55 protein-coding genes, 1 pseudogene and 1 other annotated feature (1 of these 57 running past the window's edge) are annotated in these 57,671 nt (G+C 40.8%); of the genes and pseudogenes, 41 read left to right on the forward strand and 15 right to left on the reverse strand.

Annotated elements, in window-relative coordinates; translation table 11 throughout:
* The first annotated feature begins 524 nt into the window (after positions 1-524).
* The 3 genes from AC1TO9_RS18260 to AC1TO9_RS18270 all read left to right on the forward strand — a co-directional run bounded on the left by AC1TO9_RS18260 (position 525) and on the right by AC1TO9_RS18270 (position 2,401).
* Positions 525-1,151 carry an HNH endonuclease gene (locus tag AC1TO9_RS18260; protein ID WP_482060175.1) on the forward strand — a complete coding sequence of 209 codons (627 nt, stop codon included), beginning with the start codon at positions 525-527 and terminating at the stop codon, positions 1,149-1,151.
* On the forward strand, positions 1,148-1,636 hold the full coding sequence (locus tag AC1TO9_RS18265) for an SMI1/KNR4 family protein (protein ID WP_482060096.1): 489 nt from the start codon (positions 1,148-1,150) through the stop codon (positions 1,634-1,636). Before AC1TO9_RS18260 ends, AC1TO9_RS18265 begins: the two co-directional genes overlap by 4 nt.
* A 291-nt stretch (positions 1,637-1,927) precedes the next feature.
* Positions 1,928-2,401: an Imm30 family immunity protein gene (locus AC1TO9_RS18270; protein ID WP_482060097.1), complete on the forward strand. Its 474-nt coding sequence runs from the start codon at positions 1,928-1,930 to the stop codon at positions 2,399-2,401.
* A 192-nt stretch (positions 2,402-2,593) separates the two neighbouring features.
* Here the strand turns inward: AC1TO9_RS18270 and AC1TO9_RS18275 are convergent, their stop codons facing one another.
* Positions 2,594-3,670, reverse strand: coding sequence for a polysaccharide deacetylase family protein (locus AC1TO9_RS18275; protein WP_482060098.1), 1,077 nt, complete (start codon positions 3,668-3,670; stop codon positions 2,594-2,596).
* A gap of 691 nt (positions 3,671-4,361) precedes the next feature.
* Between AC1TO9_RS18275 and AC1TO9_RS18280 the strand changes: the two genes are divergently transcribed.
* From AC1TO9_RS18280 to AC1TO9_RS18290, 3 genes are all read left to right on the forward strand, one after another.
* Positions 4,362-5,339 carry a DUF3829 domain-containing protein gene (locus AC1TO9_RS18280; protein ID WP_482060099.1) on the forward strand — a complete coding sequence of 326 codons (978 nt, stop codon included), beginning with the start codon at positions 4,362-4,364 and terminating at the stop codon, positions 5,337-5,339.
* Positions 5,340-5,382: 43 nt separating this feature from the next.
* Positions 5,383-5,919, forward strand: coding sequence for a hypothetical protein (locus AC1TO9_RS18285; protein WP_482056123.1), 537 nt, complete (start codon positions 5,383-5,385; stop codon positions 5,917-5,919).
* Between the two features lie 520 nt (positions 5,920-6,439).
* Positions 6,440-7,183: a GTP pyrophosphokinase gene (locus tag AC1TO9_RS18290; protein ID WP_482060100.1), complete on the forward strand. Its 744-nt coding sequence runs from the start codon at positions 6,440-6,442 to the stop codon at positions 7,181-7,183.
* Positions 7,184-7,313: 130 nt separating this feature from the next.
* Here AC1TO9_RS18290 and AC1TO9_RS18295 read toward each other — a convergent pair whose 3' ends face one another.
* Entirely contained in the window at positions 7,314-7,937 is a 624-nt protein-coding gene (locus AC1TO9_RS18295; protein WP_482056125.1) for a peptidylprolyl isomerase, read from the reverse strand.
* Positions 7,938-8,177: 240 nt separating this feature from the next.
* Here AC1TO9_RS18295 and AC1TO9_RS18300 point away from each other — a divergent pair, with 240 nt between their 5' ends.
* The 11 genes from AC1TO9_RS18300 (at position 8,178) to AC1TO9_RS18350 (ending at position 22,695) form a co-directional block, all read left to right on the forward strand.
* Complete coding sequence (locus AC1TO9_RS18300) at positions 8,178-9,902, forward strand: sensor histidine kinase (protein WP_482056126.1); 1,725 nt, start codon at positions 8,178-8,180, stop codon at positions 9,900-9,902.
* A complete protein-coding gene (locus tag AC1TO9_RS18305) occupies positions 9,899-11,509 on the forward strand; it encodes a response regulator (protein ID WP_482060101.1) in 1,611 nt (536 codons plus the stop codon). The genes AC1TO9_RS18300 and AC1TO9_RS18305 overlap by 4 nt, the downstream gene beginning before the upstream one ends.
* A 141-nt stretch (positions 11,510-11,650) precedes the next feature.
* Entirely contained in the window at positions 11,651-13,348 is a 1,698-nt protein-coding gene (locus tag AC1TO9_RS18310; protein WP_482056128.1) for a type 2 periplasmic-binding domain-containing protein, read from the forward strand.
* Positions 13,349-13,541: 193 nt separating this feature from the next.
* Entirely contained in the window at positions 13,542-14,438 is an 897-nt protein-coding gene (locus tag AC1TO9_RS18315; protein ID WP_482060102.1) for an ABC transporter permease, read from the forward strand.
* Positions 14,439-14,456: 18 nt separating this feature from the next.
* A complete protein-coding gene (locus AC1TO9_RS18320; protein ID WP_482056130.1) occupies positions 14,457-15,335 on the forward strand; it encodes a carbohydrate ABC transporter permease in 879 nt (292 codons plus the stop codon).
* A 140-nt stretch (positions 15,336-15,475) separates the two neighbouring features.
* Positions 15,476-17,224 (forward strand): sensor histidine kinase, encoded by a 1,749-nt coding sequence (locus AC1TO9_RS18325; protein ID WP_482060103.1) that lies wholly within the window; start codon positions 15,476-15,478, stop codon positions 17,222-17,224.
* Positions 17,217-18,638 carry a response regulator transcription factor gene (locus AC1TO9_RS18330; RefSeq protein WP_482060104.1) on the forward strand — a complete coding sequence of 474 codons (1,422 nt, stop codon included), beginning with the start codon at positions 17,217-17,219 and terminating at the stop codon, positions 18,636-18,638. The genes AC1TO9_RS18325 and AC1TO9_RS18330 overlap by 8 nt, the downstream gene beginning before the upstream one ends.
* Before the next feature lie 150 nt (positions 18,639-18,788).
* The gene (locus AC1TO9_RS18335) at positions 18,789-20,465 is read left to right on the forward strand and encodes an extracellular solute-binding protein (RefSeq protein ID WP_482060105.1); all 1,677 of its coding nucleotides are present in this window, start codon (positions 18,789-18,791) and stop codon (positions 20,463-20,465) included.
* A gap of 75 nt (positions 20,466-20,540) precedes the next feature.
* Complete coding sequence (locus AC1TO9_RS18340) at positions 20,541-21,431, forward strand: ABC transporter permease (RefSeq protein ID WP_482056134.1); 891 nt, start codon at positions 20,541-20,543, stop codon at positions 21,429-21,431.
* Between the two features lie 19 nt (positions 21,432-21,450).
* On the forward strand, positions 21,451-22,335 hold the full coding sequence (locus AC1TO9_RS18345; RefSeq protein WP_482060106.1) for a carbohydrate ABC transporter permease: 885 nt from the start codon (positions 21,451-21,453) through the stop codon (positions 22,333-22,335).
* A 96-nt stretch (positions 22,336-22,431) separates the two neighbouring features.
* Positions 22,432-22,695, forward strand: a complete 264-nt coding sequence (locus AC1TO9_RS18350; RefSeq protein ID WP_482060107.1) for a hypothetical protein — start codon at positions 22,432-22,434, stop codon at positions 22,693-22,695.
* Between the two features lie 131 nt (positions 22,696-22,826).
* Here the strand turns inward: AC1TO9_RS18350 and AC1TO9_RS18355 are convergent, their stop codons facing one another.
* Both AC1TO9_RS18355 and AC1TO9_RS18360 read right to left on the reverse strand, forming a co-directional pair.
* Positions 22,827-23,306 carry a GAF domain-containing protein gene (locus AC1TO9_RS18355; RefSeq protein WP_482060108.1) on the reverse strand — a complete coding sequence of 160 codons (480 nt, stop codon included), beginning with the start codon at positions 23,304-23,306 and terminating at the stop codon, positions 22,827-22,829.
* 28 nt (positions 23,307-23,334) lie between these two features.
* Entirely contained in the window at positions 23,335-24,114 is a 780-nt protein-coding gene (locus AC1TO9_RS18360) for an alpha/beta hydrolase (protein ID WP_482056138.1), read from the reverse strand.
* Positions 24,115-24,331: 217 nt separating this feature from the next.
* Between AC1TO9_RS18360 and AC1TO9_RS18365 the strand changes: the two genes are divergently transcribed.
* From AC1TO9_RS18365 to AC1TO9_RS18390, 6 genes are all read left to right on the forward strand, one after another.
* Positions 24,332-25,078: a thioredoxin domain-containing protein gene (locus AC1TO9_RS18365; protein ID WP_482056139.1), complete on the forward strand. Its 747-nt coding sequence runs from the start codon at positions 24,332-24,334 to the stop codon at positions 25,076-25,078.
* A 2-nt stretch (positions 25,079-25,080) separates the two neighbouring features.
* Positions 25,081-25,512 (forward strand): disulfide oxidoreductase, encoded by a 432-nt coding sequence (locus AC1TO9_RS18370; protein ID WP_482056140.1) that lies wholly within the window; start codon positions 25,081-25,083, stop codon positions 25,510-25,512.
* 153 nt (positions 25,513-25,665) lie between these two features.
* Entirely contained in the window at positions 25,666-26,247 is a 582-nt protein-coding gene (locus tag AC1TO9_RS18375) for a GNAT family N-acetyltransferase (RefSeq protein WP_482060109.1), read from the forward strand.
* A gap of 107 nt (positions 26,248-26,354) precedes the next feature.
* A complete protein-coding gene (locus AC1TO9_RS18380; RefSeq protein WP_482060110.1) occupies positions 26,355-27,848 on the forward strand; it encodes an MDR family MFS transporter in 1,494 nt (497 codons plus the stop codon).
* A 61-nt stretch (positions 27,849-27,909) separates the two neighbouring features.
* Positions 27,910-28,473, forward strand: a complete 564-nt coding sequence (locus AC1TO9_RS18385) for a TetR/AcrR family transcriptional regulator (RefSeq protein ID WP_482060111.1) — start codon at positions 27,910-27,912, stop codon at positions 28,471-28,473.
* A gap of 36 nt (positions 28,474-28,509) precedes the next feature.
* A complete protein-coding gene (locus AC1TO9_RS18390) occupies positions 28,510-29,028 on the forward strand; it encodes a DUF2798 domain-containing protein (protein ID WP_482056144.1) in 519 nt (172 codons plus the stop codon).
* 147 nt (positions 29,029-29,175) lie between these two features.
* On the opposite strand, the gene AC1TO9_RS18395 is transcribed toward AC1TO9_RS18390, so the two are convergent.
* Positions 29,176-29,643, reverse strand: a complete 468-nt coding sequence (locus tag AC1TO9_RS18395; RefSeq protein ID WP_482056145.1) for a MarR family winged helix-turn-helix transcriptional regulator — start codon at positions 29,641-29,643, stop codon at positions 29,176-29,178.
* A 192-nt stretch (positions 29,644-29,835) separates the two neighbouring features.
* Here AC1TO9_RS18395 and AC1TO9_RS18400 point away from each other — a divergent pair, with 192 nt between their 5' ends.
* The 3 genes from AC1TO9_RS18400 to AC1TO9_RS18410 are packed head-to-tail and all read left to right on the forward strand — an operon-like array spanning position 29,836 to position 33,378.
* Positions 29,836-31,344, forward strand: coding sequence for a methyl-accepting chemotaxis protein (locus AC1TO9_RS18400; protein WP_482060112.1), 1,509 nt, complete (start codon positions 29,836-29,838; stop codon positions 31,342-31,344).
* Positions 31,345-31,397: 53 nt separating this feature from the next.
* A complete protein-coding gene (locus tag AC1TO9_RS18405) occupies positions 31,398-32,102 on the forward strand; it encodes an ABC transporter ATP-binding protein (protein WP_482060176.1) in 705 nt (234 codons plus the stop codon).
* Positions 32,103-32,118: 16 nt separating this feature from the next.
* Entirely contained in the window at positions 32,119-33,378 is a 1,260-nt protein-coding gene (locus AC1TO9_RS18410; RefSeq protein WP_482060113.1) for an ABC transporter permease, read from the forward strand.
* A 296-nt stretch (positions 33,379-33,674) separates the two neighbouring features.
* On the opposite strand, the gene AC1TO9_RS18415 is transcribed toward AC1TO9_RS18410, so the two are convergent.
* The gene (locus AC1TO9_RS18415; protein WP_482060114.1) at positions 33,675-34,934 is read right to left on the reverse strand and encodes a BaiN/RdsA family NAD(P)/FAD-dependent oxidoreductase; all 1,260 of its coding nucleotides are present in this window, start codon (positions 34,932-34,934) and stop codon (positions 33,675-33,677) included.
* 289 nt (positions 34,935-35,223) lie between these two features.
* Here AC1TO9_RS18415 and AC1TO9_RS18420 point away from each other — a divergent pair, with 289 nt between their 5' ends.
* From AC1TO9_RS18420 to mutY, 5 genes are all read left to right on the forward strand, one after another.
* Positions 35,224-36,819 carry a two-component system sensor histidine kinase NtrB gene (locus tag AC1TO9_RS18420; RefSeq protein ID WP_482060115.1) on the forward strand — a complete coding sequence of 532 codons (1,596 nt, stop codon included), beginning with the start codon at positions 35,224-35,226 and terminating at the stop codon, positions 36,817-36,819.
* Positions 36,820-36,950: 131 nt separating this feature from the next.
* Complete coding sequence (locus AC1TO9_RS18425) at positions 36,951-37,385, forward strand: BrxA/BrxB family bacilliredoxin (RefSeq protein WP_482056150.1); 435 nt, start codon at positions 36,951-36,953, stop codon at positions 37,383-37,385.
* 120 nt (positions 37,386-37,505) lie between these two features.
* Positions 37,506-38,315, forward strand: coding sequence for an ammonia-dependent NAD(+) synthetase (gene nadE / locus AC1TO9_RS18430; RefSeq protein ID WP_482056151.1), 810 nt, complete (start codon positions 37,506-37,508; stop codon positions 38,313-38,315).
* 451 nt (positions 38,316-38,766) lie between these two features.
* Complete coding sequence (gene acpS / locus AC1TO9_RS18435) at positions 38,767-39,165, forward strand: holo-ACP synthase (RefSeq protein WP_482056152.1); 399 nt, start codon at positions 38,767-38,769, stop codon at positions 39,163-39,165.
* Positions 39,166-39,222: 57 nt separating this feature from the next.
* Entirely contained in the window at positions 39,223-40,383 is a 1,161-nt protein-coding gene (gene mutY, locus AC1TO9_RS18440) for an A/G-specific adenine glycosylase (protein WP_482056153.1), read from the forward strand.
* 500 nt (positions 40,384-40,883) lie between these two features.
* Here mutY and AC1TO9_RS18445 read toward each other — a convergent pair whose 3' ends face one another.
* Complete coding sequence (locus AC1TO9_RS18445; RefSeq protein WP_482056154.1) at positions 40,884-41,495, reverse strand: superoxide dismutase; 612 nt, start codon at positions 41,493-41,495, stop codon at positions 40,884-40,886.
* A 438-nt stretch (positions 41,496-41,933) separates the two neighbouring features.
* Between AC1TO9_RS18445 and AC1TO9_RS18450 the strand changes: the two genes are divergently transcribed.
* From AC1TO9_RS18450 to folE, 6 genes and pseudogenes are all read left to right on the forward strand, one after another.
* The gene (locus AC1TO9_RS18450; RefSeq protein WP_482056155.1) at positions 41,934-42,359 is read left to right on the forward strand and encodes a GNAT family N-acetyltransferase; all 426 of its coding nucleotides are present in this window, start codon (positions 41,934-41,936) and stop codon (positions 42,357-42,359) included.
* 255 nt (positions 42,360-42,614) lie between these two features.
* A complete protein-coding gene (lepB, locus tag AC1TO9_RS18455; protein WP_482056156.1) occupies positions 42,615-43,220 on the forward strand; it encodes a signal peptidase I in 606 nt (201 codons plus the stop codon).
* A 29-nt stretch (positions 43,221-43,249) separates the two neighbouring features.
* Positions 43,250-45,000: pseudogene (queG, locus tag AC1TO9_RS18460) on the forward strand (tRNA epoxyqueuosine(34) reductase QueG).
* Positions 45,001-45,026: 26 nt separating this feature from the next.
* Complete coding sequence (locus AC1TO9_RS18465) at positions 45,027-46,058, forward strand: HD-GYP domain-containing protein (RefSeq protein ID WP_482056157.1); 1,032 nt, start codon at positions 45,027-45,029, stop codon at positions 46,056-46,058.
* A gap of 92 nt (positions 46,059-46,150) precedes the next feature.
* A complete protein-coding gene (locus AC1TO9_RS18470) occupies positions 46,151-46,384 on the forward strand; it encodes a YneF family protein (protein ID WP_482056158.1) in 234 nt (77 codons plus the stop codon).
* Positions 46,385-46,430: 46 nt separating this feature from the next.
* The gene (gene folE / locus AC1TO9_RS18475; protein ID WP_482056159.1) at positions 46,431-47,024 is read left to right on the forward strand and encodes a GTP cyclohydrolase I FolE; all 594 of its coding nucleotides are present in this window, start codon (positions 46,431-46,433) and stop codon (positions 47,022-47,024) included.
* A gap of 70 nt (positions 47,025-47,094) precedes the next feature.
* Here folE and AC1TO9_RS18480 read toward each other — a convergent pair whose 3' ends face one another.
* Positions 47,095-48,090 (reverse strand): alpha/beta hydrolase, encoded by a 996-nt coding sequence (locus AC1TO9_RS18480; protein WP_482056160.1) that lies wholly within the window; start codon positions 48,088-48,090, stop codon positions 47,095-47,097.
* A gap of 169 nt (positions 48,091-48,259) precedes the next feature.
* On the opposite strand from AC1TO9_RS18480, the gene AC1TO9_RS18485 reads away from it, so the two are divergent.
* Positions 48,260-49,003: an IclR family transcriptional regulator gene (locus tag AC1TO9_RS18485; protein WP_482056161.1), complete on the forward strand. Its 744-nt coding sequence runs from the start codon at positions 48,260-48,262 to the stop codon at positions 49,001-49,003.
* A gap of 57 nt (positions 49,004-49,060) precedes the next feature.
* On the opposite strand, the gene AC1TO9_RS18490 is transcribed toward AC1TO9_RS18485, so the two are convergent.
* The 5 genes from AC1TO9_RS18490 to AC1TO9_RS18510 all read right to left on the reverse strand — a co-directional run bounded on the left by AC1TO9_RS18490 (position 49,061) and on the right by AC1TO9_RS18510 (position 54,146).
* The gene (locus AC1TO9_RS18490; protein WP_482060116.1) at positions 49,061-50,770 is read right to left on the reverse strand and encodes a proline--tRNA ligase; all 1,710 of its coding nucleotides are present in this window, start codon (positions 50,768-50,770) and stop codon (positions 49,061-49,063) included.
* A gap of 356 nt (positions 50,771-51,126) precedes the next feature.
* Positions 51,127-52,227, reverse strand: a complete 1,101-nt coding sequence (locus AC1TO9_RS18495; protein ID WP_482060117.1) for a DUF1648 domain-containing protein — start codon at positions 52,225-52,227, stop codon at positions 51,127-51,129.
* Positions 52,227-52,625: a GntR family transcriptional regulator gene (locus AC1TO9_RS18500; RefSeq protein WP_482056164.1), complete on the reverse strand. Its 399-nt coding sequence runs from the start codon at positions 52,623-52,625 to the stop codon at positions 52,227-52,229. The genes AC1TO9_RS18495 and AC1TO9_RS18500 overlap by 1 nt, the downstream gene beginning before the upstream one ends.
* A 169-nt stretch (positions 52,626-52,794) precedes the next feature.
* On the reverse strand, positions 52,795-53,040 hold the full coding sequence (locus tag AC1TO9_RS18505) for an alpha/beta-type small acid-soluble spore protein (RefSeq protein WP_482056165.1): 246 nt from the start codon (positions 53,038-53,040) through the stop codon (positions 52,795-52,797).
* A gap of 131 nt (positions 53,041-53,171) precedes the next feature.
* The gene (locus tag AC1TO9_RS18510) at positions 53,172-54,146 is read right to left on the reverse strand and encodes an aldose epimerase family protein (RefSeq protein WP_482056166.1); all 975 of its coding nucleotides are present in this window, start codon (positions 54,144-54,146) and stop codon (positions 53,172-53,174) included.
* 133 nt (positions 54,147-54,279) lie between these two features.
* Positions 54,280-54,530: a binding site (T-box leader), on the forward strand.
* Positions 54,531-54,587: 57 nt separating this feature from the next.
* On the opposite strand from AC1TO9_RS18510, the gene trpS reads away from it, so the two are divergent.
* Positions 54,588-55,577: a tryptophan--tRNA ligase gene (trpS, locus tag AC1TO9_RS18515; RefSeq protein ID WP_482056167.1), complete on the forward strand. Its 990-nt coding sequence runs from the start codon at positions 54,588-54,590 to the stop codon at positions 55,575-55,577.
* Here trpS and AC1TO9_RS18520 read toward each other — a convergent pair.
* Positions 55,574-55,759 carry a hypothetical protein gene (locus AC1TO9_RS18520; RefSeq protein WP_482056168.1) on the reverse strand — a complete coding sequence of 62 codons (186 nt, stop codon included), beginning with the start codon at positions 55,757-55,759 and terminating at the stop codon, positions 55,574-55,576. The genes trpS and AC1TO9_RS18520 overlap by 4 nt on opposite strands.
* A gap of 118 nt (positions 55,760-55,877) precedes the next feature.
* Between AC1TO9_RS18520 and AC1TO9_RS18525 the strand changes: the two genes are divergently transcribed.
* Positions 55,878-56,105: an alpha/beta-type small acid-soluble spore protein gene (locus AC1TO9_RS18525; protein ID WP_482056169.1), complete on the forward strand. Its 228-nt coding sequence runs from the start codon at positions 55,878-55,880 to the stop codon at positions 56,103-56,105.
* Between the two features lie 141 nt (positions 56,106-56,246).
* Here the strand turns inward: AC1TO9_RS18525 and AC1TO9_RS18530 are convergent, their stop codons facing one another.
* Complete coding sequence (locus AC1TO9_RS18530) at positions 56,247-57,236, reverse strand: metal-dependent hydrolase (protein ID WP_482056170.1); 990 nt, start codon at positions 57,234-57,236, stop codon at positions 56,247-56,249.
* A 214-nt stretch (positions 57,237-57,450) separates the two neighbouring features.
* On the opposite strand from AC1TO9_RS18530, the gene cyoE reads away from it, so the two are divergent.
* Positions 57,451-57,671, forward strand: partial view of a heme o synthase gene (gene cyoE, locus AC1TO9_RS18535; protein WP_482060118.1) — the 5' end (the start) only. It continues 715 nt past the right edge of the window; only the first 221 of its 936 coding nucleotides appear in the window; it begins with the start codon at positions 57,451-57,453; the stop codon falls past the right edge of the window.

Genomic DNA, 57,671 nt, shown 5'->3' on the forward strand with positions numbered 1-57,671 from the left:
CAATATCTGGAGCGATATTCGGACCATTCGGTGTAGTGGCTGTGATTGGTCAAAAAATGGTATTAGGAGGCGTGACCAATTCCTTCGAGAGTGTGATAAGGCAGACGATGGAAAGAGACGGATTCAGTCTGGGAACACTTATCGGAGACGCATCAATAGGAGCATTAACCGCAGGGATCATGGATGCAAGAATGCTGAAGGGAATTGCTGGGGAAGCGATGGAGCGGATCCGATATGTAGCACCATGGATAGCAAACGGACTACGTACTGCAGCGAGCCAATTCAGTAAGCGCATAGGAGACTTAACCAAGTCTGGCACTCAAGTAGCGAATAGATACTTAAGAGAAGCCAAAGAAGCGTTCACCGAGCTTAAGAACGGACTGAATAATCCTAATGGACGGGTTCTAGCATACGATGGACCACCGAGTACCAATGTATCGAAAAGCTCCGATCCAAAGTTAAATCAGCAGCAACAGAGATACTTGGACGAGATGGAACAAGGTAAGAAGGAATTGAATGAGCGGATGTCGAAGAATGCTGATGAGGTAGGAGATGCTGTCCATAGATCTGAAGTGGATGAAGTGATAAGAAATAACTATGACATAGATGGAAATCTAATTAACAGATCAATTGTACCTAAAGGCTATGACAGCGTTGAAGACTTCTTGAAAGTTGTAGATGATACTACTATTAAAAAGTTTGGATATGATAGTATTAAAGAATTTAAAGAGGTTGTAGGTCTTGTTAATAATCATTTAAATGCTTCGTCAAAAAATAATATAATAAATAAAGGATTAGCAGGAGGAAAGCATGTGAAAGGTGTAGACTACGATGTTTTAGGGTTTCCAATATTTAAAGGTGATGATGTTAAATTTTCACTTAAAATGGATGAGAGTTTGTTTAAGGGTGCAGATGATATGCAATTTAAAGAATGTACAAATATGTTAAAGAAGGCGCTTGAAAAAGGAGAAATTTCTGAAGATATATTTACTCCAAAACAGTTAGCACAAATTAATGCAGGAAAAGCAAGAATACAAGGATTAACCTGGCATCATCACCAGATTCCGGGAAAGATGCAGTTAGTCATATCCAATTTACATGAGGTAAATCATTTAGGTGGTAATAAATTATGGGGAGATGGGATTAGATGAGTAAAATAGTATGGCAATTTGCCGATGAACCTGTAAGTGAAGAATTTGTAAACAAAATTGGTAATGATTTGGGATTTAATTTTCCGAGCGATTATATAAAGTGCGTTGCATTAAATAATGGTGCTAATGTAGAACCAGAGTTATTTAAAGTAGAAAGTCGAGAAAAAGTTTTTGGTACTCTATTATCATTTAATGAAAATAATGATGAGTATATAATATTTGTTTATAATGAATATAAAGGAACGTTACCAAAAGAACTAATGCCCATTGCGTTTGACCCAGCAGGAAACTTAATTTGTTTTGATTATAAAAATCATACAGATGACCCGATTGTAGTTTTTTGGGAACATGAAAATGCAGGAGAAAAAGAGATGTTAATGAGAGATGAAGGAATAACAGAAGAACAAGCTGAGGAGAAAGCACGCGAAAATGTATTTTATATAGCAGATAACTTTTCTGAATTTCTTGATAAATTACATGATTAAAAAATAGTAATAGAACCTCGGAGAATAATGCCGAGGTTTTATTACATATGAACACGTATATTAATTTGACCCAAATTAATACACAGTTAGCGACTGAGGAAATAAAGCCTATAACTATTTGACGCTTACGTTATATGAGAAGGAAAGTAAGAGGACCGATTTGACCCATAAAATTTGAATATCCTTAATACGTACTCTTGTTAGGATGTTTTTTATCTTCAACTGATTTAAAGCATCTCAAGAAAAGCGGAATTCTGAACTCGTGGCTGAAGCCGTAAGGGAGAAATATTAATGAATATAGAGGATGAAATTTATAATATTAACAAAATGCGTTACTTGGAGAATGAAGGCGATTACATAGAAATAATAGAAAACAATCTAAGTGAAATAGCACAAAATGCAGATAATAATGCAATCATTGCTCTTTGTACTATTTTTGATGATGATATAGACGAACCTGTTATTATAGGTGGAGTGATAGAGACTATTTTTTATATTGCTGAACGCAATGGGCTTGAAGAGGGCTTATATAAATTAACTCAAGGAATAACGGGAATGCAAACAAATGCAAGGAAATGCGTGAGAAGGCTCTATAAAACTCTTCTAAATTCAGAGGATTTAATTGAACCATATATTAATGTGTTAAGGAAACTAGCACCCTCACAAAAAGATGAAATAATAAATATTTTTAAAGAAATAAGCGATAAACAACCAGCGGAGTATCTTGGAAAAATGAATTTTATGCTTAAACAAATTAATTACTAACTCAACCTTCGCAGAGCCGAAATCGAATTTTTGGCAAGTACAGCACGAGTTTATGATCAATTAGATAGCGTCCTTGACCGCGAGGATGCCGACAAAAAATCCCGTCGGGATAATCCCGCCGGGATTTTGCTTGAAAAAACAATCAGGATTTAAATCAAAAACTCAAAAGGATCAATTATAGCTTCGAGGTCTTTAGTTGATCTCCAAATAATCAATGAAAGCATCCCATGTCCCGTTATCGGCTGTTACAACGAGTTCAATCTCTTGATTTCCGGTTCCATGGCTGACATTGTTTATTGTATAGACCGCAGGACTGCTCCCGCCGAAGTAGAAGGTACCCTTCGTCACTCCGCCGATTTTTAAGTCGACTCTGGCCATATTCGAGTTATTCGAAGCACCACGGAGTGAAAAATTATGGGCGCCGCTTGTGAAATTCTGCGTGTATTTCACCACATCATTGTTGGCGTATAATGCGACTCCGTTGAACGGCGAGCTGATATTCCCGGTATATTGACCGCCTTTGATCATACTCTCAGCTTCCACTTTCGTAGCTGTACCTGTGGTTGGAGGAGGTGTACTACCGCCACCGTCAGGCGCTACCGCCCGGCCGGTGCTCGTCGAGATCATGCCGGAGCAAAGGCCGCGACTCTTGAGGTTCTGCGCGATCTGAGGGATCGCTTGGAGCGTAGTCTGGTACTGGTCATGCATCAGGATCACGTCGCCGTTTTGCACCCTGCCCGCGGCGGCTACGATCTGGGCGGTGCTGGCGCCGTTCCAGTCCTGGGAGTCAACGTTCCACATCACTTCGGTAAGACCGTTTTGGGTCTCGATGGACTTTAAGGTCGCGTTGGTCTCGCCATACGGCGGACGGAACAGCTTCGGTGCGGTTCCGGTAGCCGACTGGATCGCCTGCTGCGTCCGCGTGATTTCTGACGACATCTGCGAGCTACTTAATGTAGTCATATGCGGATGCGTATAGGAGTGGTTGCCGACCCACATGCCCGCTGATACTTGATCCCGCACCAGAGACGGGTTGTTCTGCGCGTTTTGCCCGAGGTTGAACATCGTTGCGCGTAAGCCAGCCTGCTTCAGCGCATTGAGAAGATTTGTCGTATTACCAGTATTGGGTCCATCGTCGAACGTCAAGCCTACGTAACCGTTCGTGCAGTTGGCATCGGCAGCACTGGCGATAGGCATTATCGGAATGGAGAACAACGTACTGAAGAGCGCCAGGGACACTGCCCCTTTTAATAGTTTTGCTTTGAACATAATAGTACCTCCTCTTAATAAAATACTAGTATAGTGTTCGCTCGCGTCACTCCAAACCGTTGTAACTCTCTCTACTAGATTCCTATTTGGCCTCATCTCCTTCCGATCTTTTAACACCTCAACAAAAAAAGCGCTTTCAAAAAGATAACTGCTTTCGCTACCTTCTCGTAGATGAGCGCATTTTTTGCTAGGTGACTATAGTATAAATGATGTAAATTAAAAAAGGAACTTACAATATAAACATTTTAAGTAATTCCACTACCACACAGAATAGGTGTCCTCTATATGAAAGAGCAAAAGTAAGCATTTCGATAATACCTGGCTCAGTATTTGATGGGACCTAAAGCGGCAAGTTTGGATACCCTGTATTTGCATCTCCGATACTTCACGCTTCAGTAAGCCGCGAAATTTGATAGATTTCTTGATTTCCATGTACTAACATGTATGCTTGAAAAGCATAACTTAAATAAAGCCAAAGCGTTATAGAAAAAGGTCGATCATGGTCAAATACCACCATGATCGACCTTTTTCTGTAATTGTATTATCTGTTGATATCCCCTAAGTGATATCCACTTTTTAGGGTTTCTATTCACAAATAATGTAATTCTTCCGATAAATAGATGTAAAGGAAAAATTGGAATAAAGGAGAGAGGGTTATACTGTGAAAAGGGCTATTATTTTACTTCTATGTATGATGATCTTAATAAGCGGGGTAGTAGCTTGTAGCAATTCGGCTGTTACTCAGAAGCAAGAGGAGAGTGAGGAAAAGGAAGATTATAATAAGTACAATGCCTATATAGATCTGAGTAATCATGTGATCAATGGGGGCTTTTTAGAATCTATGGTTAGTGTTTATTTCAAGGAGTTCGGTGTAGACAAAGAAATATATATGGAGGACGATTTTGACGGGTATTCAAATGTACCATTTTTTTCGGGGGTTATTGGGTCAATGAATGACATACTTAAGTATGCCTCACTGGAGCCATCCTACGGGGTTATAGATGAGAAGGTACAACAGTTAGTTCCCGTTATTGTAGATTTAATGAATACCACTAATGAGATACAGACTTATTATTCTGAGGACAAATATTTAAGTGATAATTTTAAGCGAGGTAAAGAATTACATATCCGCGCTGTAGAACTTTTTGAGCAATATATAGAAGCAGCAGAGCAATATATGATTGAACTCTCACAGATCACAACTGAACGCAAATACCAGAATGCTGAAATGTTAAAAGAGCAAGATTTGTTAATACGTTATTATGCTATGAGCATCATCCTTAGATCACAAGAAATACAAGATGCTTTCTCCATGGCAGGTGTAAGTGATGAGAATATATTGGATTTTGATTTGAAACAATATGAGGATTTGTATACTCCATTAATAGAAGATATTGCGCATTATAATGAATATGCCGCGGACGAGGCTCGTAGAAAGAGCGAACTGTGGGCTAACCTTCACGATTTTGGAGGAGGAGCAGAGAATGTTAAAGTAACCGCAGATGATATACTCCAGATTTTGCGTGAACAGAATTCGGAGATTGATAGTGATTTGAAGGGGAAAGTTACGACAGGCGGAAAGAATGCGATACTTTCAAGCTTCGACCGGAAAGTAAGTAGTCTCATAGACGGATACAACATTAATGTAAGTGTTACAGTGACTAATTAGTAAACCATAGAGTGAAAAAAAATCAGTAGGCAGGGGATAAACAATGAATCGATTATTAACGAACAAATTTATAGAAATAATGCTTAAAGCACCTTTTCGCCCGGCAAAAGTCAACGCCTCAGGTGATATGGTATTTCGTAAAATAAAATGGTGGGCGATCCTTATCCATGTAGGACTCATATTAGGATGGCTATCTGTTGGTTTTTCATTTACGCCGGATATGGCAGAAGATAGAGATTTTGTATACGTGGTGCGAGGGATCACCGCCTTTTTTACATTCCTGTGGGTAGATTATGTGACCTACCAAGTGGTAGCCAGCAATTCCGAAGTGAGGGGCAAGAAATGGTTTAGTAAACGTACAATTCTTTATTCAGAGGTTACAAATGTAGGGCATACACGCTTTTACGGAGGGCAATTTACAATTGAGAGCCCTCAAGGTAAGATTCGCATACCGGACGGTACTACTGGAGTTGCTGAATTCATCGAACTGATGTCCAAGCGAATCGGTGAAGAAAAGTGCATAAAAGCGAATCAAGTGCTGGATAAGAAAAAGGCTGAGATGGAGAAATTATTAAAATAGTTAGATTGAATTCATAGGTGTATAAACACTTGATAAACTTATAGAAGGCTCATACCAAACATGGGAATGAGCCTCTTTTTTTACATGTGAAGCTCTCTCATGCGACGGTAATGCCTTGAGAACAAGGTTATTAAACTACAGCATGGTTAAAGAACAACAGGGAAAGAGGATCGGTAGATATGTACCACACCAATATCAGTATGATAGGATAAAATCATGAATGATCCATAGAATGTGAGGGACTCGACGGATTCGCGACTTTCTGGGTGACGAATCAAATGAGCGAGCAGTCGAACAATACGATAGTCCATAGGTTGGTGCATGTGGATCATATTATACCAATTGAGAACCCAGAAAGTATCTCTTAAGGGACCCAACTCAAGGCTGTATAAGCTCAAACCTAAGCGTGGGTTGATGTCTAATACTAAGAATTAATCTTGTGATATGCACTATTCGTTTTCTCGAACTCCGAATGTTATACTGGAAATGAAGGAAGCCAACAGGGGAAGGAAGAATAGGAATGGAACAGAATTATCAGATAGACCAACTCAAAAAATTCAGGCATGACATCACCTTATTCATGCTCACTTACAAATTCGCATTGGAAGAGATGGAGACTAAGGTTAATATATTGAAGGAAGAATTTGAAACCTTACATGATTATAGTCCAATTGAACATACGAATTCGCGTCTAAAGTCACCAGAGAGCATTATGAATAAGATGTTTCGTAAAAGTAATGATATGAATTTTTCGAGTATAAAAGATAATATTAAAGATATTGCGGGTCTTCGGATAACTTGTTCTTTCATTTCAGACATATATCGCGTTAGTGAAATGCTTCAGAATCAGAAAGATCTGACTACTCTTGAAGTCAAAGACTATATTAAAAAACCTAAACCAAACGGTTATCGCAGTCTTCATTTGTTGATTGAAGTACCTGTGTTTTTGTCTGATCGGCAGGAGAATGTCTGTGTCGAGGTTCAGATTCGGACCATTGCGATGGATTTCTGGGCAAGTCTGGAGCATAAAATCTTCTATAAATATAATCAATCTGTTCCAGAGAGTCTTCTCATGGAGTTAAAGAACGCTGCAGAATCAGCGAATGCTTTAGATCTTCAGATGGAGCGGCTTCATCATGAAATAAAGGAAATTAAAGATGCTAACCCTGAGGATTCCTTGGCAGAGCTTAGTCAGTTTATGATTAATAATCAACAATTTACGATTCCCCCAAGTCTACAGAAGTTTCTTTCTGAGGGTGGTTGAGAGAGTATTGAACGATGAGTTATTAGCATTTGTTACTATGTGTCTAGTACAGCAAACAGGGCCTTCACTTTCCGTTAATGGAAAGCGAAGGCCCTGTTTGCTGTAAATATGATGGAGAAGTGTTAGGAACCTACTTCTCTGTAATTTTGACTTCTGTAATCTGAATCGTTTCCGTTGGGAAATCCCCAGCATCGACAGGTGTAGCAGCAATATCCAACACAACGTCCATACCGTTTGTTATTTTGCCAAAGATGGTGTAGTCCGGTGTCAGTGATAGGCTGTCTTCACCGGTACAGATGAAGAATTGGCTACCGTTCGTATTCGGTCCTGCATTAGCCATAGCTACGATACCAGGCTCATATTGATAAGTTGTCTTCTCATCTTCGAATTGATAACCAGGACCACCTCGACCAGTACCAGTTGGATCACCACCCTGAATCATAAAGGATTCAATAATACGGTGGAAGATAACATCATCATAAAATCCTTGTCTAGCTAAAAATACGAAGTTGTTCACCGTTAGTGGTGCGTCCTTTGCGAACAGTTCAATCGTGAAAGTACCTTTTGAAGTTGTCATTTCAGCTTCATATGATTTGGCACTGTCAATCTCCATGGCTGGAGGGCTACTCCAACTCTTCGTGACTGGCTGTTCTGTCGGTTGATTAGCAGCTGAATCGTCGTTACCACAACCGGCTAGTAAAAGCGCAGCCGTAATCAAGGTGATTAGAGGCATGAATACATATTTCTTGTTCATAATACTTGTCCCACTCCTTTATAGAGGTTGTTCAAAAGTCATCTTTTGAACTCTCATTTATAACAAATCTTGTTTTATCATATCCAACATTCGGACAAAAATCTAGTTTTCATATAATCCGTTTCAATAACAGCAGAAATATTTCATTATGGGTCTGTTAGTCAGTAACTAATGCGCTTACAATGAATGGAGAATATTATGAATGAGTAGGGTGGGAATCTGTGCATGCCTAGGTATAACTTGTATAAGAAAATTTTGCTGATGATTCTAATGATGTTGTTACCTATTGTAGGTTTGTATTTCTATTCGAATCAGACGACTACAGGAGTTCTAAGGACAGAATTGAATAAATCCAATGAGAGTCAGTCGACGTTCTTTCAGAGCCAAGTCAATATGAACTTTGAACGCTTATCCTTGTTACCTAATCAATTGATCCATGATCCGGATATATCGAGTTTTCGTGATATATATATGAACGAGCCTTATCTTAATCTAGATGCAATCACTTTAGTGAAGCGGATTCAGGAGAAATTAAGTCTCCAACAAAGTTCGCTGAATTGGAAAAGTGAATTGTTGATCTATTCGGTGTCATTAGGCAGAGTGGTCTCGCTTAACGATGTGAAACATTATGATATTGAAGTTTTAAAAAGACAGATTTCACCTGGGTGGCAAGTTAGTAGGCAGGGGGAAGGTGATGAAGAGCATTTTCAATTCTCAATGTTTACGGTTGCTCCTTACTCGGCATTCACTCAACCAGAAGATGCTAATCTCATCGTTGAGATTAGGTTCAGCAGTCGGAGTCTTGAGGAGATGCTTGATAAATTTAAAAGTGATGGACGTCGTGATCCATTCTATTACAAGAAAGATGTAGGCGTCATTTATAATCGTACTGCCAATCATGAACTGGCAGGATTACTCATCCAAGAACTGGAGAAGTCAGATTTCCAACAGGATACAGAGCATCGGAAGGTAGAACTAGATGGAGAAAGTTACATGGTCAACATTGTGTTATCGAATACGACGGGATGGTATTTAATAGATTATATGCCGCTGTCAGATATCATGCATCCGATTGAGCAATCCAACCAGTTATTTTATTTAGCGATTGGGGCGTTACTCTTGATGAGTTCTATATCCTCTTACTTGTTATATGATCAGGTTCAGGTGCCTATGAAGAAGCTTGTACATGGATTTCAGCTTTTGAAGAATGGTGATTATTCTGTTCGCATGGTCCCCCGAGGGAAGAGTGAATTCAGCTTCGTATTTACTAGGTTTAATTCAATGGTAGCTCAGATGCAAGAACTATTCGAGAGAGTATATATGGAGAAGATTCATGTGCGGGAGGCCCGATTGAAGCAGTTGCAATCTCAGATTAACCCCCACTTCTTCTATAATTGCTTCTCTTTTATATCGAGTATGGCTAAGCTTAAGAATTTCCAAGCCGTTGTGGCTATGTCTGAGAACTTGTCTAACTATTATCGCTATACGACCCGTCAGGAGCGGGACTTAGTTCCCCTACGAGAGGAAATGGATTTCATTAAGAATTATTTGGAGATCCAAAAGATGAGAATGAGTCGTCTTGATTACTCGATTGATCTACCCAGTATGATTGAACAATTGGATATTCCTCTACTTATTATCCAGCCGTTAGTAGAGAATGCTATCATCCACGGGATTGAGAGCAAGGCTGGACCAGGTATAGTGAGAATTACGGGAGTGACCGATCAACGCGGAATAACTCTAATTGTGGAGGATAATGGCAAGGGAATGAAGGCACAGGAGCTATTATCTCTACAGTATAAGCTAACCCAACCAGTAGAAGAGGGAGTGGGATATGGACTATGGAATGTGCAACAAAGAATGCAACTTAGGTATGGGGACGGTTCAGGTCTTGCATTATCCAATTCGGAGTTAGGCGGACTGAGAGCAGTATTGTATTGGGATATCCAGGGGGAGATAGAATGATTGAATTACTACTGGTTGATGATGAATCATATGTGACCGACAGTATAGAACAGACCATTCATTGGAGTGAGATGGGGATTAGTCAAGTATATCAAGCTAGTTCTGCCGCTGAGGCATTACAGGTGTTAGAAGAGCAAGCGATAGATATCGTAGTGACAGATATTCGGATGCCAGAAATGGATGGGTTACAACTTGTGGAACTGATTGCAGAACGTTGGAAAGACATTCGCTGTATCTTACTTACGGGCCATTCAGATTTTCAATATGCAAGGAAAGCGATTCAGCTCCAAGCGTTTGATTATATATTGAAGCCCGTTAATGATGATGAATTTGTAGCAAGTATATCTAGTGCGATTGAAGATCTCCAAGATGAATGGGAGCAGGCCGAACGATACCAACAGTTGTTATATGATCGCAAATCAGATCTTACGGTATTAAAGGCTAATCTGATGCATGATTTGCTACTTGGGCGGACACTATCATCCAAAAGTATTCGTAATAAATGTTTGCAATATGAGATTCCACTTCGAGTAGACGAGCATGCGATGATGATGCTTATTCCTTTACCTCGAACATTCGCAGGAATGGATCACCATTCTATCTCACTTATGGAATATGCGATTGGGAACATAGCGGAGGAAGTCTTCTCTGAGTATTATCATATATGGCATAGTAAATCACCGCATGATTGCCTCATTATTATGGCGGCACCGAAGGAGAAGTCTCATCAGAGTTCTAGAGAGAAACTGACAGAGCTTGTCCAAATCCTTCAGAGAAATGTGAGTAATTATCTGAAGGGTGATATCTCGATCGTACTATCAGAGTGGTTCGAGTTCCCAGCAGGTATAACTGCGGCATATCGAGCGGGGTTGAGTGCTATCTTCACGGCAGAGACGGGTGGTCCGCACAAACTATTATTTCTAGAGGATCCATCGCAGGGTACAGATTTAGTTATTAAGTCTATTGAGATGTTATACAAGCCGCCGACACTTATTCATTTGTTAGAATCCAAGCAATGGGAGACTGCGCAGGACAAAATAGACAGTGTATTCCGAGATATGGAGCAGGTTTCTTTTATGCGTGAGCATTTGTATGAAGTCTTCTTATCCGTAACGAATGCATTCTTATATATTGCGCATAAGCATGGTGTGTTCATGCATCAAATTGACCATTCTGGGTTCGATCTATTCATCGACCAGAGAATTGTTCATTCGCTAGAGACATTAAGAAACTGGTCCACTGAAATGATGGATAAGTTGAAGAAGGAGTTATATACGAATGACAAATATACGAACAGTTATATTATTAAACAGGTACATGAAATAGTAGCGAATGATATGGGGCAGGACACCTCAGTAAAGATGATCTCGGATAAGGTGTTTCTTCACCCCGTATATCTATCGAAGATTTATAAGTTGGAGACCGGAGAAAGCTTGAGTGACTATATCATTCGGATGCGTATGGAGCGGGCATTATATCTGTTGAAGAATAGCAATATGAAGATATATGAGATTACGAGTGAGCTTGGTTATCAGAATCCTCAATATTTCAGTAAAATATTTAAAAAGCACTATGGTGTAACACCACATGAATATCGTGAACATTAACGTAAATCTCGTCAGAAGTCTAATATAGTTGTTAAAGGTGCAGAAATCTTAAGTTCGTGACATAGGCTGACGGAGAATCCCCCCCTATAATTATAGTTGTACCTACAAACTTGTTACTAAGAAATATAAGGGGGATGAAGGATGAAGACCTTCTCAAAGAAAGGATTATTGCTGTCGCTCTGTATGATGATGGTGATGGTCATTGTGGCTGGATGTTCGGGTAATAAGAATGGGGAAGAACAAACAACTGCAACGAAAGCACCAACCACCAATGAATCGGCAACTAATGAGAGCGCATACAAAGATAAATATGATACACCTGTGACGATAACAACAGTCTGGGGAGTAGATCCAGAACTTAAATTTAAGAATGGTGAGACGATTGAGAATAATGTAGCTATTAAATGGGCTAAAGAGACACTGGGTATTGAGATTAAATCATTGTGGTCTGTGACGGATACCAATGGTGCGTTTGCGACAAAGATGAGATTGTCGATGGCATCGGGACAAAAGATGCCGGATGTCGTAACGATTGGCGACGCGCAGCTTGCTCAGGACTTAATTGATTCAGGATTATTCAGAGAAGTGGGGTCCCTCTTTGATGAATATGCTTCAGATACATGGAAGCAAGCGGTTGAGATTGACAATCACGTATGGGATCCTTACGTCCGTAATGGTGAGAAGATGGGGATTCCAGTATTGGACTATGCATACAATCACGATTATTTACTGTGGATTCGTCAGGATTGGCTAGATAAGTTAGGTCTGGATGTTCCGAAGACGCTTGATGAATTAGAGGTTGTTATGGAGGCATTCAAGAACCGTAATCCGGATGGACTTGCTCCTAATGAAGTCATTCCACTTAGTATTGGCTTCAAAAATGCAATGAACACATGGATGGCTGATCCGTCATGGATATTTGGGGCATATGGTACCATGCCGCAACAATGGAATTTAGGTGCAGATGGTAAGCTTGAATATGGCTCTATTAACTCAGGTAGTAAACAAGCGTTACAGAAAATAAATGAGTGGTTCACGAAAGGTTATATTCCTAAAGAGGCAGCGTTATGGGACGAGAATAAAGCCTCTGAGCCAGCTGTTGCAGGAACGGCAGGGATTATTCCAGGACCTTATTGGATGAGTGGCTGGCCGTTGTTGGATACGGCGAAGAATGTAGAAGGAGCTGTATGGAACCCGATTGGAATTCCTACGGGGCCCGACGGTGTTGCAGGTAGACATGGAACACATTTCACGAACGGTGTCGTGTTGATTAACAAAGATATGAAGAATCCAGAAGCATTCTTTACGTATCAGAACTACATGTTTAACAACTTAGCCGATCCTGAAGTAGGCAGTCAATTTGATAATGGTCTATTTAAAGGTTATGACTATGATGTAGATGCAAGTGGTACTGCGCTTCATTTAGATGACATTCCAGGTGGGTATGTAAATAGTATTCGTTACTTACTTGTTCGTGACGGAGCGCGTATTCCGGACGCTCAGATGAAGGCACTCTTGAATCTTGCGAACGGTGGAGAGCCTAAGACGAGACTTGAACTAGAAGTGAAGAATAACTATGGTCCGCAGACGCCTGCAGCTGCAAAAGTACTATTGGAACAGGATAGTACATCGATGAAGAATCTATTCACAGGTCCGACGACAGATACAATGAAATCCAAGATGGACTACTTGAACAAAATTGAGAGCCAAGCATTTAATGAAATTATTTATGGTGACAAGCCAGTAGATTCCTTCGATAAGTTTGTTGAGACATGGAAGTCCTCAGGTGGAGATCAAATTACGCAGGAAGTAAATGCTTGGTACGATACGGTGAAATAAAATAGATTGAAGCAGTATCCCAGACCACCAATATGTGGTTCTGGGATCTTTGCGTTTAGAATGAAACTTTGGAAGGGAAAAGGTTGGAATCGTACCATTTATATTGCTTTTGTTAGCTACTCTTAGGAAAAAGAGATTGATATAATTTTGTTGTCAAGACATATGACACTAGAGACAAGTAAGGGGCGAACCTATGAGAACTTTTAAGAAGAGCTGGCAATTCCATTTGATGATATTGCCTTCGCTAATATTTCTTATTATTTTTAGCTTTATTCCAATGGGCGGCATCGTGATGGCATTTCAGAATTACAAGCCTTGGCTCGGAATAACAGGATCTGATTGGGTGGGTTGGGATAACTTCCGCTACTTATTTGAAAGGCAAGACAGCGTTCAGGTTATTTGGAATACACTTGTTATTGCCGTATTCAAATTAATATTTAATCTAGGAGTACCATTTGTATTCTCTATATTGCTTAACGAACTTCGTAAGTTGCATTTCAAGCGATTCGTTCAAACGTTAGTCTACCTTCCCCATTTCTTATCCTGGGTCATTCTAGGGGGGATATTACTTGATATTCTGTCTACAGATGGAGGAATCGTCAATCGGACGTTGGTCTCTGTATTTGGAATTGAACCGATCTTCTTTCTCGGTAATGGGGATTGGTTCAGATTTACGGTTATCGTATCCGATGTCTGGAAGGAATTCGGATTTGGAACGGTTGTGTTCTTAGCGGCCTTGGCTAACATTAATCCATCTCTCTATGAGGCTGCGGAAATGGATGGGGCGAGTCGTTTAAGACAAACGATACATATAACGGTCCCTTCCATGATACCTATTGCTGTAGTTGTAGGTACATTAGCGCTTGGGAATGTACTGAATGCTGGATTCGACCAGATCTTCAACTTATACAATTCCTTGGTATACGAGAAGGGTGACATCATTGATACCTTTGTATATCGGACAGCAATCCTGAATGGGGAGATGGGCTTCGGAACAGCTATTGGTCTCTTCAAGTCTGTGATCAGTATGATTCTTATTCTAATCTCATACCGCTTAGCTTATAAATGGGCAAACTATCGAATTTTCTAGAGAAAGGAGAGGTCATTGATGTATCACAAAACATTATCATTCCGTGTATTTAATATTATTAATATTTGCTTCATGATCGCCGTTGCATTGTTATGTATTGTTCCGCTAGTTCATGTGTTAGCAGTATCCTTTAGTTCGAAAGCCGCAGCAGATGCCAATTTAGTTGGATTATGGCCGATTGACTTCACGATAGAATCTTATAAAAAAACGATGGCTAACCCCATTTTCCTACATTCCATCTGGGTATCGATTAAAAGAACGGTTATCGGAACAGGACTCACACTTCTTCTATCTTTTCTTGCGGCGTATCCGTTATCTAAAGAGAGTTCAGTATTTCGGGGTAGAACGGTATATTCATGGCTATTTGTATTCACGATGATCTTCAGCGGAGGGCTAGTTCCATTCTATATCGTTATTCAGAAGATCGGACTTATGGATTCCTTCTGGGTTCTCGTGCTACCGGGTGCAGTCAATGTATATCTCACCATTCTAATGCTCAACTTTTTCAGAGGAGTACCCAAGGAGCTAGAAGAAGCGGCCTTAATCGACGGGGCGGGGCATTTTCGCGTCATGTTCAGTATCTATTTACCCGTTTCTTTGCCGGCCATTGCAACACTTGCACTGTTCAGTATGGTGACCCAATGGAACTCATGGTTTGATGGGCTACTATACATTAATAATTCGAAGGATTATCCGCTGGCTACCTTTTTACAGACGGTTATAATCCAGAGGGACATGAGCTCTATGAGTATTAATCCGAAAGAAATGGAATTGATCTCTACCAAAACAGTTAAATCAGCGCAAATTTTCATTGGAGCGTTGCCCATTCTACTGGTGTATCCATTCTTGCAGAAATACTTCGCGTCCGGGCTCATCATGGGTTCGGTGAAGGAATAATTTTAAACATAAGTAGCATCATACAATAATATTGACCCGTTGAGAAAAGCTCAATGGGTCTTTTGTTTTTAAAAATGCTATGTTAATCTCTTAATAATCTAATCTACACAAATGTCGTTCACTGAAGAGGAAGTGCTATCATGACGGGACTTAGAAATAGATTGCAACGGTATCTCTATGATTATCTGACGTTAAAGAAAAGAATCATCATTATTTTCTTGTCTAGCTTCTTGATTCCTTTTGTGAGCATCATTCTAATATCCTACTTCACGATCTACTCTATCCTTACGAATAAAATTCAAACGGGTATTCAGAACAATCTAAGACAAGTGGAGCTTTCTTTGGAGAATTCGGTCAACAATCTAAATCATGTGTCACAACAACTTGCATTTGGTGGAATCATTGGCAATAAGCTCGATGACTTTCTGTCTACTGACGAGCCTTTTGAACGTTCAACAATGCTAAGTGATCTGAAGGAAGAACTAGGTCTCATCACTTTTACAAACCCCAGTATCGGACTAACCCTTTATTATTTTCTGAATGATGATAGTTATGAACTCGAAAATTCAGGCGTGAAGGAACAGTTTTCTCCGAAGGAACTGCCTCTACTAGCGGAATATAGTAAGATATCCTATTATGGTCCGCATGTTAGCAACAATCGTTTTGACAATGGCTATGTATTATCTGCTATGCGAAAAGTGGATCTGCCTAATCTTAATGATGTCTATGTTTATATAGAAACGGGATTTCAGTTAACACAAAGCATTCTTCATAACGATGCCATTGGTGGCGCAACATCTTATGTATTTCTAGATAATGATGGAAGAATTGCCTATAGTGATGCTACTGCTGATTTCCAGATGGACACGTTGTTTCCCCATTTTGATAAAGATCAATTGTCTGGTGAAGAGAATGGGTATTATTGGTATAAGGAGATAAGCAATCAAGGTTGGAGTGTCATATCTCTTATTCCTAAATCTGACTATAACAAAGAAATGAATAGATGGTTCGTACAAATCTCCTTGTTCTCCTGGCTATTCCTTGGGATGACTTTATTCCTGGCATGGTTACTGTGGAAAATGGTATATCGCCCTTTGAATGCATTCAATAAAGAGATTGAACTCATGGCACAGAATGAAGCTCAAACGGCTACGGTGAAGACCAGAATACCAGAATTTGATTTTCTATTGAATCAATTTCAACAAATGAAGAAACAAACGTGGGAATTGTTCGCAGAGGTGGAGGTGAAAGAGAAGCGCAGGGCTGATCTTGAAGTGGAGAAATTATTACATCAAATTAATCCTCATTTCTTGATGAACACGCTTGATACCGTCCATTGGTTAGCGGTCATGAATGGCCAAGATGAGATTGACCGTCTCGTCTCATCTTTGAATAAGTTGTTACATTATAATCTAGGGAAACTCGGTGAGACTTCTACTATTCAAGAAGAGATTGAGGCTGTTAATCAATACTTGATCCTTCAGCAGATTCGGTACGACTTTCAGTTTGCTGTGCATATATATGTAGATGAAGAAGTATTGAAGATACCCATTCCACGGTTCATTTTGCAGCCGCTTGTAGAGAATTCACTGTATCATGGATTAACAGATGATGGTTATATCGAAGTTGATGTTCGGCTAACGGATAAAGTTGACATATCCATTCGGGATAATGGTGCCGGGATGTCGGAGGAGAAAATTCATAATTTACTTCATACCCCAGAAGCTGAGAATCGTAAGGTGGGTATGGGAATTGGTATGAACTATGTGAAGCGCATGATTGAGATTTATTACGGCGGACAAGCAGAACTTAGAGTAACTAGTGAAATTAATAAAGGAACAACCATTCACCTAAGTTTACCTATTGGAGGTGTAATAAATCATGATTAGAGTGATTGTCGTTGATGATGATAAGTTGGTTCGCAAAGGGCTGATATCTGCTATGCCTTGGGGTGATTTCGAAATGCAGGTTGTTGGAGAAGCGAGTAACGGTGAGAAGGCGTTAGAATTTCTAGCTGGGAATGAAGTTGATTTAATGCTTACGGATCTGTCCATGCCTGTCATGTCTGGCATTGATCTGATGCGAATTGTTCGGAAGAAATATTCCCATGTGCATATTGTTGTACTAACGCTCCATCAGGATTTCGAATATATACAAGAAGCGATGAGGCTAGGGGCAATAGATTACATTGCGAAAGTCCAACTTGAGAAGGAACGCTTCGAGGAGGTCCTTGGACGAATTCATAACCGGATTATGGAACAGGATCAGCGCGATAGACCGGATGATGAGCTATTCTCCATTGATTATGGCTATATGTTAATTTCAATGGATCGTGTTTCTGCCAGCAATAGAGTAAGGAGTTGGGTGTCAAATTATAATAGTAGCCTGAAAGAATTAGGGCTTAACTTATTCTTTTGTTTGCCATCGAGTAGTTCAGAGGGTGAACGCTTGTTGGAGAATCTCGTGAAGGAGATGGATGCCAGTTCGGATTGGGTCATGATTAAGCTCAGTGGCATTCTGAATCGAACAGCCGAAGAAGTCTATGGGTGGATACGAGAATACAAGGATAAGGAGTTCTTCTATGATTACAATCCGTCTATGAGATTCATAGAGAAGTCGATGCGAACTCGCGATTGTGTAGAACAAGCAGGTACGGAAGAGGATATCGGCGCGCTAAAGGCCAGCTGGGAGTCAATGGAGTGGGTTTTTCAAGATATTGTATATCGCAAAAATGTAGAGGAGTTAAAGTATCATCACCTGTCACAAGCGAAGTTAATCGGATTTATGTATGTACAAGTAGATCGTTGGAATCATCTGTTTTCCAAAATCATCCCCATATCTGTACAACTAGAGGAATCATTAGACTCCTGGCAACAGGTTGAAGTCTGGATTGATCAAATGCGCAATCATATTCGCCAGGCATTGGGAAGGATTACATTTTCAACGGAGGTCATTAAGTGTATTATGAAGGCGGTTGATTTAATCCATGAGGAAATTGATCAACAAATAACGGCAGCAGACATGGCCCAAAGGATTAATATGAGTCGAAGTTACTTCAGTCAATGCTTCAAAGGGATCATCGGAGATAACTTCAATCAATATCTACGACAAGCACGCATGGAAAAAGCGAAACATTATCTGCTTTACAGTAATAAGACAATTTCGTGGATTGCCAACAATGTTGGATACGAAGATGATAAATATTTCAGTCGCTCCTTCCGTGAGCACACTGGGCTACTTCCTAGTGAGTACCGTTCAGTAGCTCAGGAAGGTAGAAATATGTCCGCAAACAAGGTAGAGTAATGTTCGAATTACTGAATTGTAAGCGTTAACATGTGTGAATCCTCGGTCATATCTCTACCTCAAAGTGTAACCACCTTCTATCTAAGGGTAGTTAGATCTTGTGTTAGTTTTAGAGTGTAAACAAATACAAGGATGAAAGAAGGGGCGAATATGAAGAACACGAGAAAAGTCATCGTCTTAACATTGGTAACCGTCATGCTAATCTTGTCGGCATGTGGGAATGGCAAGACCTCCAGTAAGGGAGAGACTGTTACTCAAGATCCAAACGACCCATTCGGCAAGTACAGTGAGGCTATTACAATTAATATTGGTAAAGAGGTAGACTCAGCAGATAAAAGCTTGCCATCCGGAGATACGCCTGAGAATAACACCTATACAAGATACGTTAAAGAAAAATTGAACGTTGATACGAAGATCATTTGGCAAGCCGGGGTTGGGAAGGATTATCAGCAAAAGGTCAACCTTTCCATCGCGAGCAATGATTTACCAGATGCGCTAGTTGTGACGGATACGCAACTAAGACAAATGGTGAAGAGCAATCAACTTGCGGATCTGACTGAGGTATACGAGCAATATGCTTCACCTACGCTTAAATCAATTATTGAAACAACAGAAGGGCTTGCTAAACAGGCAGTTACTTTTGACGGCAAAATGTATGCCTTGCCTAACGTAACAGGTGAAACGGATATGCAGCATATTATGTGGATTCGTAAAGATTGGTTAGACAAACTAAATCTTGAAGTCCCAAGAAATATCGAAGATTTGGAAAAGGTTGCGAAAGCATTTATCGAACAAGATCCTGATGGTAACGGGAAAGCGGATACGATCGGCATCACGGGTCCTCAATCGGGCGGTCTGATCAACGCAGACTTTATTAATCCGAATAATAACAACTATGGATTTGATCCGATCTTTGGCGTCTATCATTCTTATCCAGGATTCTGGTTAGAAGGTGCTGATGGCAAGCCGACGTATGGATCGATTGAGCCGGAAACCAAGGAAGCACTTGCCAAATTGCGAGACTTATACTCGAAGGGATTAATCGATCAAGAGATGAGCATACGTAAGGATGCGCAGGAATTAATCAAGAATGGCACTTCAGGTATTTATTTCGGACTGTGGTGGGCTGGTGGATATGGCCCCTTAGCGGATGCCATAAAGAACAATCCCGAAGCCAACTGGCAAGCTTATTCCTTGCTAGATAGCAATGGAGAGTTCACCCCTCATATGGGTACACCGTCGAATCAATTTCTCGTTGTTCGCAAGGACTATAAATACCCTGAGGCAGCCATTAAGATGGAGAATCTTTTATTGAGAGATGAAGCGACTTTCGATGTGAGTGTAGCGATTGGTAACTATCCGTTGCGTATTGTCTTTGCTCCAATGGATGAAATGTATGTCACCTACAACATGATGAAAGAAGTGTTGGCAGGCACGAAGACAGCAGAAGAGTTGGATATTCCAGGCTATAAACTGCTGAAAGCAGATGCTGAGAATATTAAGAAGGTGAAGCTGGAGCCTTATGACAAGGTGGATATCCAATATTGGGATCCCAATGCAGATCTTGGTGCTTGGAAACGCCTCTATTCCACAATGGTCGGAGTAGCGCCACTTATGGAACCATTTACTAAAACTTATAGTTTGACTTATTCACAGACGAAGACCATGGAGAGCAAATGGGCTACGCTCGATAAGATGGAGAAAGAAACCTTCCTTAAGATCATTATGGGGGCAGCGCCGCTTGATACATTCGATAAGTTCGTAGTGGATTGGAAGAAGCAAGGTGGAGATGAAATTCTGAGTGAGGTTGCAGAACTAGCGAAGTAGTATAGATCCGTGTTAGGCGCTGGGAAGTCTCCGGTGCCTTTCTATCAACAACTGAGAAAGGAAGGGTGATGAACTATGGTTAACAAGGGATTTGCCAAACATTATTACATGATGCTTCTCCCCGGATTCATCTGGCTAACCTTGTTTAGTATCGTGCCCATGTTCGGAATTGTGATGGCTTTCCAAGACTATAATCCTGGTCTCGGAATTCTTAACTCTGAGTGGATAGGATTAGACAATTTCAAATATATGTTCTCACTTAACGATAGTGGTACGATACTCTTCAACACGATCTTTATCGCTGTTTTGAAAATCATTGGCAATCTACTGATCCCGCTTTTGTTTGCATTATTACTGAATGAGCTAAGGATATCCTATCTAAAAAGATGGATTCAGACGATCGTCTACTTACCCCATTTTATCTCATGGGTTATTCTATCGGGAATTTTGTTAGATGTGTTTGGCTACACAGGACCCGTGAACCAGATGCTTTCCATTTTTGATGTGAAGCCAATTCTATTTTTTGGTAGAGCGGATTTATTCCCGGCCCTCATTGTAGGAAGTGACGTATGGAAGGAATTTGGGTTTAACACGATCATCTATTTAGCAGCTTTAACAAGCATTAACCCTTCTTTATATGAGGCCGCTGCGATAGATGGCGCTTCACGTTTACAGCGGATGAAAAATATCACGATTCCCGGAATCGTGTCAGCTATTATATTGCTTTCTGTGCTTAGTTTAGGTAACGTCCTGAACGCTGGATTTGAGCAAATCTTCAATCTGTATAACCCACTTGTCTATTCGAGCGGAGATATTATTGATACATGGGTATACCGAACCGGTCTTGTAAATTTACAGTTTAGCTTAGCAACAGCAATGGGCTTACTAAAGTCTGTAGTCAGCTTTATCATGATTACTGTTTCCTACTACATGGCATCGAGGTTTGCCAATTACCGTATCTTTTAATAAAAAGGAGTGTACTTCTATGGTTAAAGATAATACGGTAGGCTCCAAGCTGTTCGATATCTTCCTTATCATCACCCTGGTGGGTATTGCACTCTTATGTATACTTCCTATATGGTATACGCTTGCCGTCTCGCTAAGTGATAATGCAGCAGCTAGCTCCGGTAAGGTTGGATTGTGGCCAGTAGGATTTAACTTCAGTTCCTATAAAGAGATTATGGGTGATCGTAAATTTTTTAATTCGTTCTGGATTTCCATCCAACGTGTTGTGCTAGGCTCAGGCCTAAACTTTGTCATCATCCTATTGATGGCCTATCCACTATCCAAGGGGGCTAAGGAGCTACCATTCCGTAACGTGCTGATGTGGATTCTCGTATTCACAATGCTGTTTAATGGTGGGCTGATCCCCTGGTATATGACCGTGAAATCATTTGGGCTCATTAATAATATTTGGGCGCTTGTGTTAGGAAGCAGTGTACCTGTATTCAGTGTTATTCTCGTGATCAACTTCTTCCGCAATTTGCCCAAGGAGCTTGAAGAGGCAGCACTAGTGGATGGAGCGGGTCCATGGCGTATGTTGATTCAGATATTCGTCCCGCTTGCGGGTCCCGTTATTGCGACGGTCACCTTATTCAGTATTGTATATCACTGGAACGAGTTCTTTAATGGGTTGATATTGATGTCAACCTCGGATAACTATCCGCTACAGACCTATATCCAGCAGATGGTCGTTGTGATTGATGCGAATACGATGACCGCTGAGCAAATCCAACGAATGAGTGAGCTCTCGAATCGAACCTTGAACTCAGCCAAAATCTTCATCGCGATGATTCCTGTATTGATTGTCTATCCATTTCTACAGCGCTTCTTCATCACAGGGATCACACTAGGGTCGGTTAAGGAGTGAAGGTGAGGCTGTGAGGCTCGAATAGATGCAAAAGTACACTTAATTAGCAGGAAAAGTAGGGGAAGAGAGATTTAGTTGTAAAAAGGACAGTTAAAAATGGCGATAACGCTGAAAAGTAGAGTTTCCAGTAATTTAGATGTACTCCATGCAACTAAAGTTAGCTTCAGAGGGATTGGGCTGAATTTAGATGTACTCCATGCAACTAAAGTTAGTTTCGGGGGGATTGGGTTGATGTTAGCTGTATTATTGCACTTAATAGTAAATGGTAGATGCGGAGTGCGATTATTGATGATGTTGCAGCTCATACCTGCTAGCGATACCATGCATCACTGGCATCATAAACGTAAACTTCTTCACTAGTGGTAAGACCGATGTAACTTTATAACATGGTTATATTCAGAAAAGCGATGGTTCCTCTATCCATGAGGGAACCATCACTTTTTATTCTAATCAGAACACCTCACTATAACTAGTGGTTACAATGTTATGAACTATATCTGAGCGGTCAGAATGTCTACAAATTGTTCCAGAAATTGTTGTTCTTCGCTGTCAAAGCGGTTTTTTAGAGGACTATCAATATCTAGTACGCCGTAAAGTTCGCCGTTCTTGATGATAGGAATGACAATTTCGCTATTCGAGGCTGCATCGCAAGCGATGTGGCCTGGGAAGGCATGAACATCATCAACTAATATGGTTCGACGTTCGGAAGCAGCAGTCCCACACACTCCACGACCTAGGGGAATACGGATACAGGCGGGCAATCCTTGGAATGGACCGAGGACAAGCTCCTTACCATCATAGAGATAGAACCCCACCCAATTGATATCTTTCATAAATAGGTTGAGTAGTGCAGATGCATTAGCTAAGTTAGCGATGGCATTAGGTTCATCTTGAATCAGTGCTTTTAATTGTTCTAATACGGCTACGAATGAGCCGCTTCGGTTGTCCCCGTAGGGAATTGCTTGAAACATCAGACATCACCTTCCTTATAGCCGTTAGTTATGATTTATTGCGTAGGGGAAGCCATTCTAATACGTTTTGTATTTTGGCATCCCAATATCCCCATTCATGTTCACCGGGTTCTTCCTCATATGTAAGGTTGAGTTCGGTTTGAGCGCATGCTTTGCGGAAAGTTTGGTTATCTTCGTACAGAAAGTCCTCTGTTCCACAACATTGATAGAGAAGTGGCTTAGGACCATCTGCTTGATCACACTGCTTAAGTAACTGAAGAATATCATTATCCGTCCCGCGGATATCTTGATTGCCAAAGATCTGATTATGGATCAAAGGGTGGTCTTGATGTAATCTATCATTAGCAATATCAAGCGCACCAGATAAGCTAGCTGCAGCAGCGTATTGATCAGGTCTACGTAATGCTAGCTTCATCGCTCCGTAGCCACCCATAGATAATCCGGCCACATAATTATCTTCTCTTGCATCTGAGAGAGGGAAGAAAGATCTAGCAATCTCGGGTAACTCTTCATTTAGAAAGGTCCAGTATCGATTTCCATGGGCCATATCTGTATAGAAGCTAAGATCTACCCTAGGCATAACAACAGCTAATCCCAGCTCAGCTACATATCGCTCAATGGAGGTGCGACGTAGCCAGATTGAATCGTCATCGCTCATGCCATGTAATAAATATAAAGTGGGATGTTTATCACCCAATATATTATTGTTCATACCGATTTGTGTTCTTGTCTGCTGCGGAAGAATTACTGTCATTGAAGTACTTAAACCGAGAACCTCAGAAAAAAAGTTACATTGAATTAGTGCCATAATGAATACCCCCTTTTGAACTGATAATATTAATCATACTGAACATCTTATAACAAAGAAATATATTTCGAAAGGGACTTTTGAACAATCGTTTAAAGGTTTGACTTGATATAGGCAGGTTACTATAATTGTTATAGTTAAACAGACTTTTACAACCTTATTGTGAGATAGTCAATTGACAAATTAATCTGAGAGAAGAAAGGGGCTAAAAAGATTCATGAAACCGAAGAAGAATGCTAATGCGATCGCCATGCGAAAGGCTGAAAGAGAACGGCAAAGAAAGCTTACGCAAAAAATTATGTGGATTACTGGGGCAGGTATTATCGTCCTTGCAATTGTAATACTGGCATTACTACCAAAGTCTGATGAGAGTTCGAGGGATAACGCCGTATCTTTTGCATATGAGAGTTTACCTGTCATTGGGAATCCTGATGCACCAGTGAAAATTGTTGAGTTTGGTGATTATAAATGTCCTTCTTGCCAATATTTCAGTCAGAACTTCAAACCACAATTAGTGAAGGATTTTGTAGATCAAGGTCTTGCATCTTTTCACTATATGAACTACTTAATTATTGATCCTGATAAAGATTCTAATACAGCGGCATTGGCAGCACAGTCGGTATACCATCAGAATAATGAAGAGTTCTGGAAGTATTATCATGCTATTTATGATAATCAGCAAGATGAGTTGACCATCTGGGCCACACCTGAATATCTTGTTGAACTAGCACGTCAAGAGAATATAGCAGTTGATTATGACCTGTTAGCTGCGGATATCAAGAACAAGACGTATCAGAATGAAGTGGACGAGCAGCAGAAAATTGCGATTAAGAACAATGTGCGCAGTACGCCAACAATATTTATCAATGGAATTCAATTTACAGGCGATATGAACTATAATAACCTTGCAAAGACAATCAATGACGAAATAGCATTACAAAGTGCGGGGCAAGAGGAGAAATAATCATGAGATTCAGAGGGTTTATTCGAACGTATTCCCTGTATCTAGCTTGGGTTGTAGCGATTATTGCCACGGGCGGAAGCTTGTATTTAAGTGATGTGCTACTGTACGAACCCTGCAAGTTATGTTGGTTTCAAAGGATTCTCATGTACCCTCAAGTCATTTTATTGGGAATTGCCAGCTATAAAGATGATAGAAGGATCCTCTCTTACGTACTTCCTCTAAGCATCATTGGTGGTAGTATATCCATATATCATTATTTACAGCAGATGGTTCCTGCATTTGCGGGAATTGCACCATGTTCCGTCGGGATACCATGTAATGTAGATTACCTAAACTGGTTCGGTTTCATCACCATTCCTTTACTTGCACTTATTGCATTTATTATGATCATAAGTATATTGCTAGTTGGAAGGAACGAAGTAGAGGAAGAGTAAATAGTAACAACTATAGCGTATTTAATTGGGGAGTGTTGGCTGGAAACGGCTGGCACTTCTTTTTTTTGTGAACAAAATTGTGTAAGGTTCTTATTGCGGAATATACGTGGTAGAGTAATTATATTCAAAATATGGAGTTAGGAGGGCATACATATGTACGTTTGTGGTGGGAATATCCCTGAGCTTGAAGGTGAGCGAATTCTACTTCGAAGAATGCGATATGAAGATGCATTATCACTGTTGGAATGTTGGTCAAAGGAAGAGGTTCGAGAACATTCAGGCATTCCAGAGTTAGATTCTTTAGAGGATGCTGTGGAAATGATTCAATTCCTAAATGCCTTATCCGAGACGGAGGACGGACTGAGATGGGGGATTGTGGACAAAACAAATGATGAATGGATAGGAAGCTGTGGGTATAATATGTGGCAATTAGAAGGAGCATATCGGGGGGAAGTCGGCTGTGAGATATCTAGTTCTTATTGGGGACAAGGCTACATGACTGAGGCGGTTAAGCTGCTATTACAATATGGGTTTGAAACAATGGAGCTTCATCGTATTGAAGCCTTGGTAGACCCGCGGAATGAACGGGCAGGCAGATTGTTCACAGCTCAACACTTTCAGATGGAAGGACGATTGAGAGATTATCGTCACACAGTGGATGGGTTTCACGATGTACATATATATTCAATACTGCATAGTGATTGGCTGCAGATCTACAAGGAGATATCGTTATGATCAGAAGTCAACAGAACAGGTATGCATTTGGGCTATGTATGCTGTAAAATACAAGGAGTATATCTTATATCGTATCGCCCATTGGCAGAAGAAAGGAATTACTAATTGTGAACTCATCTGTAGATGTTAAACGTAAGTTAATATTGACTGGTCTTTTACTCTCAACATTCATGTCAGCGATTGAGGGTACTGTTACAGGGCCAGCTGGGCCAGCTATTGTAAGTCATTTCGGTGGTATGCAGCTCATGAGCTGGATATTTACAGCGTATCTGTTGACGATGGCTGTAACGACACCGATTTTCGGGAAAATCAGTGATATCTATGGGCGGAAGCCAGTATTTATCGTTGGTTCAATAATATTTGCATTGGGATCATTACTTTGTGGGTTTTCTCAAAACATGGAACAACTCATTATATTTCGAGCAATTCAAGGGATAGGTGCAGGTGCTATCGTTCCTGTATCCTTTACAATTATTGGAGATATATATCCATTACAACAACGTGCCAAAATTCAAGCAATCATTAGCTCAGTATGGGGTATATCCTCTTTAATTGGGCCTTTGCTTGGAGGATATTTCGTTGATTATTGGAGCTGGCGTTGGATATTCGTATTTAATGTGCCATTCGGATTGCTATCGATCTTCCTTATTGCCCGTTATCTACCTAAACACGTAGTGAGAAAGAAAGTTCGAGTAGATGTAGCTGGAGCCGTTACGTTTACGATTGGAGTCACGGCACTGTTGTTGGCCATGGCGACCGGGGGTCAGTATTACTCATGGGATTCACCATTTTTAATTGGCTGTATGGTTATTTCTGTATTCTTTCTTGTGGTGTTTATTATTGTGGAGAGAAGAGCAGAGGAACCGATGCTTCCGCTCAAGCTCTTTCGAATCCGAGACATTGCTGTATCGTCTATTGCGAATCTCTTGATCGGCGCGCTCTTAATTGGGCTTACAACATATACACCGCTATGGATTCAAGGGGTATTGGGTAAGAACGCAACATTCTCCGGTCTCGCCCTAGCGCCTATGTCGATAGGTTGGATATTGGGATCAATTGCAGGAGGAAGGATGTTGCTCACAGTGGGTTCACGAAAGACGACGATGCTTGGAGTCGGAGCCATTGTAATCAGTGCTATAGGAATGGTGATGATTACTGGAGATACCCCGAATTTGATCTTATTGGGTATTACTTTCATTTACGGGATTGGTTTTGGTTATACTTCGACCGTATTCACCATTATTGCTCAGTCCTCGGTAGGGTATAATCTACGAGGATCCTCTACTGCGCTTAACTCATTTATTCGTTCGTTGGGTCAGACGATAGGAGTAGCTGCTTTTGGTTCATGGATTAACTTAAGAATTGTTACTTTATTAAAGAATACACCTGGGACAGAGAATATGTCTCAAGATGATATTAATAAGCTACTTACACCGGAGGAAGCGAAGAATTTCTCTGATTCCTTGTGGCATAGTATGCGTGATGTGCTAGAAGGAAGCTTGCATTCTCTCTTCATCGTGATGGCTGTGATAGCCATCATCAGTATGTTAGTGGTCAGTAGATTTAAGAATACAATACCATCCCCTGAGAATGAGGCTTGACTTATAAAGATTTTTTTTGATATAGTTACAAACGGACCGGTTGGTATGTAGGAGGCGAACTATGGGAATGGATACGAAATCGATGATAATCGACATCGCGACAACTCTTTTTCAGAAAAAGGGTTATTTGGGTGTAGGATTAAATGAAATTTTAAAGGCATGTAACCTTTCAAAAGGTGCGCTTTATCATCATTTTCCAAACGGAAAAGAAGAATTGCTCATCGCTTGTCTTCATTCGTTGAATGAAGAAATTACAACGGATATGGAGGAAAAAATCCAACGTTATCCATCTACTCAAACAGCTATCCAAGCGATGATCGAGAAATTGGTAGTTCAATTTGATCGAGAAGGGATGATTACTGGTTATACATTTAGCAGCATCGTTAGCGAGATGGGATCACTAAGTGAACCAGTCAGAAATGCCTGTGCTCTATCTTTCACAAAGAGGCAAGAGATCTTTTCGAACAAGTTAGTAGCAGATGGCTTTTCGATAGAAACAGCTAATTCAATTGCTTTAATGATGACAGCTTCTATTGAAGGTGCTATTATGCTTTGTTTAACCCGAAGAACAAGTGATCCATTAAGAACTATTTCGCAGGTATTTCCAAATTTATTAGTGAAATAGACTATCTAGAAATACACATTTGAAAGGAAGAAAAACATGAAACAGGAAACAAGATTGCCAAGAAACGGTAAGGAGGGAGCATTATATGGTGTTATCATTTGTGCGCTGACTGCTTTGTTAATGTCATCACTAGGTACCATTCTAGGTGCAGGGAAATTCGATGGGGAAGTTGTCGTATCGATTCTTAAAATATATCCGATTATGGTGGTTATTGCGATGCTTCTTGAAGGAGTAGTTGTAGGTCGTATTGCAGAAAAATTAGTTGGGAAATTTACTGCACCAACAGATAGCTTTAATGCAAAGATTCTATTCCGTATCTTATTCACTGTAATTGGAATGTCAGCGTGCATGACACTTATCGGGGGGATCGCAGGAAACGGTTTTAGTTCAGAGACATTTAGCGACTGGGTAACGAATTGGCCAAGAAATTTCTTGATCGTACTTGCAGCTGAGAGTTTAGTGATTCAACCGATTGCAAGATTTGCGATGGTAAAATTACATGCTAGTCAAGATAAGAAAAGTCATGCATCGATGATGATAAAAGAGATTGCTTAACAAGTAGAAAAGACTTCGCCCTCCTTATTTAAGGACGGCGAAGTCTTTTTTTGTCGCAGTACTTAAATAAGACGGCATAGCCCTTCTTCGCATAAGTGAAGAAGGGACATTTATCTTTATATAGGGCTATGACTAACAAGTACATGATTATTTTCTTGTGGATGGGGATAGCCGCTCAGCTTGAAGCCCCATTTTCTTAAGGAGAGATATCATTTGACATTTCTCTTCCGTATTTAGACCGCTTAGTGCTCTGTGAATTCTTTCAGAGTATTTAGGATACATATCATTCATGAGGTGTTCACCTTCAGATGTTAGCTCTGCAAATATGACACGTCGATCATTAGGACACGGCTTGCGAATGAGGTATCCGCGTTCTTCTAATTTATCTATAATATAGGTGACGTTTCCACTTTGGAGTAATAGCTTTGAGCCTATCTGCTGGATGGGCTGAGCTCCTTTATAGTATAGAACCTCCATCACAGCGAAGGCAGTTGAGTTAAAGCCCTCAATTTTGCTACCATTTACGGCATGCTCGTTCACACTTTTAAAAGATTTGGCAAATACGCGGTACAAATGCAGAGACATTTGAGTATCAACTTCTTGGATTTGGATCATGCTTCTCACCGCCCTTATATTCATAAATGGCTAGATTTGATTATTATTTATTGTACGTGAATAAATTTTTAATGGAAATGTGATTTGTCACAGTGAATGGGTAAATTAGATATATACATCATAGAGAGAATAGGAATATTCATCTAGTATGGTGGATATTAGGGTGATTATTCACAGAAAGAAGTGTGAAAGATGAATAGTTTTCAGTATGAAAAGTCCGCAAACTTTATTGTGATTATTGTAAGCTGGATTATGGTCTTAATTTTATCTGCTGGTTTTATGATTGAGTATATGAAAGGGACGCGGAGTATTGAATTTGTTATAGTAATATTATTTGTTGGTTTGGTCTCAATTGTGATTGGAAGTATTGTTTATATCAAATCACCGTTAAGTCAATATACTAGATATATAACTTTTGGTGGATTCTTCACCATGTATGTATTTACATTAATGACTTCTACTACAGATGTTACATTCACATTTGTATTTCCATTAGCAGCCTTATTTTGTGTTTATATTGATCGTGTGTTCATCTCGATTGTATGTGCCTTAATCTTGATTCTGAATTGTATTTACGTGATAGACAAGTTTCACTCAGTGAGCAAAATTGAAATAGGTGAGGTTGCGTATAGTCAGTTTACAACGACACTAATGATTCATGTGTTTGTTCTATTACTGTTTATTTCAGGGCTTATTGCTGTGGTGTACAGCTTTCTTCGTATGAAACAAGCGATGGATCATAAGATCAAGGAGGCCAATGATGCTCGTACAATGGAACAAAATCTACATCAGGATATAGTGAAGATTGCGAATATTCTAGGTGTGAACTCACAAGAGGTGCATGATATCGTCGTCAAACAATACCAATCATCGCAATCTGTCTTTATGGCCGTACAAGAGATTAGTGAAGGGGCAAGACATAATGCGAATTCTATAGAGGAACAAACTAATATGGTTCAATCCATACAGACTCAAGTAGAAGAGACATCAAGACTCTCCATTCAGATGGAAGAAGAAGCTGACCTTACGGAACAGACAGCAGGAAGTGGCCTTGTGCTCATCGAACAACTAAGAGAGAAGTCTTCAGAAGCGGAGATGAATACGATCAAGGTATCTGAACTTATTCATTCCCTACATATTAGAACGAACCATATTCAGGATATAACGAAGAATATTTCAAGTATAGCCAATCAGACTAATATATTGTCACTCAATGCCTCCATCGAGGCTGCGCGAGCGGGCGAAGTAGGTAGAGGATTTAATGTAGTTGCACAGGAAGTTCGTAAGTTAGCTGAACAGACTCAAGAGTTATCGTCGAATATCGAAGAGATTACGTCATCCCTTTCAACAGATTCCCTACATTCAGTTCAAGCCATGAAGTTGTTAAAGGAAATGAACAGTGATCAATCATTGTTGGTTCAAGAGAGTGGGGTTATGTTCCATTCCATTAATAAAGGCTTACACAGTGTAAAGTTAAAGATTTCTGCGGTTAATCAGAATATGATTGAAATTGTGCATGGTAATACTAAAATTAACGAGGCGATTGCAAGCATATCTTCTGTATCTGAAGAGACTTTGGCTAGTTCAGAAGAAACAGGCTTAACTATGGAGGGGCATGCTAAAGATGCTAAACGTGCACAGGATCTAGTCAATGAGCTTCTGAGTACATCTAATGAAATGAGAGAGTTGAAATATCAATAAAGAAAGGTGAGGATGTCTTGAGAATAGGGTTGGATATGAGAGGGAATCAAGCTATGGGGACCGTGTTAGAGGTTAACATTGAGCAGGCTGGATATGAACAGGGTGATCCATGTATTTTTGATATTTCCTTCCAGGTCAGGAGTGGAGAATTGTTAGGGGTTATCGGGCCTAATGGTGCGGGTAAGAGTACTACCCTGAAGAGCATACTTGGACTTCTTGAACATGTAAAAGCGGAGGTGTCTATTGGAGGGGGTTCTGGTACATATGCGTATATACCAGAGCAACCTATTTTTTATGAGGATTTAACGCTATGGGAGCACTTGGACCTTGCTGCTGCAGCTTACGAAATAGATTATGACGATTTTGTTGTGCATGCGGAAGAACTGCTTACGCGCTTTGACATGGGTCAGTCGAGGGATCTTTTGCCGGCAGGATTCTCGAAAGGGATGAAGCAAAAGATGATGCTGATGATTGGCTTTCTGGCACGTCCTGATATTTATATTGTTGATGAGCCCTTTGTTGGTCTGGATCCACATGCAACCAAGGACTTTCTTGATTTGTTGGAAGAAGAGAGACGACGCGGAGCGGGTGTAGTAATGTCCACACATGTATTGGATACAGCAGAGAAAATATGTGATACGTTTATTATGATTTCAGATGGAAGAGTGGTGGCACAGGGGACGTTAGGGGACATACGAAAGCTTGCCCAGCAATCAGAAGAGGCATCGTTATTTGAATGTTTCGATGTCATGATTTAAGGGAAGGGGCCCTAGGATGAAGTCGTTTAATTCATATCAATTTGCAAATCCGGGTAGCCTTTTTTGGCGACGATTACGAGAGTATTTCCGAAACCAAGCTAACCTTCTTCGATCTGTTATCGATTGGACCGTATGGCTCTATATTTTTATACCAGGTATTTTACTTGCTTCTGGATTATATTACGGTTTATGGGTGGAGGGTCTTCCGAAATGGAGTGAGGCTCTGCCTGCGGGTACATTTCTAGCAATTATGCTTCTTATAATATATAGATCAGGAATTATTCTTTTCGTGCAGGAAGGCGATGTTTTATTCATACGAATGAGCCAACGTTGGATGCGTGGATTGATGTTACGCGGATCCGTATATAGCATGGCGGTTATGTTGCTGATGACTACGTTAGTCTTCATCATAATATTGCCTTTCTTGGTACAAGGTTTAGGCGTGAATGCAGTAGAGGGTACATGTTATTTGATCTTTTCGATAACGACGAGTTGGATTGTTGCTTGGATTCGCCATATTGTGATTGTGAAACTCAAAGGTTGGCGAAGGCATCTTCTTTTGATTCCAACATTAGGATTAATCGGTTTCCTATACATGAAGGTGTCTTTGATAGGGATGCATGAGGTGCAATGGCTGTTGGTGATTTCTGTACTGTTAGCATTTATCGTGATCCTATTGATCAGGGTTAGATTACGGATGCAAGGCACGTTCATGAACGATGTACAGGAGGATAGCAAGCGGAGGATGGTGCTTACTAACTGGCTATTAAGTCAAGCTGTGGACCCTCCTAAACCAACACGTACTAAAACGCGTATTTTTCGTCATTCACCTTACTTGTATCGTTCTCGTTCAGCAGAACGGCGTTTGGCGGGGGCTGCTGTTAAGGCCTTATTCCGCAATCCGCAAGATCGTAAGCTTTATCTACAATTCACAGCTGCATGTATACTGGCTATTATATTTCCACCCTTTATCATTAAAATTTTGGTACTGCTAGCAGTATATACGATGTTAACGTATTGGCATGCACGATATTGGATCAGTTTTCTCAATCATGATTGGATAGCTATACTACCATGGCCATCGGAAATAACCTCACAAGCGCGAGTGATTGCGATTCGAAGTATGCTCCTACCTTTCGCCGTAGTCATGTCGATTGCGTTCTCGTTATCTTGGTTGGGTCTGGTCTGGGGTTGGTTACTTATGATTCCTCTAGCCATAATCCTGTATGGTTTAACTAGTGTTATCCTGAGTTTCTTGATCTTATCGAGATCATGAAACTATTAGTACGTAGATTCAAAAAAGGTAGTGGGGTTGTAGGAGGTACTGTAATACTGATGCTATTAATTTTGGGAAATGAATTTTGATAAATAAAGCCCTAATGTTCGAAGCAGCGAGGATGACGGAATTGACCTGAAGAAGCGGTAGCGTTCGCCTACAAGCTTTCCGAAGGAAAGCTACTTCGTAAGCATATGCTTTGCCCTCTGATTTCAACCGCTATGCGGTATACAATCAAGAAATCAGAGGGCAACAGCGATCGGAAGGACAATCCGTTATCGTAGCGGCATCTTAGGCTACTGACCATTTGCTGCATGCATGCCTGCTGTATAACCTGTAGAGAATGCCGCGGTGATGTTATATCCCCCTGTATAGCCATGAATATCTAGAATCTCTCCGCAAAAGAATAACCCTGGCATCAATTTAGATTCCATCGTTTGGGGATTTACTTCTTTCAGGTGAACTCCACCTCCAGTAACGAAAGCCTCCTCAATGGATTTCGTACCTGTTACATTGAAGCTGAATTTCTTCAACAAGGCTATAAAGTCTATCCATTGGTTTTTTGGCAAATGTGCGTAGGTGATATCCCCATCCAGTTGAGCTTTAGATAGTAGTATCGGAATCATCCGTTCAGCCAGGGTAGCTTTCAATACGTTTTTTATCGCTTTCTTGGGTTCAGCCTCTAGACGTTCCTTGAGGAGTGCATCAAGTTCCATCGTTGAGTAATCTGGAAAGAGGTCAACGGACATCTCCACTTCCTTAACGTTAAACTTTTTTTGAACCTGACGAATAAATTGGCTGCACCGAAGTGCGATCGGACCGGATATTCCGAAATGGGTAAATATAAAGTCACCACGATGATGAATGACTTGTTTCCCCTTCGGGTTCCATACGGTGAGGTCCACATCACGAAGGGATAGCCCTTGTAATTCGCGGTTTATAATCCATTTCTCTCTAGAAACAATCGGAACCTCCGTAGCATATAATTCTGTAATAGTATGCCCAGCAGCCTCAGCCCAAGGATAACCATCTCCTGTTGAACCGGTCTGTGGTACGGATTTACCGCCCGTAGCAAGGATGACACAGGCAGCCTTGATCTTCTCTCCAGAGATGAGCCTCACGCCTGCAGTATGTCCATTCTCGTAGAGAACTTCAGCAACGGGGCTATGCGTACTTATAGCGACACCCAAATCACGAATTTTACCTAGCAAGGTGTTGACTACACTAGAAGCTTTATCCGTTACCGGGAACATTCTTCCATGGTCTTCTTCCTTCAGAGCAATTCCTAGGCCCTCGAAGAAAGCCATAATATCACGGTTGTTAAAATGTCCAAATGCACTATATAAAAAGCGACCATTCCCTGGAATATGGGCAATAAGCTCCTCGGTTTCCATCGCATTTGTCACGTTGCAACGACCACCTCCAGATATGCCTAGCTTACGCCCTAATTTATTTCCTTTATCAAGTAATAGGACGGAAGCGCCATTCTCGGCAGCTGCTACACAAGCCATAAGTCCTGATGGACCTCCGCCCACAACAATAACATCGTATATCATTTATAATCTCCCTTTGCAGTTAATCCTTTAGTTAGCTGATTAACCATATCTATAAGGATCATAACAAATAGATATAGGTTACAACAACTCTGCTTGAAGTATACTATAGAATATAATGTAATAAGCCGTAGGTAGATAGGAAGGTGGGATGGACATTTATAGTGCCCTTAAGGATATCTTATTGCAGGTTTTAGTATCCGGCTCAATTTCATTTCTTTTTCCCCTCATTCTTGATGCATACATACGACACAAGAGAAATGTTAGACATCTTGATTCGGTTGGTTATACTGTGGTTATCGTAGTGTCTAGTGCCATTAGTTTGGTGCTTTGTTCTATATTTTCCTCAACAATATACGACGTAGTGCCCCTTAATATGGGGATTGTTCCGCTATTTGTTGCCATTTTGTATGGAGGCTATAGATCTGGAATCCCTCTGGCTGCTATATATATCACCTTTTATTTCATATTTACAGAAGAGTGTTCTATATCTGGTTTACTGTTACATACGGGAATATTGATGTTTCCAGTATTGTTTTACACATCTGCAAGTTTTCTAAAGGTTTCTCTAAAGGTAAAGATCAATCGAGTCATGATATGCTTGTTACCTGCTATGCTATTGGTGATTGTATCACCTGTAGATTTATTAGGAACACCCCAATTCTATAACATAAACTTCCTGTTTATCAGTACCATTTATCTAATTATTAGTATTTTATGTGGAGCCATGATTATTTATCTGATCGAATTTTCATTTGAGAGATTGCTACTTAGGGAACAGATTATGGGGATGTCAGAGAAATATTTACGTGAAGAGGATAAATTACAGCAGCTGATGGATGTGGCGCCTATTGGTATGGTTTCTTTTAATAGGAATCGTGAAGTGACGAGTATTAATGAAATGATGATGAATCTATTCAAGGTGAAGAATCCTGGTCTGACTAAAGACGATATTCTTGGCTATTCTGTAACTTTATTTACTGATTTGGTGGAAAAGGAGAATATTGAAATTCAAATTTCTCAAGCACTTAAAGGTGTGATCATGGATCAAGAATTGACACATAGTGACTCTAGAATATACTATACGAACGCGTCTCCACTTACGAACTCTTTTACAAGTGAAATTATTGGTGCTGTGCTGGTTATTCAAGATATTACGGAGCTTGAAAGACTACGTAATGAATTAGGAAATATGGAAAGGTTGAGCTTAGTTGGTCAGATGGCAGCGAGTATAACACATGAAATTCGTAACCCCATGGCTGTGGTTCGTGGGTTCTTGCAGCTAATGAATGAGAAGAGTCCAAGCTCTTTGGATTATTATTATCGAATCGTTATGGAAGAGTTAGATCGGGCAAATGCTATCATCAATGACTTTTTGTCACTTGCGCAGAATCGGATAACGGAGAAGGAAGATTGTGATTTACAAAAAATTATTCATGAACTCAGTCCACTACTGTGGGCAGATGCAAATTTACGAGGACAAAGTATTGTTTTGGAACTTGAGGAGAGTTTGCCTAAGTTACGTTTAAATTCTAAAGAGATTAAACAGCTCATTCTAAACTTAGCACGTAATGGAATGGAGGCTATGGAAAACAAGGGGCAGTTAACATTACAGACCAAGATGAGTATGAAGAGTATTGAACTGATTGTGAAAGATACTGGGTCGGGCATTCCACAGAATAAGCTAGAGAAGTTGTTTACCCCCTTTTTCACGACCAAGGAGCAAGGGACGGGTCTTGGATTGGCACTGTGTATGAGTATTGTCGAGCGTCATAAAGGTAAAATTAATGTTCATTCCGAAGAGGGTGTCGGAACCATCTTTACAGTGGTGTTTCCTCGTGATAGTGCTTCAGTGAAACTTATTACTGAGATAGAAAGTCTGAAATAGACACTGTAGCATATGTTGGTGACAGAGAATGTGAAGTAGTTATCTGCGCCATTGCTTGCTTTCAAACATTCAGAATAGGTATAATCATAGTAATGATTTCAATTTTAACTATTATTGAGGAGTGAATAAGAATGGCTATGTCTTTTGATCGATATATGCAAGATATGATTCAACCGATGCGGGATGAATTAACAAGTTTAGGAATTAAGGAACTCAGAACACCTGAGGAAGTAGAGGTAAATGTACCCAATGGAAAAGGGACGGCCTTAATCGTCATCAATTCAGTATGTGGTTGTGCTGCTGGACAGTGTCGTCCTGGAGTAGCTATGGCGTTGGAAAATGATGTTGTACCAGATCAGTTGTTCACTGTGTTTGCTGGACAGGAGAAAGAAGCAACAGCTAAAGTGCGTGAATATTTCGCTCCATATGCTCCATCATCCCCTTCGATAGCACTGATGAAAGATGGAGAACTCGTTCATTTCATAGAACGTCACCAAATAGAAGATAGATCGGCGCAAGAGATCGCTGCAGAACTAACGGATGCATTTGATCGTTTGTGTAAGTAATTATTTTCTTTAAGTTGCAACATAAACCCCGAAGTTGTGTCAGTCTGACAGCTCCGGGGTTTTATATAGAATGATTCATTTCACAGATAATCATCTTTAGGAAATAGGGGTGCTTTTGTCATGAGTTTACAAGAAGAAATCATTGCGAAATTAGGGGTAAAACCTTCTATAAATGTGGAAGCCGAGGTTAAGGCGAGAGTGACCTTTCTGAAGGATTATGTGAAGAAGGCAGGGGCTACTGGACTACTCATTGCGATCAGTGGTGGACTTGATAGTGCGGTCGCTGTTGGTTTATGTAAATTAGCGACGGATGAATTATGTGAAGAAACAGGTCGAGATTATATGACACTTGGTGTGTTTCAGCCCTATGGTACACAGGAAGATATTGACGATAGCTATGCTGTAGCGAAGGCATTCGATCTTAAACATACGGCGGAGACGAATATCGAAGATACGGTAACTGAAGTAGCATTGGAAGTAGAACAGGGGCTCAAGGGTCTGGGAATTCATCGGCACATGACACATCAAGGCAAAGGCAATGTCAAGGCGAGAACGCGTATGGTTATGCAGTACGCACTGTCCTTTGAGTTGAACCTAATTGTCGTAGGAACGGATCATGCATCTGAATCGGTTACAGGGTTTTATACTAAATGGGGCGATGGCGCAGCAGATATTACACCACTTAGTACCCTCAATAAGCGTCAAGTAGGTCAGCTTGGGGCATATCTTGGTGTGCCGCAGTCCATACTGGATAAAGTGCCTACTGCTGGTTTATGGGATGGACAGACAGATGAAGCTGAACTCGGTCTTACATATGAGGAGAATAGTGATTATTTGGAGGGGAAGGAAATTTCCCCGGCATCGAGAGAACGCCTGGAAGGCATTTATACAAGATCAGCTCACAAGCGTAATGCCATACCAGGAATATAAGCTCGAGTTCAAGTAGAAACGGCGCTACCGTCCTCTTTCAAGGACGGTAGTCTTCACCTCCAATCTCCAATAGCTGCAAAAAGAACATCTAAATGGCTTAGAAACATCCATTTTCACCATTTCCCCTATTTTAACTGACATTTGTACAACTAAATCTTTCACTCCCCATCTTGCCTTCGAAGTAAGTACCATTACTGCAACTATTTGATCCTTGCTTGTCTACCTTTTTGAGTGAAGTGTTTTTCGTGAGCGTATAGTCGTCATTCTATGTACATTCGGATGAATTATAATCGGAATTTGAGATTTAGAAATGGGCACAGGGCAGCCTTTTTCACAAGAAACGCTGCCTTCATTTTTGTGATGATAACTGGAAATTGTCGCAACATAAGTCAGTGACTGTTACAATCAAGAGTGGAGTTATAGGAGATAGGTACGGAAGGTGTGAGCAGAAGTGATTTATGGAGTCGGTCACGATATATTAGAAATTAAACGAATAGAACAGATACTAAGTGGAAGGAATGGAGAAGCGTTCCTACATCGTGTATTGACGTTGAAAGAATATGAGCTTGCCCAGAATCGAGGCAGGAAGATAGCAGAGTTTACAGCAGGAAGATTTACTGCTAAGGAGGCCATAGTCAAAGCATTTGGCTGCGGCATTGGTGCGATTATTAATTTTGGAGATATTGAGGTACTCCCCGATGCCTTGGGGAAACCAAAGGTGGAATTAAGTGAGCAAGCATGGGGAAAGTTGAACCTCTCGGCACAAGCTGAAGGGTATGCTATTCATTTGAGTATTACTCATCAAAGGGAGCTAGCATCTGCTTTTGCTGTTATTGAAAGATTAAGTTGATCTGAGCTTAAGTCAGATTATACACCTTGGAATACAAGATAGATAAGGAGAAGCAGTATGTCTAACGTTGAACAACAACGCTATTTCAGTGAGAATTTGCTGGAATGGTATCTTGAGAATCGACGGGATCTACCTTGGCGGCGCCATCGTAACCCTTATTATATTTGGATATCTGAAATCATGCTTCAGCAAACGCGTGTTGATACAGTCATTCCTTACTTCAATCGATTTATCGAAAGGTTCCCAACGATCGAGGAACTAGCCAATGCGCCAGAACAGGATGTGTTGAAGTGTTGGGAGGGACTGGGTTACTACTCTCGCGCACGTAATTTACAGTACGCTGCTCAGCAGGTGCTAGATCTACACGGGGGTCAGGTACCGAATGACAAAGAGAGCGTTCTCGCACTTAAGGGCGTCGGTCCATATACAGCGGGAGCAGTTCTCAGCATTGCTTATAATCAGCCGGAGCCAGCCGTAGATGGTAACGTGATGAGGGTGTTATCTAGATTCTTCTTAATTGAAGAAGACATTATGAAAGCTAGTACGCGTGTTCTTATGGAAAGATTAGTGGTGGAATTGATCCCAGAAGGACAGGCTTCTCACTTTAACCAGGCGCTTATGGAACTTGGGGCTTTGGTATGTACACCAAAGTCCCCTTATTGCTTAACCTGTCCTGTTATGGTGCATTGTGAGGCAAGGATTGCAGGGAAGGAGGGGGAGCTTCCTATTAAAACGAAGAGTAAGCCGCCACGTCCAGAACAACGAGTTGTTGGGCTCATTGAAGGACAGGGGGCTCATGCTGGACACGTATTAATTAGACAACGTCCAGAGAGTGGATTGCTTGCCCGAATGTGGGAACTTCCACATATCCTATCTCCCACAGCTCGCGGTGGCAGAGTAGCGGATCAGAATGCGCAGGAACTACTATATCAAGAGTTGTTAGTAGAAAGTATTCCGACCCGAGGTATGGAGCATTTCATGGATATAGAGCATATCTTCAGTCATATTCGTTGGAAGCTTCAGGTCTATCATTGCAAGGAAGAGGAACAATCGCTTGTGGCGGAGAGCCCAGCATCTTATTCGCTTGATGCGGCGGACATTGGGGATCCGATGACAGAGTATCGCTGGATTGGTGAAGCAGACATGGCATCATATGCCTTCCCCAATGTATTTCTGAAAATTATTAATGCTTATTTCGAAGAGAACAAGGCTACATGAGTAGCCTTGTTCTCTTTGTCCTCCTACAAACATCCGAAACGAGGCGACCTCACGAAAAAGTCTACTCCATTATCGAACGTTCCTTTGCATCTGTTTCTCTCTCCCGTTGCCATAGTAAGTCAATCGCATGTTAGACGTTTCTAACGGAACACATGGACACTATTCTCACCAAAAACAACAATATGAAAATCTAACGGAAGCACATGCCTCTATATGTCAATAAACAGCCCAAATCCAGAGGGAAAGGCCCAATAAGGTCGCTCATTTCCGTTAGAATTTCAAAAGCGACGTATTAGGCAGAATAAGGTCTAGTGCTTCCGTTAGAAAATTCGCGCGGTTTCACTCCACTTCACTTCATCCCACCCCAATGATATCCTTATTTTATAGCTCAAAAAAAGTGATCCATCCGTTTAAGGATGGATCACTTTCTTATAATTCCGCTGAAACGGGTGCCGTCTTTGAAAAAGGACGGTATTGCCGTTTATCTTTAAATCCTTTAATTATTTAGCAGCAGAGTAACGTGCGCTAACCGCATCCCAGTTAACTACGTTCCAGAAAGCAGAAATATAATCAGGACGTTTGTTTTGGAATTTCAAGTAGTAAGCATGCTCCCATACGTCAAGACCAAGAATTGGAGTCAATCCTTCGCTAAGTGGGCTGTCTTGGTTAGGTGTGCTTGTTACAGCTAGTTTGCCATCTTTACCAACAACAAGCCAAGCCCATCCGCTTCCGAAACGAGTAGTAGCTGCTTTGGCAAATTCTTCTTTAAATTTATCAAGACCACCAAGCTCACTATCAATGGCTTGTGCCAATTCGCCAGTTGGGTTGCCACCGCCATTTGGACCAATGATTTCCCAGAATAGGCTGTGGTTTGCGTGCCCTCCACCGTTATTACGAACAGCGGTACGAATTTCTTCAGGTACGCTTCCAAGACCTGTAAGTATTTCTTCAATTGTTTTGTTTTGCAATTCAGGAGCTTTTTCTAGTGCTGCATTCAAATTGGTAACATATGTGTTATGGTGACGATCGTGGTGAATTTCCATTGTTAATGCATCGATATGTGGTTCTAATGCATCATTTGAATAAGGTAGAGCTGGTAGTTGAAATGCCATGGTAAATTACCTCCTGTGTATTGTTTAGTATTCAATCCTATGAACAAAGGGCTTTGCTAGCACCCTTTATACAACTGGTTACATTATCTAATTAAACCGTATTTAACAGATTAAATCAACATGTATGTTTATAAAGTCGGATTGTTGTTTACTAAATTTACAAAACATAAATTATATTACCCAAGTGTTAAATAAAACATACAATAATAAATTACAAATGCATGGAAATAAACCAAAAGATACTAAAAAACATAGAGATAAAACGCTTTCATAAGAAAACGAGTGTATTGTGGAGATAAATGTGGTTTAATGGACTAGCAAGAGTGAATTTCGGTTTATTTGTCGTAATTATTATATTCGAGGTTATTGTAAAAGTTCGCTCTTAGCAACTTTTATGTAAACTATCGGATAAAGCTAACGAAAAGGGAGATTTATAATATGCATGTTCGTTCCTTTCAGTTAAGTGACTGTACACCAGTAACTGAACTTCTTCAGGTTGCTTTATCTGAGGAGTGTTTTGAGAATACTATTCAACCATTCTCTAGGCAGCTCCAATGGGATTCCGACCTGATCATGGTAGCAGAAGAAGATGGAGAGATTGTGGGTACCTTAATCGGTACGATTGAGAACAACCACGGTTGTTATTTCAGAATTGCTATTCACCCAGACTTTCGGCGTAGAGGGATTGGTAAAGCCCTTATTAAAGCCATGGAACAGCGTTTTAAACAACGTAAAGTGAGTCGTATCATGATTGCCGGAGATGAACAGAATATTTCAGCGATGCCATTATTTGAAACAATGGGTTACGGAGCTAACAAAATTATGGAGGCTTTTCAGAAACTTAGTATTGTGGCACATGTGTAGAGTTAGGTAAAATAGTTACGTATATATAGAATATGACTTCGTTTATCCAATATCAAGCATATCGTGCAGCCGTTGCAAAAGCGGAGCGGATATGCTTTTCTATTATGTGGAGATTTGAAAATATATGGTAGTATAAGTTACACTCAATACTAGTTGTGATACGAACTGACGCTAGCTTTGTTAGCATAAATTACTGGAAGGGGACGGCACAATCGTTTCCTTTTGAAATAATTTAGTGAAAAGAAGAGGTGTAATATGAGCAACAATGAATCATTAGAAGGAGTTACGTTAGAAAGTCCTATTTCTCCTAACCCAAAGACTGGAGAGCATAAACCAGGATGGAAAAGGGAATTATGGGACTGGATCAAAACACTTGTTGTTGTATTTGTGATTATGTCGTTGCTTAATATATTTGTATTTAATTTGTCTATGGTTAAAGGGCAATCGATGCAACCCACATTAGTAGAAGGAGAGCGTTTGTTTATTAATAAAATAATCTATAGCTTCTCAGCACCTAAACAGGGTGAAGTCGTTGTGCTACATGATCCAAGTCAAGATGATAGCAAGAAAGAGTTTCTTGTAAAGCGTGTCATAGGTGTTCCCGGGGATGTGGTTAAGGTTAGTGATCATCAACTATATCTAAATGGTCAACTCCAACAAGAGGAGTATATCGATGTAAGTATTCAAGATCAAGATTTCGCAGGGGTCAAACTAGAAGAGGATCAATATTTCGTCATGGGCGATAATCGTCATTTAGGAGAGAGTAAGGACAGTCGTTACTTCGGAACGGTAGCTTCGGATTTGATTGTTGGAAGAGCTGAATTTATTTTTTGGCCATTTAATAAAATTAGAGGATTATAATGCTTCTAAGATAAGGAGATGATGGGGAAATGAAGATACAACAGACGACATTACAGTCACCATACGCTACCTCATCATCATTCTGGGAGGAACTTAAGAAGGAAATCCAATTAGCGGCACCTAGTTTAGGGATCGACGACATTGGTTTTGCTACTGCGGATCCTTTTGTTTCGCTGAAGTCACTCCTACAGAACCAACGTGATAAAGGATATGAATCAGGCTTCGAAGAGCCAGATCTAGATAAAAGAGTAATACCTACATTAGCTTCATCTCAACCGGCATCACTGATTGCGATCGCTGTGGCCTATCCGTCCAAGATGGAGAGCCCTCCCAAATCAGAACCGGGTGCTAACCGAGGAATCTTCGCTCGGACTGCATGGGGAAGAGATTATCATCACGTGTTACGGGAAGCGATGGAGAAGCTTGAGAACTTTATTAGGGAACGTGTTCCAGAAGCGGTAATAGAGAGCATGGTTGATACGGGATCTCTGGTAGACCGTGCAGTTGCTGAGCGGGCGGGCATAGGTTTTAGTGGGAAGAATTGTTTGATTATTTCGCCGAAATGGGGTTCGTGGATATATCTAGGGGAACTCGTTACGAATATACCATTCCCACCAGACACACCTGTAACAGAAGATTGTGGGGAGTGCACGAAATGCCTTGAGGCATGTCCGACCGGGGCGCTCGTAGGTCCTGGGCAAATTAATGCAAAGATCTGTATTTCATTCTTAACCCAAACGAAAGGCTTGTTGGAAGATGAACAGATGATCAAGATTGGAAATCGATTATATGGCTGCGATACGTGTCAAATTGTCTGTCCTAAAAATCGGGGTAAGAGCTGGAATCACAATGAACAACTTCTTCCAGATCCTGAAATAGCAAAGTCACTTCTGTTCCCTATTCTTGATTTAAGTAATCGAGAATTTAAGAAGCAATTTGGAGGGAGCGCAGCAGCATGGAGAGGGAAGAACCCTATTCAGCGGAATGCCATTATTGCACTCGGTAATTTTAAAGATCGTTCCGCTATACCGAGACTGGAAGGGGTGCTGTTAAAGGATCCTAGACAAGAGATAAGAGGAACCGCTGCATGGGCGTTGGGACGTATTGGAGGCGAGGATGCTTTGAACAGTGTCATAAAGGGAATGGCTGTAGAACAAGATGAATCGGTGTTGCAAATGCTTAGACAAGCGAAAGAAAAGCTACAACCGTCTAATGTGGAAGTGGAAGAGTCATGAAGAATCTAAATGAAATGATTTATTATGATGAAATGACAACTCCTATTGGAGTATTGACGGTATTTACTTCGGAGATAGGAATCTGTCTAGTTGAATTCGGATCATATACGCTTAGAGAATCCTTCGTACAGCAATGGTCGCGTAATTGGGCAATAGATGCTGAATTTGTACTTGATCAAGAACGACTGGCTGAGGCCAAAATACAATTAGAACAATACTTTACAGGCAAGCGGAAACAATTTGATCTTCCAACGGATATGAGAGGTACTCCATTTCAACTACAAGTATGGGCCTCACTTGCCGATATTGCTTATGGGGATACAATTTCCTATACACAAATGGCGGAGGCAATTGAACGTCCTAAGGCAGTAAGGGCTGTTGAAGGAGCGAACAATAAAAATCCGGTACCGCTTATTGTGCCTAGCCATCGAATTATTAGCTCCGAAGGCTCTCTAGTAGGCTTTAGTGGAGGTCTAGAAATCAAAAGGCACCTTTTGTCTATAGAGGGATCGTTAACTGAAAGAAGTAATACCAATAAAAGTTAGTCGGTTAGATGGGGGAACATTCATTCATGAGATATGTAAATATTGCAGATGTAGAAGCAGGACAGTTCCTTGGTAAGTCGGTATATGCAGGGAACGGTACCGTGCTCTTATCAGCGGGAGTTCAACTCACTGTATATATGGTCAATACACTTAATCGGATCGGCGTTACGATGCTGTATATTCAAGACCCTTTATTTGATGACGTTCAGGTCGAGGATATGTTACAAGAAGCGACCAAGCAAAGTCTTATTCATGGAATAAACGACACATTTGAAGCAGTGCGATCAGGTAAGGAATGGAATGCGAAAAATATTGGTACGAGTATCGACATGCTTTTGTCCGATGTTATAAGTAATAAAGAGCTACTTATCGAATTGACGGACATTCGTACTGTTGATAACGCACAGTATGTACATGCTATGAACGTTTGTTTATTATCGACCGTGATGGGCATTAATTTAGGACTGAATTATATTCAGGCGAAAGAACTAGCCATTGGTGCATTGTTACATGACTTAGGGAAGAACGGCTTGTTATTGGAAGATGAGATATCATCTAGTGTTAGAGAGCATCATACATGGCGAGGCTTTGAGAAGATCAAGAATAAACGGGAATTCAATCTTCTGATTGCACATGTGGCGTTACAGCATCATGAAAGAGTCGATGGATTCGGTATTCCACGAGGGTTGTCAGGGGATGAGATTCATATCTATGCTAAGATCGTTGCTGTGGCCAATACGTATGATCATTTAATCAGTCATTTGGATGGGGATAAGGCGCTGCTTCCGCATGAGGCATGTGAGAAAATGATGGCGATGTCGGAACAACAGTTGGATAGGGAAGTATTGATCCAGTTTACGAGAATGGTGTCCATTTACCCGAACGGAACAGCTGTACGACTGTCCACGAAAGAGACTGGTGTTGTAGTGAGTCAGCACAGAGGACTGCCAGGTCGACCGGTAGTGCGAATTATACGTAACAATGGTAATGATCTAGATATTAAGGAAGTAGATTTAGCACTAGAAACGACGGTTTTTATTGAGGCGGAACTTGCCTAGAATTATATTTGCTAGCGATTAAAGGACATGCTATGATATGTTCGTGCGCAAACAAGTTAGATAAACAATTGTAAATGTCGAGGTGGCTGAGAATGGATATTGCACTTCCTATTATCACTTTAATTGTAGGATTAGTTGGTGGTTTCTTCATAGGCGTATATTATTTACGCAAACAGATGGAGAAAATGCAAAGTAATCCAGAAATGCTTCAAAAGATGGCTAAACAGATGGGGTATAATCTGAATGGCAAACAGATGCAGAAAGCACAACAAATGATGAAGAATCAGCCAACTGTTCCCAAGAGAGGGCAAAGCCGTAAAAGGTAAGTAATCTTTCTATCTGGGAGTTGCGGCCGAGAGAGGAAGAGATATTGTGGCTGGAGTTAAGGATTATTCCAATACTGATGTAGGTAAAAATCGTGAGAAGATAGAGTATCACATTGAGCAAATATTAAATTTAATCGGTGAAGATGCTAAGCGAGAAGGATTGCTTGAGACACCAGCGCGTGTCACACGTATGTACGAGGAGATTTTTGCGGGTTATGAAGTAGACCCTCGTGATGTGCTAGGCGTGACATTTGATGAGAATCACGAGGAGCTTGTCATTGTAAAGGACATTGTGTACTACAGCCAATGCGAACATCACATGGCACCTTTCTTTGGCAAGATCCATATCGGATATATCCCAAGTGGTAAAATTGCTGGTCTCAGTAAGTTTGCCCGATTGGTTGATGCAATAACTCGTCGCTTGCAGGTGCAGGAACGGATTACATCGCAAATTGCGGATATTATCAATGAAGTGCTGGAACCTAACGGTGTGATGGTTGTCGTAGAAGGCGAGCATTTATGCATGTGCTCTCGTGGTGTGAAGAAAGCGGGTAGCAAGACGGTAACTTCTGCTGTAAGAGGAGTTTTCCGTGAGGATTCGGCTTCACGTGCGGAGTTTCTATCATTGATTAGAGATTAGACAACATAAAGATTCAAGAAGTGATATAAGTGAAAGAAGAGGATCTGTCGCCAAGACAGATCCTCTTTTTTCACTTCGCTAAGGATGTCTTCACTTGTCCAAGGAATGAAGAAACGCGCTGCAAGTATTCACGAGAATGCTCTCGAAAGATGAGTTCATGATGGCTATTCTCAACAATCCATGCGTCAGAGAGAGAATTGGTTTGATTGGAGGCTAACACTTCGGCAATCCCAAAGGGCGCCTTGACGTCCTTTGTCCCATGTATAAAGAAGACAGGAAAGGGATAATCATAGCTCTTCACTTGTTGATAGGGTATTTGATTCAAGCTTGTACCGTTCAATATTGGGAATAATACCTGCAAAATCTCCAATGAGGGATGTCGAGGCAAATTAATCTGATTCTTAATATTGTGATACAGTGTATCTGGTTCCAAGAGAAAGGTACTGTCAAGAATCATGGCATCTACATCATCTGTCTGTAGACCTGCTTGAAGTGCCGTGCCTGCTCCCATGGAGAATCCCCATACAATAATTTGTTCTGCATCACGTTCTTTAGCAAGTTTGATAGCTCCTAGTAGTTGTTGTGTTTCAATCTTACCACCCGTAGCAACATCTTTATTGTATTGAGCTGCAAATCCATAGTCGAACATCAGTACATTATAATTGAGGCTATGTGCATAATGAGCAAGATCATACATAGGGACCCAGGATTCCTCGCGATTAGCTCCATAGCCGTGACTAAATACAATCGTCCTTTTGGAGCCTTCGGCAGGAATATACCAACCATGCATCATACGGCTGTCATCGAGCGCAGGGAAAATGACATTCTCATAATTCATTGACTTAGCCTGTAAAGGATTAGAATACAATGCAGCAACAGTTGGATTCGATAATACCCATGCAATATAAGCATGTAAGGCAACGAAACAAAAGATTAGGAAAAAGATAGTCGTCATTAGTAATGCGACTAAAATATGCTTAGCGCGTATGAAACGCGGTGAGATCCGTGTGAGTGGCTTATGAATGGATAGGGAGCCAGGGGTAGTAGTATCAGTTATAATGTTCATATGTGGCCCTCCTTATTTCTCATATTTATCGTATGCCTCGATGGAATTAAAGTCAATGCACTATATACATTTGTAAGACAATTGTAATATGTAGACTTTAATCTCGTTATTTTATATAATTATGTAACCATGTTTCACGTGGTGAAACGACAAAGAGGGGCGATTCATCTTGGAAGATCGCAAACTGACGGTCCGATCGGTAGAGCGGGCACTTGATATATTATTATGTTTCACTAGGAATGTTGATCTAGGTCTGACAGAGATTGCAGGACAGATTGGTCTCCATAAGAGTACTGTTCATCGATTACTTTCAACGCTCGAGGAGAGAGGATTCGTTACACGCGATAAATCTACAGAAAAGTATCGACTTGGAATAAAGATATGGGAGTTATCTACGCATTTGTCGCAAAGTGATGACCCGGCCATATTGTTATTGCCTGCTATGGAGAAATTGAGAGATCGATTGGGTGAAACGGTCAGCTTATATTTACGCGAGGGCAATGAAAGACTGCGTATACAGGCAGTGCAGAGTAACCAAGCTATTCGCCGTGTCGCTAAGGTTGGTGCAAGGCTTCCTTTGTTTGTTGGGGCATCAAGTAAGGTTCTTATGGCATTTGCAAATGAAGAAGAACAGGAAGAATTATTGAATAACCCCGAATGGTCGTCCATTGTAGATCGTAGTAGCTATTTGAGACAGCTGATAGAAATAAAAGAGTGTGGGTATGCCACGAGTTTTGAAGAGCGGGAGCCTGGAGCGGCAGCGATATCGGTTCCTATATTTGACCGAAATGGCTTTGTTATTGCTGCCTTATCCGTATCCGGTCCAGTGAATCGATTGACGTTAAGTACACTGGAAGAATACGCACCACTGTTAGTGGAAACAGCTCATGATATGGGGTTAATGATTTCCTAGTTATTCAACAAGGAAGCGTCCAACATGTAACTAGCGTTGAACGCTTCCTTATTATTTTTAATGAATAGCAATGAGTTTTATGGCACGAAGTAACGCATCCTCGATCGTCATTACAATTGAAGCCGTATTTGATCTTTCTTTAAATTCAACGTTACCGTCTGTAGCATGCTTACCGATCACAATACGGATAGGGATTCCTATTAAATCTGAATCTTTGAATTTGACTCCAGGACGCTCATCCCGATCATCTAACAACACTTCGATCCCCTTAGTTAGTAAATGCTGATAGATGTCCTCGGCTATCTTCATTTGCAAGGTGTCTTTATTGGATACTGGAATCACATGAACGTGGAATGGTGCAATGGATATTGGCAACATTATGCCTTGCTCATCATGGTGTTGTTCCACGAGTGCGGATAATATCCGAGACACTCCGATACCGTAACATCCCATAACCATAGTTTGTTCTTTACCAGCAGGATCTAAGTACAAGGCACCTAGTTTCTCACTGTATTTCGTACCGAGCTTGAAGATATGCCCCACTTCAATACCGCGATAAAACTCCAAGGAACCATCCTTACAACGTGGACACGGATCACCCTCAAGGACATTTCGGAAATCACCTATATGATCAATTGGGAAGTCGATCCCAGGACGTACGTTGCGGAAATGGTAGTCATCCTCATTAGCACCGGTCATTCCGTCATTTATATTAGCGACAACCTGATCCACAAGAATAGGTATCGTTAGTCCTACTGGACCTGCGTATCCAACAGACGCACCCGTTACTTTCTCTACCGTTGAGCTATCTGCTAATTCAATATGTTGCGCATGAAGATAATGCTTTATCTTTAACTCATTCACTTCATGATCCCCTCTGACCAAGACCGCAACTACTTTGCCATCTGCCTGATAAATTAATGTTTTGAAAATAAGCTGTGCTTCAATCTGTAAAGAATGTAGTAGTTGATCAATAGTGTGGATGTCAGGTGTGTGGAATTTTTTTAATCTTTCAATTGTAGTTTCTGAAGCGGTGACCTTTAGGGAACCTGATACTGCCTTTTCTAGATTAGCGGCGTAGTTACAGCATGAACAGGTTGTAATCGTATCTTCTCCAATACTGGCAAGTGCCATGAACTCATGTGTTTCCCCCTGACCACCGATAACACCTGCATCAGCTTCCACGGCTCTGTAAATTAATCCGCAACGGTTGAAAATCTTGGTATAAGCTTCATGCATCATCCAATAGGACAGGTCCAGGTTAGCCCAGTCCGTGTGAAAGGAATAGGCATCCTTCATAATGAATTCTCTGCCGCGAAGTAGTCCGAATCGTGGGCGTCGTTCATCACGGAATTTGGTTTGAATTTGGTACATCGTCACCGGTAACTTTCGGTAAGAATTTACCTCATCTCGAATGAGACTTGTAATAACTTCTTCGTGTGTAGGACCGAGTGCGAATTCTCGATCGTGACGATCGTATAAACGGATGAGTTCAGGTCCATAGTCCTCATATCTGCCTGATTCATGCCACAGCTCAGCAGGCTGTAAGGAAGGCATTAATATTTCTTGTGCACTAACGAGATCCATTTCCTCTCGAACAATCTGTTCCACTTTGCGAAGAACGCGCAAACCTAAAGGTAAGTACGTATAGATACCAGCTGCTAATTGTCGGATATACCCAGCTCTGAGCATGAGTTGATGACTAATAACTTCTGCATCAGAAGGCACTTCGCGCAATGTTGGTGCGAATAATTTACTCTGGCGCATATAATCCCTCCATTTCATTTTTTGATTATTCGTAAAATACAAAAAGAACGCATTCGTAAGGGACGAATGCGTTCGTGGTACCACCCTAGTTTTAATCGTTCGATGAAACAAACGATTACTTATTGGATAACGGGAGTTCCCGGTAGAGATAATCTAATATCTTCCACAGCTACAAGGTAGGGAGACTTTAATGTAGTGGGAGAAACCTTTCAGCCTGTGGGTTTCCTCTCTATGTCCATTCGACATTAAAGCTTAGGTCCTTGATGACAGCTTTTTGTTGATTTCAATAAATCTACATCAAGTGGTGCTATACAGTCAAGTACATTTTGGATTTCCCTCCGCTTGTCATTACTAACTTAACTAACAAGCAAGGAAACGATAATGATTACGGCAGGAACGCCAATCAGATAGACCCAACTCATCGGTCTGGCGAAATTGACTGTCCAACCAATGCCAGTTCGCTTCTCAATCCACAGCGAAGGGTCCTGTGGGTTGTAGTAAATACTTCCGAGCTTCCAATGAGCATCATCGTTGATCGGTTGGGAATTAGAGTGCCCAGAAGATTTACCGATGCGACTACCCCCTTGACCCATGATGAAAGATAAGATGAGCGCAGCCAATACCATTACAGAGGTAATGAGAATGCTAACCAATGCGAGAATTTCTGGGTTTTGCACAAATATCATATTCAGTTGGATGAAAGCGAACAACAACACCATAAGCAGACCTGTGATGATGATGTATAACGACCAGGTGCGGCGAAAGATCACATTTTGTTTCAATGATTTCTCTGGATGATTTGTGTTGAGCTGCTGTTTACTTTTTAGAATACTCCGATTAATGAACATGAATAGTAACGTCATCATCAACTGCATAAGATTTAATCCGAGAACCGCTGTATAGGATTTATCAACACTTCTCGTTACATTTCCTTGGAAGTCGATTTGCATAGCTATTGTTTCTGGGAACTGATTGTAATATTTCCAAGCTAGTATGGCGCTACAAATCGTAACCACTAGATGGATGATAAACCATTTGTTTGAGAAAATAAGTTTCTGTTGTCTAAATCCAGTATCAACAGAAAGTATAGTCTTGTTTGATGTAGGGATAATGGGATGATCGAGTTTGAACTTCTTCATCGTGAAATGGAAACCAAGGTTAAGTACGGCTGAACCTACAATGAGTATTCCTACAGACCACGCGATGATGAATTCTTGCTTGACCGAATCACTTGCTGAAGTGGCAATGAGGCTGAAGATAAGTATTAGAGTGTAGAGAATGGCGCTAGTCCAAGCATATTTCTTGCGTAGCGCACGTAAGGGTCCACTATGGTACATTTCTTCACTGACGGATATCCCGAAGCTGACGGTATCTCGAGTGAGATAAGGCATGAAGATTAGAGTTGCTGAGATCGGGAGGAACATTAGAATTAGAATAATACTAGAGAGCCAGGACATTAGTCATTCTCCTTATCTGTATTCGAAATTTCACTATAAATTTGTTCTGTGATTTGGAGGAGCTGTTCTTTGGTCATGCCACGACAAATGGCTTCTGCGATGATCGGCTTTAATTGGTTGTACTGCTTTAATTCATATTCAGGAGTTAAATCAGGCATGCCATCGGGTTGAATGACGACTCCCTTTTGCCGATGAATCTGGATGAAACCTTCCTGTTTGAGTAAAGTATAGGCTTTGTTGACAGTGTGCAGATTGACACCAATATCAGAAGCTAGACCACGAACAGAAGGGAGGGCTTCCCCGGGGAGAAGATCTCCATGGGCAATTCCTTCGATAATCTGATTCATAAGTTGCGTGTAGATTGGAATATCAGACTGCATATCTAAATTTATAATCACAACGAGACCACCTTCCTATCTGTTATATATCAACTATAACAGATAGTCGTGTTTTGGTAAATATAAATGATGTCAGTGTAAAAGTACAGAGAAGCACAACAAAGAACCATTGGAAGAATTTCTCCAATGGTCCTTTTAATCTTGTACGAATAGTATTCGAAAAAGCTGATTACGAGTTAGAACGACCTGCTAATTGTTGTTCTGCTATTTGTACTAGGCGCTTGGTGATGTAACCTCCCAAAGAACCCATTTCACGGGAAGTGTAGTTGCCATAGTAACCATCTTGAGGGATTTGAACGCCTAGCTCCTGCGCTGCTTCCATCTTCAATTGATGCAAAGCGGCAGTTGCTTGAGGGACTACCAAATTGTTGGAACTACTGCTCCGACCCCGATTTTGTTGACCTGCTTGACCCATGTTTGTCACCTCCTTTGTACTTAATGAGGTTATTATGGATATAAACATGGAAAAACATACAGAAAATTAGGTCGTTTAGAAGTGGTAATTATTACTTGGAAGGCGATTCATTCTTATGAGTTTAGTCTTTGCTACTCAGGACGACGTATCGAGTCCAAATATAGATGTGTTTCAAAGGTTTGCTGTGGTTCTAGACGGATTAACCCTGTGAATTCTGGTCCTTGTGGAAGATTAGGAGCATTGGGTAACCAAGTGTAGGGTTCTATACACAGAAATTCATCTGCCTCTCCCTTGGTGTAGAGCACCCAATGCTTGAAATATTGATCATCTGCAACATATCTAATTCCGTAACCGTCTTTGTGAGTCAGAACCGCTTCAACAGCTTGTTGTTCTCCGATCCGAAAGATCGTATCGAGATTAGTCCCCGCTAAATTTAGACCAACGTTAAGATCCTCGAGACTATCTAAGGGGATCAGTGAACCTGATGGAATTATAGCTTCATCGAGTTCGTATATAGCTTCAACTGGCACTTGTAATGTCCAATCCTGAGGCTGTCCATTCAGCAAGAACCATGTATGGAATCCAAGACCCAATGGGAAAGCGCGTTCCCCTTGATTGGTTACTTTTAATTGTTGAGTAAACCGTGAACCTTGTAGTCTGAAGATGATTTGGAACTTAAGAGGAGTCGGTGATTGTGTCATCCAGTTACGATCATCGCTCGATAGAAATTCAGTGGTGATTGAACAATCATCTTCAGTTTCTTCAATGTCACTTACACGCCAACTTTGAGTTTTATGTAATCCGTGTATGTGATTATCACCTGCCGTATTACGATCAAACTGATAGTCTATCCCGTCATAATTGAATTGTCCATTCCGAATTCTACCCGGAGGAAGAAGTAGGGGAATACCAAAATGGTAAGGTTTCAGTAAATAAAACTCGAGATCTTGTTCATTAGGTTCTCTGAGAATATGTCGCTCTTCATGTTTGTCCCAGATTGAAATGACGTTATTACCAAGTCCCGGAAGTAAGGTGATCTGAAGATCGTCGCTATGAAGGATATACGTGTCGTAACCGTTCCATGTTCCTTTAGTTATTTGTTTCATTAGTATGCTCCTTTACCAATAATATTTTTTCAATATAGTATCATCGTAACAGATTAATGATGATTTGGTAAAAATGAGTTTGACAAACATATGCTAAGGGTCTTATCATTGCATTTAAATACAAGTTTAAATTACGAATACGATGACGGGGATAAGTAAGCATAGGTTGGATGACCTTCAGAAAGCCGATGGTTGATGTGAATCGGTGGTATCAATATGTTGAATGGACCCTTGAGTGCCAAGTTGAACGGGAATCATGAGTTCCTTAATAGACTGGCCGTATGTTCCACGTTACGGAAATAGAAGGTCGCAAGTTTGTTGTTCTATTGGACAATTAACGGTTTGCGATAAATAAGGGTGGCACCACGGTCTCACGTCCCTTTGTGGATGATGGGCCTATTTTTGTTGTTCAAAATATAAGGAAGTATAGGAGTGATTGAATTGAAAAGAGTACTTTCAGGCATACAACCTAGTGGACGGTTAACGCTCGGTAATTATATCGGCGCAATGAAAAATTTCGTGAAGTTACAGGATCTCCATCAATGTTATTTCATGGTCGCTGATTTGCATGCGATTACGGTACCTCAAGAACCAGAAACACTTCGCGATCTATCGGAAGCCAATGCAGCGTTATTTATTGCAGCGGGCATTGATCCTGCTAAATCAAATGTGTTCTTGCAGTCAGCGGTACCACAGCACGCGGAACTCGGTTGGTTGTTGACGACGCTAACATCCATGGGTGAGTTAGAGCGAATGACCCAGTTTAAGGATAAGTCGAGTGGCAAAGAATCCATTGGCGCAGGATTATTTGTATATCCGTCACTGATGGCTGCAGATATCCTTGTGTACAACGCGGACTTAGTTCCAGTAGGTGAAGACCAGAAACAGCATTTGGAACTAACACGTGACCTTGCAGGGCGTTTCAATCATCGTTATGGGGAATGCTTTACTTTGCCTGAACCTTATATTCCAGAAGTAGGAGCGCGGGTAATGTCCTTGGATGATGCTAGCAAGAAAATGAGCAAGAGTAGTTCTGTTGCTGCTAGCTTTATCGCGTTATTGGATCCTCCAGACGTTATTCGCAAAAAAATTAGCAGAGCAACGACAGATTCTGGTGCAGAAGTAAGATATGATGAAGCAACAAAACCGGAGATTAGTAATCTAATGAGTATTTATTCTCAGTGTTCTGGTTCATCACTTGAGGATATTCGTATGAAGTATGAAGGGCAAATGTATGGTGGATTCAAAAAGGATTTAGCTGAAGTGATCGTGAATACGCTAGAACCTTTGCAGAAACGTTATTATGAAATCCGAGAGTCTGGCGAAATTCAAGACATCCTAGCTCTAGGCGCTAGGAATGCCCATGAGGTTGCCAGTCGGACTCTAGATGATGTCAAACAACGTATGGGTTTTCTGCCATCCAAGCACTAGTTAGGTTGCTCAATGGAAGACTTTCTTCGTTTGGACTTGATAACAAATCCATAGCCGATATTACAGACGCCCAATACGCTTAATATCAAGGCGACCCATCCTGAATGAGTGATGGCGATAGCTGCCACTGCTAGGATGATGATAGATGAAGCTGCAAACCATAATGAAAGACCTTTACTCATGTTAAAAACCTCCAGTGATTATTTAGGGGAATAGAGAATAATGTTCATCCATGTAGCCATACTAAGCTTGCAAGCTTGCACTTCATTACAGAAACAGAAGTGAAAGGAGATTATTATTATGGCACAAGGACAATCAAGTTCTAACAATCTCGTGGTTCCTCAAGCAAGAGCAGCGATCCAACAACTTAAAATGGAGGCTGCCCAAGAACTCGGTGTTACGATTCCGCAGGATGGTTATTATGGCAGTTATACTTCAAGAGAAATGGGTTCTCTCGGAGGATATATTACGAAACGACTAGTTCAAATTGCTGAGCAATCGCTTTCAGGAAAAAATGGTAACATGTAACTGACGAATAGATAGTTGGAAATCATCATGAAGCCTAGGGCACTTGCTCTAGGTTTTTTTTGCTTACCTTAGCAAATGTAAAATACATGTAGAGCGTGATGATGCTCTACATGTATTTTAGGCTTGGTAGGTCTATTGTTGTCAAGTAGAATAATTGATGGGTAAGCGCGCATTCATTTTCTCATCGCTTAACCACCCGATATATGAGCCCACTGGTGTATATTGATTGTCCATAACGACTACAGCGACAAAGGGATACTGCGTACGGTGACGATAACGGACATCCGTCCAACGAACAATATACCCATCTTCTACCACTTCTACATCGGCAATAGCGAAGGAAGTGAAATAAAGAAAGGCTTCCACGTTAGGGTGTTGCTTGGAATGTTCAACAGCCTCGTGAGTTGAAGAAGTTACGGCTTGATAGGTCCAATGAAGAAGATGTCGATTCAGAGTTCCGATATCAAAGCTCCCGTTCTGTTGTGATTTAACAACGTTCCAATGATAAAGAGATATGGTGGGGATAAGATAATAAGTATCTCCCTGTTGATAATTAGGGTCCAGTCGCGCAACTTCCAATGTTTTGCGATAATGATGGATTGTTCTCCAGACATAATAACAAATCGTTGAACTATAGAGAACGATGAATAATGGAGCGGGTTGTACCATACCAAGAATCCAAAGAAGGATCGCCGTTAAATGACTTCCGAATATAAAGGGATCAAATATGTGAATGATATTCCATGAAATCCACTTTTCAGTAAATGGGCGAAAAGCTTGAGTGCCATAGGTATTGAATAAATCACTGAATACATGAACGCATACAGCTATACCAGTCCACATACCTAAGTGAAGGACGCTAACATCACGAAATAGGAGTGATATTACCGTTGTAATAAGTACAGTCCAAATGAGGAGGAACGGGAGCGAATGGGTAATTCCCCTGTGATTACGGATATATAAAGCGTTGTTCTTCAATCGAAGGACGCTGTCGATATCAGGGGCTTGTGAAGCTAAGACAGTGCCAATTGTTACAGCTATGGCAAGAGAAGGGGTTGTAGCCACCACAGGATCGATGTGAGCTAAGCCTGCAAGTGTGAAACCCATGACTATATGTGTGCCTGTGTCCATAAATCCACTCTCCTTTGTACTTCTTACTATATCGTAAATAACGTCTTTTAATCCATTAACCGAACAGACTCTTTATGAAAAGTCATCAAATTGTCGGAATGATGAATTCAAACACGGTCGATTATGTGATACTTTTCGCAGTTAATATGATAAACTTTATAGCGAATGATATAATATTTGAGTATTAGACAGATATAGAGGAGGAACTTAGCACGTGGATAATGACATAAGTTACCAATCTCCTTCGGATTCAGCAGCGCTTTCTGTTAGTCAGACGCCACCAAGTGAATCGGGGACATGGAGAGATTTTATTAATATAACCAAACCGGGGATTATTCGCTCAAATTTAATAGCAGCCTTTGCGGGGTTTTGGTTAGCATCCCAATGGGACTTACAATATGGAAAGATGATTATGACGCTCCTTGGGACCGTTCT

The organism is Paenibacillus sp. Y916 (genome assembly GCF_056786435.1).

Coding starts and splice junctions, on each gene's coding strand:
- AC1TO9_RS18260 (WP_482060175.1), top strand. CDS start 525: ATGTCGAAGAATGCTGATGAGGTAGGAGATGCTGTCCATAGATCTGAA.
- AC1TO9_RS18265 (WP_482060096.1), top strand. CDS start 1,148: ATGAGTAAAATAGTATGGCAATTTGCCGATGAACCTGTAAGTGAAGAA.
- AC1TO9_RS18270 (WP_482060097.1), top strand. CDS start 1,928: ATGAATATAGAGGATGAAATTTATAATATTAACAAAATGCGTTACTTG.
- AC1TO9_RS18275 (WP_482060098.1), bottom strand. CDS start 3,670: ATGTTCAAAGCAAAACTATTAAAAGGGGCAGTGTCCCTGGCGCTCTTC.
- AC1TO9_RS18280 (WP_482060099.1), top strand. CDS start 4,362: ATGATGATCTTAATAAGCGGGGTAGTAGCTTGTAGCAATTCGGCTGTT.
- AC1TO9_RS18285 (WP_482056123.1), top strand. CDS start 5,383: ATGAATCGATTATTAACGAACAAATTTATAGAAATAATGCTTAAAGCA.
- AC1TO9_RS18290 (WP_482060100.1), top strand. CDS start 6,440: ATGGAACAGAATTATCAGATAGACCAACTCAAAAAATTCAGGCATGAC.
- AC1TO9_RS18295 (WP_482056125.1), bottom strand. CDS start 7,937: ATGAACAAGAAATATGTATTCATGCCTCTAATCACCTTGATTACGGCT.
- AC1TO9_RS18305 (WP_482060101.1), top strand. CDS start 9,899: ATGATTGAATTACTACTGGTTGATGATGAATCATATGTGACCGACAGT.
- AC1TO9_RS18310 (WP_482056128.1), top strand. CDS start 11,651: ATGAAGACCTTCTCAAAGAAAGGATTATTGCTGTCGCTCTGTATGATG.
- AC1TO9_RS18315 (WP_482060102.1), top strand. CDS start 13,542: ATGAGAACTTTTAAGAAGAGCTGGCAATTCCATTTGATGATATTGCCT.
- AC1TO9_RS18320 (WP_482056130.1), top strand. CDS start 14,457: ATGTATCACAAAACATTATCATTCCGTGTATTTAATATTATTAATATT.
- AC1TO9_RS18325 (WP_482060103.1), top strand. CDS start 15,476: ATGACGGGACTTAGAAATAGATTGCAACGGTATCTCTATGATTATCTG.
- AC1TO9_RS18330 (WP_482060104.1), top strand. CDS start 17,217: ATGATTAGAGTGATTGTCGTTGATGATGATAAGTTGGTTCGCAAAGGG.
- AC1TO9_RS18335 (WP_482060105.1), top strand. CDS start 18,789: ATGAAGAACACGAGAAAAGTCATCGTCTTAACATTGGTAACCGTCATG.
- AC1TO9_RS18340 (WP_482056134.1), top strand. CDS start 20,541: ATGGTTAACAAGGGATTTGCCAAACATTATTACATGATGCTTCTCCCC.
- AC1TO9_RS18345 (WP_482060106.1), top strand. CDS start 21,451: ATGGTTAAAGATAATACGGTAGGCTCCAAGCTGTTCGATATCTTCCTT.
- AC1TO9_RS18350 (WP_482060107.1), top strand. CDS start 22,432: ATGGCGATAACGCTGAAAAGTAGAGTTTCCAGTAATTTAGATGTACTC.
- AC1TO9_RS18355 (WP_482060108.1), bottom strand. CDS start 23,306: ATGTTTCAAGCAATTCCCTACGGGGACAACCGAAGCGGCTCATTCGTA.
- AC1TO9_RS18360 (WP_482056138.1), bottom strand. CDS start 24,114: ATGGCACTAATTCAATGTAACTTTTTTTCTGAGGTTCTCGGTTTAAGT.
- AC1TO9_RS18365 (WP_482056139.1), top strand. CDS start 24,332: ATGAAACCGAAGAAGAATGCTAATGCGATCGCCATGCGAAAGGCTGAA.
- AC1TO9_RS18370 (WP_482056140.1), top strand. CDS start 25,081: ATGAGATTCAGAGGGTTTATTCGAACGTATTCCCTGTATCTAGCTTGG.
- AC1TO9_RS18375 (WP_482060109.1), top strand. CDS start 25,666: ATGTACGTTTGTGGTGGGAATATCCCTGAGCTTGAAGGTGAGCGAATT.
- AC1TO9_RS18385 (WP_482060111.1), top strand. CDS start 27,910: ATGGGAATGGATACGAAATCGATGATAATCGACATCGCGACAACTCTT.
- AC1TO9_RS18390 (WP_482056144.1), top strand. CDS start 28,510: ATGAAACAGGAAACAAGATTGCCAAGAAACGGTAAGGAGGGAGCATTA.
- AC1TO9_RS18395 (WP_482056145.1), bottom strand. CDS start 29,643: ATGATCCAAATCCAAGAAGTTGATACTCAAATGTCTCTGCATTTGTAC.
- AC1TO9_RS18400 (WP_482060112.1), top strand. CDS start 29,836: ATGAATAGTTTTCAGTATGAAAAGTCCGCAAACTTTATTGTGATTATT.
- AC1TO9_RS18405 (WP_482060176.1), top strand. CDS start 31,398: ATGGGGACCGTGTTAGAGGTTAACATTGAGCAGGCTGGATATGAACAG.
- AC1TO9_RS18410 (WP_482060113.1), top strand. CDS start 32,119: ATGAAGTCGTTTAATTCATATCAATTTGCAAATCCGGGTAGCCTTTTT.
- AC1TO9_RS18415 (WP_482060114.1), bottom strand. CDS start 34,934: ATGATATACGATGTTATTGTTGTGGGCGGAGGTCCATCAGGACTTATG.
- AC1TO9_RS18425 (WP_482056150.1), top strand. CDS start 36,951: ATGGCTATGTCTTTTGATCGATATATGCAAGATATGATTCAACCGATG.
- nadE (WP_482056151.1), top strand. CDS start 37,506: ATGAGTTTACAAGAAGAAATCATTGCGAAATTAGGGGTAAAACCTTCT.
- mutY (WP_482056153.1), top strand. CDS start 39,223: ATGTCTAACGTTGAACAACAACGCTATTTCAGTGAGAATTTGCTGGAA.
- AC1TO9_RS18445 (WP_482056154.1), bottom strand. CDS start 41,495: ATGGCATTTCAACTACCAGCTCTACCTTATTCAAATGATGCATTAGAA.
- AC1TO9_RS18450 (WP_482056155.1), top strand. CDS start 41,934: ATGCATGTTCGTTCCTTTCAGTTAAGTGACTGTACACCAGTAACTGAA.
- lepB (WP_482056156.1), top strand. CDS start 42,615: ATGAGCAACAATGAATCATTAGAAGGAGTTACGTTAGAAAGTCCTATT.
- AC1TO9_RS18465 (WP_482056157.1), top strand. CDS start 45,027: ATGAGATATGTAAATATTGCAGATGTAGAAGCAGGACAGTTCCTTGGT.
- AC1TO9_RS18470 (WP_482056158.1), top strand. CDS start 46,151: ATGGATATTGCACTTCCTATTATCACTTTAATTGTAGGATTAGTTGGT.
- AC1TO9_RS18480 (WP_482056160.1), bottom strand. CDS start 48,090: ATGAACATTATAACTGATACTACTACCCCTGGCTCCCTATCCATTCAT.
- AC1TO9_RS18490 (WP_482060116.1), bottom strand. CDS start 50,770: ATGCGCCAGAGTAAATTATTCGCACCAACATTGCGCGAAGTGCCTTCT.
- AC1TO9_RS18495 (WP_482060117.1), bottom strand. CDS start 52,227: ATGTCCTGGCTCTCTAGTATTATTCTAATTCTAATGTTCCTCCCGATC.
- AC1TO9_RS18505 (WP_482056165.1), bottom strand. CDS start 53,040: ATGGGTCAAGCAGGTCAACAAAATCGGGGTCGGAGCAGTAGTTCCAAC.
- AC1TO9_RS18510 (WP_482056166.1), bottom strand. CDS start 54,146: ATGAAACAAATAACTAAAGGAACATGGAACGGTTACGACACGTATATC.
- AC1TO9_RS18520 (WP_482056168.1), bottom strand. CDS start 55,759: ATGAGTAAAGGTCTTTCATTATGGTTTGCAGCTTCATCTATCATCATC.
- AC1TO9_RS18525 (WP_482056169.1), top strand. CDS start 55,878: ATGGCACAAGGACAATCAAGTTCTAACAATCTCGTGGTTCCTCAAGCA.
- AC1TO9_RS18530 (WP_482056170.1), bottom strand. CDS start 57,236: ATGGACACAGGCACACATATAGTCATGGGTTTCACACTTGCAGGCTTA.